Below are 55,581 nucleotides of genomic sequence, written 5' to 3'. Positions count from 1 at the left end.
AGAAGGGCGCGGAAATCGTGGGGATGTTGCGCACGCTGGTGGGTGAAACCGGCTACCGTCAGGCGCTCGACCTTTATTTCGAGCGCCATGACGGGCAGGCCTGCACGATCGAGGATTGGCTGAAGGTGTTCGAGGACAGCTCGGGCCGCGACCTGAGCCAGTTCAAACGCTGGTACACCGATGCGGGGACGCCGGTGCTTCGCGTTAGCGAGCATTACAAGGACGGGGTCTTCACGCTGCGCTTCGAGCAGGAGACCAAGCCCACTCCCGGTCAGCCGCAGAAAAGACCGCGCCATATTCCGATCACCGTGGGGCTGCTCTGCCCCGATGGCGACGAACGCGCGCCGTCGCGGGTGCTGGAGATGACCGAGGCCAAGCAGGAGTTCACCTTCGAGGATCTGCCGCAAAGGCCCGTCGCCTCTATCCTGCGCGGATTTTCGGCCCCGGTCAGTCTCGAGCGCAATATCGCGCCCGGCGAGCTGGCCTTCCTCCTCGCCGAAGACACCGATCCCTTCAACCGGTGGGAGGCGGGACGGCAATTGGCGCAAGAGGCGTTGGTGGCGATGGCGCAAGGCAAGGCCGCGCAGCCCGATTACGCGGTCGCGCTTGGCAAGTTGATCACGGATGAAAGCGCCGAACCCGCGTTTCGTGCACTCTGCCTGCGGCTTCCTTCCGAGGATGGCATAGCGCAGTCGCTGCACGACCGCGGCCTCACCCCTGATCCCGATGCGATCCATGCCGCGCGCGAGGCACTCGCGACAGACCTTGCGCGAAACCACGAGGCTGCGCTTGCCGAGATTTACGACGCGATGGCGGTGCCCGGCCCCTACAGCCCCGATCCCGGACCTGCAGGGCAGCGCGCACTGCGCCTCGCCGCTGCCGGACTGCTGAACCGCATTGACGGCGGCCAGCGGGCGCAGGCGCTATTCGAAAGCGCGACCAACATGACCGAGAGCCTCGGTGCGCTCAGCCTGCTGGTACAGGCTGGTGCCGATGAGGACGCGCTTGCAGCCTTCCGCGAACGTTGGAAAGGCGACCGGCTGGTGATGGACAAATGGTTCATGACCCAGCTCGCTGCCTGCCCGCCCGAGATCGCCGTCGAGCGAGCCGAGGAGCTGACCGAGGATCCGCTGTTCACCTGGAAGACGCCGAACCGGTTCCGTGCGCTCATGGCGGGGCTTTCGGGCAACCACGCCGGTTTTCATGGCAAGGACGGGGCGGGCTACCGCTTCTACGCTGACTGGCTGATCCGGCTCGATCCGGTCAACCCGCAGGTTGCCGCGCGCATGTCCACCGCCTTCGAGACCTGGAAGCGCTACGACGCCGAGCGCCAGGCGATAGTGCGCAATGCGCTCGAACGCATCAGCGCGACGCAAGGGCTAAGCCGCGATCTCTCGGAGATGACGGCGCGGCTTCTCGCCTGAACATGATTCTTCCGGCAGGGGCGTGCGCGCAGGGTGCGCGCCCTTTCCGACCTCAAGCCCCGACAATCGCGCCGATTTCGGCCTGTTGTTACGCGAGCGTAAACAGCGCCCGTTTTCGCCCCGATTTTGACCCAGCCGCGTTAAAGCCTCGCCGAGTTCTGGGGGCAAAACCAAGTCCATAGCAAACGACAAAGACCGATCATGGACGACATCCCTTTTGAATATCGCAAACAGGCTCGCCGGGCAGGAGGTTATCTCGCGCTCGGTCTTGGCATGGGCCTGCTGTATTTCGCGGCGCAGATTGGCGCCCAAAACTGGATTCATGCGCTTATCTGGACATTTCTGCTGCTCACGCTCTGGCGGCTTGCACGCAATCGCTCCGGGGCTCTGCGGATCACGCAGGCCCGGATGGAGGTGTTTCGCAACGGTCGCCAGCTCGGGAGTTTCCCGCTCGCTCAGATCGCTGCGGCCCAGATCCGCAAACGCCGCTTTGGCGGAATGGAATGCCTGCTTTTCCTCTCGGACGGACGGCACGCCTACCTGCCCCCCGAGGCGATCCCGTCGGCCGAGCGCCTGAGCGCCGAATTGAGCGCGCGCGGCGTCGAGGTGAGCTAAGCCCCGGTCGCGGGTGGGAGCGCCCTCTTGCCCCCGCCCCGCCCCTGTCCTAGAAGGCGGATCAAGCCTATCAGACAGGATGCGGACATGCTCGACCATCTCGAATTCAAAGCCCCCGAACCCAAGGTGATCGCCGGCGCCAAGTCGGATTGGGAACTGGTGATCGGGCTCGAGGTGCACGCGCAGGTCGCCTCCAAGGCCAAGCTCTTCTCGGGCGCCTCGACCACGTTCGGCGCCGAGCCGAACTCGAACGTGGCCTTCGTCGATGCGGCGATGCCCGGCATGCTGCCGGTGATCAACGAATTCTGCGTGGCGCAAGCCGTGCGCACCGGGCTGGGCCTGAAGGCCGAGATCAACCTGACCTCCGCTTTCGACCGGAAGAACTATTTCTACCCGGACCTGCCGCAGGGCTACCAGATTTCGCAGCTCTACCACCCGATCGTGGGCGAAGGTGAGATCATCGTGGATATGGGCCCGGGCGTTGCGCGCAAGGTCCGGATCGAACGCATCCACCTCGAACAGGATGCGGGCAAGTCGATCCACGACATGGATCCGCACATGTCCTTCGTGGACCTCAACCGCACCGGCGTCGCGCTGATGGAGATCGTCTCGCGCCCCGACATCCGTGGCCCCGAAGAGGCGGCCGCCTATGTCGGCAAGCTGCGCCAGATCCTGCGCTATCTCGGCACCTGCGACGGCAACATGCAAAACGGCAACCTGCGCGCGGATGTGAACGTGTCGATCTGCAAGCCCGGCGCTTACGAGAAATATCAGGAGACGCAGGATTTCTCGCATCTCGGAACGCGCTGCGAGATCAAGAACATGAACTCGATGCGCTTCATCCAACAGGCCATCGAATACGAGGCCCGTCGCCAGATCGCCATCGTCGAAGACGGCGGCGAAGTCGTGCAGGAAACCCGCCTCTACGATCCGGACAAGGGCGAGACGCGTTCGATGCGCTCGAAGGAAGAGGCGCATGATTACCGCTACTTCCCCTGCCCCGACCTGCTGCCGCTGGAAATCGAGCAGGCCTGGGTGGACGACATCGCCACCACCATGCCCGAGCTGCCCGACGAGAAGAAGGCGCGCTTCGTGACGGCACTTGGACTGTCGGAATACGACGCCTCGGTGCTGACCGCAGAGGTCGAGAACGCGGATTACTTCGAGGCCGTGGTGGCCGAGGCCGGTGACGGCAAGCTCGCCGCGAACTGGGTCATCAATGAGCTCTTCGGCCGCCTGAAAAAAGACGACCGCGCGATCACCGACAGCCCCGTGAACCCCGCCCAGCTCGGCGCGATCATCAAGCTGATCAAATCCGACAAGATCTCGGGCAAGATCGCGAAGGACCTGTTCGAGATCGTCTATACCGAGGGCGGCGACCCGGAAAAGATCGTGGAAGAGCGCGGCATGATCCAGGTCACCGATACCGGCGCGATCGAGGCGGCGGTGGACGAGGTGATCGCCGCGAACCCCGATCAGGTCGAGAAGGCCAAGGCCAACCCGAAACTCGCGGGCTGGTTCGTCGGTCAGGTGATCAAGGCTTCGGGCGGCAAGGCCAACCCCAAGGCGGTCAACGAGATCGTGGCGAAGAAACTGGGCCTCTGAGCCTTCCCACCTTCCGGATCGGGGCGCCTTCGGGCGCCCTTTTTCATGCGACGACGTCGTCAGGGCGGAACCTTGCTTCAGGCTTGCCGCTTATCCTCCCGCGCCCTAGGGTCGCGAAAAGGTGACGAGGAAAGGGTTTGCGATGAGTGGTTTGCTGGCATTGCTCGATGACGTGGCGGGGATCGCCAAGATCGCGGCAACCTCGATCGACGATGCAGCAGGTCAGGCGGCCAAGGCAGGTTCGAAGGCCGCAGGCGCGTTGATCGACGACGCCGCCGTCACCCCGAAATACGTCCACGGCTTCAAGCCCGCCCGCGAATTGCCGATCGTGGGCAAGATCGCGCTCGGCTCGATCAAGAACAAGCTGGTCTTCCTGTTGCCCGCGGCGCTTTTGCTCTCGGCCTTCGCCCCCTGGCTGATCACGCCCTTGCTGATGCTCGGCGGCTCGTATCTGTGTTTTGAGGGCGCCGAAAAGGTCTACCACCTGTTCAAGCCGCATGAACCCGATGCCGAAGGCCATGTCGCGGCAGAGACTGCCGATCACCTCGAAGAAAAACGCGTGAAATCAGCGGTGAAGACCGATTTCATCCTCTCGGCCGAGATCATGACGATCGGCCTTGCGGCGCTGCCCGAGGGCCAGCCGATCTGGATGGAGGCGATCGCGCTGGCAATCATCGGGATCGGTGTGACGGTGCTGGTCTATGGATCGGTCGCGGTGATCGTGAAAGCCGACGATGCAGGGCTATGGCTGGCCGCGAACGCCAGATTCGGTGCGACCCGGGCCTTTGGCCGCGGCATGGTGAAATTCATGCCCTGGCTGATGAAGGCGCTGATGATCGTGGGCACGGCGGCGATGATCTGGGTCGGCGGCAATATCGTGCTGCACGGGATCGCAGAACTCGGCTGGCACGCCCCCTATGACTGGATCCACCATCAGGCCGAAGCTGCCGCCCATGCGGTGGAGACAGCGCAGAGCTTCGTCGCCTGGGCGGTAACCGCGTTTTTCGACGGGATCTTCGGCCTCGCCTACGGCTTGGTGCTTATCCCCATCGTCACCCGCGTGATCCAGCCGATTTATCGCGCGTTGACCGGAAAGCAGAAACCCGCACATTGACAAGGGGCGCTGCCCCTCTTCGGCTTCGCCGAATTCACCCCGAGATATTTTCATCAAGAAGAAGGTCCATTTCCGCTTCTTCTTGAAAAAAATATCTCGGGGGGGCTCGCGGCACGCGAGCGGGGGCAGCGCCCCCTCGACGGAGCCGGACCGAAGATCACTTGAAGTTGCGGCTTTCCTTGAGCTGATCCCAGGCCCAGACGACCTCTTGCAGCATCTCTTCCTGCGAGCGATCGCCGCCATTCATGTCCGGGTGCAACACCTTGATCAGCGCCTTGTAGCATTTGCGGATCTCGGCCTTCGACATCGTGTCCTTGGCATCGAGAATGTCGAGGGCGCGGCGTTCGGTCGGCGGCAGCTTGCGCCCGAGCGAACGCCCGGGGTTCTTCGTGGCATTGTCGCCGAGGATCTCATGCGGATCGGAGATACCGTGACGCGCCCAGCCCTTCTCCTCCTTGGCCTTGCCGAAGGGTTTGGTCGGACGTTCCCAGACGGTCGCGTTGTCGAGGAAGGCCTGGAATTCTTCCTCGGACTGGCCTTGGAAGTAGTTCCAGTTGAGATTGTATTCGCGCACGTGGTCCTTGCAGAACCAGTAGTAATCATCGAGCACCTTCGGGCTCTTGGGCGCGCGATACTTGCCCGGCTCGGTGCAGCCCTCCTTGTCGCAGATGCGCGTCGAGGTCTCGAAAGCGCCCGACATGCCGCGCTTGCCGCGCGAGCGGCGCTTCTTGTCGGCGGCGGCCGAGATGTTGAAACCGAAGGGATCGCTCTTGCTCATGCTTGCCTCATTCGTCCTGCCCGCGTGCCCGTCCGGTGCGGTGGTTTTCCGTCTGCCTCCGAGTCGGGTCACGCAGTCTAATCGAAATGACGGATCATGAAAGGGCCCGAACCCGATCTGCGACGGAAAAACGCTGATCCTGGAGGAGATCCGCAGGTGCCGAATGTCGCTTGATCCCGAGCAAATCGCGCCAGCCCGCAAGCGCGCCCGCTGCGACGTGTCATGCAGCCACGGCACAGAAGAACGCAAGCCGACTCAGGCTTGTCTATCCCGAGGACCGTTAGCCGGCACCGCTTGCGCGCAGTCACAGGCTGGCAAACGCCATCACGCTTTGGGCGGGGCTCAAGCGTCCTCGTCTTCGTCCGAGCGGCTGGCGCGCAGGCTGGGTGTGCGGCCTTCGGGCGCCTCGGCCGAGAGGGCGCGGCGTGCGGGCTCGTTGGGGGCGGCGGCGCTTGCTGGCGCTGCCTCGGCATTCGCGGCGGGCTCATGGACGGCATGGGCACCAAGCCCTTGCGCAGGATCAAGGCTCACAGCGCGGCGGAATACGAGCAGGTTGTGATAGACCGTCGTCTTGCCGGTCAGCCCTGCGCGCTCCTCGGCCGGAAGCGTCTCGGCACGCAGATAGTCCCAGCCCTTCGCGGCCATCTCGTTCATCACGGCCGAGAGCGTATGGGCGAACCGATCTGCCCCGGTCTTGAGCCCGCGTTCCTTCTCGCCGCGTGCGGGGGCGGGAACGACCTTGTATTCGTATTGCTGCATCGAATGCACCTCATCTGGCTTGGCGCCTTTCTAGCTGATGGCGGTTTCGGGTCAACCGAAACGGGGGTGCGCGAGCGGGAACGGGCCGAGATCGCTGTGCCCGTGACAATCGCGGCCCTTGCACGCCCCCGCGCGATGGTTCACAAATCGCAGCCAACAAGGAAAGGACGCCCGCGATGCTCGATCAGAATGCCAAGCCCACCGAAGATATCGATGTCCGTGAAGTCTTCGGAATCGAGTCCGATATGAAGGTGAAGGGGTTTGCCGATCGCACCGACCGCGTGCCCGAGCTCGACCCGACCTACAAATTCGACCCCGATACCACGATGGCGATCCTCGCGGGCTTTGCCTATAACCGCCGCGTCATGATCCAGGGCTATCACGGCACCGGGAAATCGACCCATATCGAGCAGGTCGCTGCCCGGCTGAACTGGCCCTGCGTGCGCGTCAATCTCGACAGCCATGTGAGCCGGATCGACCTGATCGGCAAGGACGCGATCAAGCTGGTGGACGGCAAGCAGGTCACCGTTTTCCACGAAGGCATCCTGCCTTGGGCGCTGCGCAACCCGACCGCGATCGTGTTCGACGAATACGATGCCGGCCGCGCCGACGTGATGTTCGTGATCCAGCGCGTGTTGGAAGCCGACGGCAAGCTGACGCTGCTCGATCAGAACGAAGTGATCACGCCGAACCCCTATTTCCGCCTCTTCGCCACCTCGAACACGGTGGGTCTGGGCGACACGACGGGCCTCTATCACGGCACTCAGCAGATCAACCAGGGCCAGATGGACCGCTGGTCGCTGGTGGCGACGCTGAACTATCTCAGCCACGACGCCGAAGCCGCGATCGTCCTGTCGAAGAACCCCGCCTACAACACCGAAGCCGGACGCAAGACGATCAGCCAGATGGTGCATGTGGCCGATCTCACCCGGACCGCTTTCATGAACGGCGATCTGTCGACGGTGATGTCGCCGCGCACGGTGATCGCCTGGGCGCAGAACGCACGGATCTTCAACAATGTCGGCTACGCCTTCCGGCTGACCTTCCTGAACAAATGCGATGAGCTCGAGCGCCAGACGGTGGCCGAGTTCTATCAGCGCCTGTTCGACGAGGAACTGCCCGAAAGCGCGGCGAACGTCGCGAAGTGATCCGGCTCGCTATCCTGATCGCCTTATTGCCTCTTGCGGCAGTCGCGCAGGAGGCGCCAAAGGATGGCGAGATCTTCGCCGCGATCACGGGCGACTGGAATGGCGACGACGTGCCGGACGCCGCGATGCTGGAGCAAAGCGGCGCCGATGCGGCCGATCTGGTGATCTATCTCGGCGATCCGGTCTTTGGGCTGAAGGAAACGCTACGCGTCGAGCGGGTTGTCTTTTCTGGGCAGATGGGCGGGCAGACCCCTTCCTTGCACCCGGCCTCCGATACGTCGTTCAAGCTCCATTCCGAGCAGATCGGCATTGGCCGGACGCCCTGGGAAAGCGATTACGCGATCGCCTGGCGCCACGGTGGCTTCGTCGTCTCGGGCTACACCTACCACTATTATGACCGGATTGATCCGCAGGACACGGGCAGTTGCGACGTGAACCTGCTCAGTGGCGGCTACGTGATGGAGAAGGGCACCCAGCGTGCCGAGGGTATGCAGGACCGCCGTGCGTTCCCGCTCAGCACGCTTCACGCGGACTGGATGCCGATGATCTGCACGGGGCTGTTCCAGTAGACGCGGATTCCGACTCGCCAAAGGGCAGAGCGGATCGGGGGCGGACCGGAGCGTATCGTCCCGCGTCCCAAAGGAAATGCCCGGGCGCTTGACCGGGCATTCCGAATTCCCAAACGCAGAAAAGCCTCACGCGGCCTTTCGCGCCTCGGCCTCATCCTTCGCGTTTTTCGCAGCCCAACCCCAGAAGGCCATATCGTCGAGCAGTGCCTTGGCAGGCCCCTCGAGGTGATCGCCCAGCTCCGAGATCGGCGTGCCTTGCGAGGCTTTCACGAAATCCGCCCCGCCAATGCTTACCGCGCCCGCGACCGGCACCATGCCGAAATTGATCGCCACGAGGCGCAGATGCTCGACCGCGCGCGCCGCGCCGACACCGCCATAGCCAACGGTGCCCAACGGTTTGCGCTGCCAGCCCTCGAACGCATAATCGAACGCGTTCTTGATCGAAGCCGGGATTGAGTGGTTGTATTCGGCCGTCAGCACGATGAACCCATCGAAATGCTTGAGCCGCTCGCCCCAGGCCTGCGCCTTGGGATCGGTCACGGGCTTGGCCGCCGGGGGCGCAACCTCGTCGAAGAAGGGCAGCGCGGCCTCGCGCAGGTCGAGCACCTCATAGCTCATATCTTCGCGCGCCGCGATTTTCTTCTCGAACCATTCCAGCGCCTTGTCGGCAAAGCGGCCTTCGCGGGTCGTGCCCACGATCACTCCGATTTTCAGCGTCTCAGCCATATCCGTCTCCTTTCCACTGGCCCGCATCGGGAGGGCGGCGAGCCTTTGAGACTAAAGGTAAAGCTCCCTTACCCGGTTCCAATGGCTCAATATGTGCGCCGGTGAACGGCTCTGGCGCGGAACGGGCGGGAACCGCCCGCGGCGCGGATCGGCTCTTGCGGGCGCGCGCGCGCGGTGCTTTACCTTTGCCATGAGCAAGCCCTCCGATAACCCCGCCGATCCGTTCAAGAAGGCACTGGCCGAAGCGACGAAAACGCTCGCGGACGCGCCCGACATGACGGTGAGTTACTCGGTCGACCCTTCGGGCATGACCGCAGACACGATGCGCCTGCCGCAAGTCTCGCGGCGGATGACCCGCGAGGAGGTGCTGCTGGCGCGCGGTACGGGCGATGCGCTGGCAATGCGCCGTCGCCACCACGACGCCGCGATCGACAGCCGCTACGCGCCCTCGGGCGATCTGGCCGCGGCGATCTACGAGGCGATGGAGACCGCGCGCTGCGAGGCGCTTGGCGCGCGAGAGATGCCCGGCACGCTGAGCAATATCGACGCCAAGATTGCCCATGAGGCCGAGCGCAAGGGCTATGCCCAGATCCGCGCCCCCGAAGAGGCCCCGCTCGCGGTGGCCGCGGGCTATTTCGTGCGCGAACTGGCCACGGGCCGCAAACTGCCGCCGGGTGCCGATAACGTGCTCGACCTGTGGCGGCCTTTCATCGAACAATCTGCGGGCGAGGATCTGGAGAACGTCAATCACGTGCTGAGCGATCAGGCCGCGTTCGCACGGCTGGCGCGCAAGGTGATTGCCGATCTCGGCTATGCCGACCAGCTCGGCGACGACCCAGACGAAGAAATGGGCGACGAGAGCGAGGACGAGGATCAGTCCAGCCAGGACGAGGAACAGGGCGAAGAGCAGGCCCGCGACGAGCAAGAGCAGGACGACGCCGAGGCCTCCCCGGAATCCAGCCAGGAAACCCAGCAGGACCAGAGCCAGACCACCGTCAGCTCGGACGATCTCGCCGATCAGGAGATGGGCGAAGAGGTAGACATGCCCCAGGCCGATGCGCCGCTGGAGCCGCCGCCGCCCCCGCCCCATTCCGCTGCCGACCCGAATTACACCGTCTACACGACCGAGTTCGACGAGGAGATCGCCGCCGAGGATCTGGCCGAACCGGCGGAACTCGAACGGCTGCGCCTCTATCTCGACCAGCAGTTGGAGCCACTCAAGGGCGCGGTGTCGCGTCTGGCCAACAAGCTGCAACGCCGCCTGCAGGCGCAGCAGAACCGGTCTTGGGAATTCGACCGCGAGGAAGGGATGCTCGATGCGGGCCGCCTTGCACGCGTTGTCGCGAACCCGACCACGCCGCTGAGCTTCAAGGTCGAGAAGGACACCGAGTTCCGCGACACCGTGGTCACGCTGCTTCTGGACAATTCCGGCTCGATGCGCGGCCGCCCGATCTCGATCGCGGCGATCTGCGCCGACGTTCTGGCCCGCACACTGGAGCGTTGCGACGTGAAGGTCGAAATCCTCGGCTTCACCACGCGGGCCTGGAAAGGCGGGCAATCGCGCGAGAAATGGCTCTCGGATGGCCGCCCGCAAAGCCCGGGTCGCCTGAACGACCTGCGCCACATCATCTACAAGCGCGCCGATGCGCCCATGCGCCGGACGCGGGCCAATCTGGGCCTGATGATGAAGGAAGGCCTGCTGAAGGAAAACATCGACGGCGAGGCGCTGGAATGGGCGCATAAGCGTATGCTGATGCGTCCCGAGGCGCGCAAGATCCTCATGGTGATCTCGGATGGCGCGCCGGTCGACGATTCCACGCTCTCGGTCAACCCCGCGATCTTCCTCGAAAAACACCTGCGCGACGTGATCGCCATGGTCGAGAAACGCCGCGCGGTGGAGCTGATCGCGATCGGCATCGGCCATGACGTGACGCGCTATTACCAGCACGCGGTGACGATCACCGATGTCGAGCAGCTGGCAGGCGCGATGACCGAACAGCTGGCATCGCTGTTCGACAGCGACCCGCGCGCGAAGGCGCGTTTCCTCGGGATCAAGAAGGCGATCTGATGTTTCAGGATTTCTCGGTGCAATCGCGCCCCGAACTGGGCCCGCCCCGTCTGGCGGCCCTGCGCGAAGCCATGTCTGCCGCAGGGCTCGACGGGTTCATCATCCCGCGTGCCGATGCCCATCAGGGCGAATATGTCGCCGAGTGCGACGCGCGTCTGGGCTGGCTGACGGGCTTCACCGGCTCTGCGGGCTTCTGCATCGCCCTGCCCGAGATCGCGGGCGTCTTCGTCGATGGTCGCTATCGGGTGCAGGTGCGCGCCGAGGTCGCGCTCGATCACTTCACTCCGGTCAACTGGCCCGAGGTCAAACCCGCCGACTGGCTGCGTGAACACGCGGTCTCGGGTGCCAAGATCGGCTTCGATCCGTGGCTGCACACGAAATCCGAGATCGCGCGGATCCGCGAGGGTCTGGAGGGCTCGGGCATCGCGCTGGTGGAAAGCGCGAACCTCGTCGACCGGGTCTGGGAGGACCGCCCTGCCCCGCCCGCCGCCCCTGCCCGCATCCACCCGCCGGAATTCGCGGGCGAGACGGCCGAGGCGAAACGCGCGCGTCTGGCCAAGGGCCTGCGCGCCCGGAACGCCGCCGCCGCCGTGCTCACCTTGCCGGATTCAATCTGCTGGCTTTTGAACATTCGCGGCGCCGATATCCCCCGCAACCCGGTGGTGCAGTCCTTCGCGGTGCTCTTCGAGGATGCCACGGTCAAGCTCTTCGCCGATGCGGCCAAATTCGACGAGACCCTGTGCGCCCATCTCGGCCCCGAGGTCTCGATCCTGCCGACCGACAGCCTCACTGCCGCGCTGGAGGCCATCGAAGGCCCGGTGCTGGTCGATCCCGACAGCGCCCCGCTCGCCGTCTCGCTGCTGCTGGCCGATCACGGCACGAAGATCGTTGAGGCGCGCGATCCCTGCATCCTGCCGAAAGCGCGCAAGAACCCGTCCGAGGTTGGGGGCATGGAGGCCGCCCATCTGCGCGATGCCTCCGCGATGGTCGAGTTCCTGTGCTGGCTCGACGCCGAGGCCCCCAAGGGCCAGCTGACCGAGATTGACGTGGTCACGGCGCTCGAAGGTTTCCGGCGCGACACCAATTCGCTGCTCGACATCTCCTTCGATACGATCTGCGGCGCGGGCGGCAATGGCGCGATCGTCCATTACAGGGTGAACGAGGCCACCAACCGGCCCGTGAAACCGGGCGAGCTGCTGCTGGTGGATTCCGGCGGGCAATATGTCGACGGCACCACCGACATCACCCGTACCGTCGCCGTGGGCGCGGTGCCTGACGATGCGAAACGCCCCTTCACCCGCGTGCTGCAGGGCATGATCGCGCTTTCGCGCTCGCGCTTCCCGCGCGGGGTCGCGGGCGCCCATCTCGACGCGCTTGCCCGCGCGCCGCTCTGGGCCGAGGGCTTGGACTACGATCACGGCACGGGCCATGGCGTGGGCGCGGCCCTTTGCGTCCATGAAGGCCCCGCCCGGATCTCGCGCGTCTCCGATCTGCCGCTCGAGCCCGGCATGATCCTGTCGAACGAGCCGGGCTATTACCGCGAAGGTCAATTCGGCATCCGGATCGAGAACCTGATCCTCACCGAAGAGGCCGCGCCCAAGGGCGACAATCGCGACCAGCTCTCCTTCGCGACGCTCACCTGGGTGCCGATCGACCGCCGCCTGATCGACGAGACGCTTCTGGGCCCTGACGAGCGAGATTGGCTCAACGCCTATCACGCCGAGGTTCAGACCCGCATCGCGCCTCTGGTGAGTGATGCGGCGAAGGCTTGGTTGGAAAGAGCCTGCGCGCCGATCTGATGCGGCCCGCATCCGGCAGTCGAAGGATGCCTCCGGCGGGGATATTTGGAGCAGTTGGAATGGGAAGGGTCTTCCTTTCCAACTGCTCCAAATATCCCCCGCGGAGCGTCCCAAAGCTGCCGCCAGCGCCTGCGCTCAGAGATCGAGAACCCCCTTCGCCGCCCGCGCGATCACGATTTCCTCGTTGGTTGGGATCACCAGAACGCGGACTTCGCCCGCGCCGATTTCGCGGGCGTTTTCGGCATTGGCGGCCGCGTCGACCCCGACCCCGAGAAAGCCCAGCCCATCGCAGGCCTGAGCGCGCACCCGGGCCGAGTTTTCACCGATCCCGCCGGTGAAGACGATTCCGTCGAGCCCCCCCATCGCCGCCGCCATCGCGCCGATCTGGCGCTTGATGCGGAAACAGAAATAGTCGATCGCCTCTTTTGCACGCGGGTCGTCGGAACCCTCCAGCGTGCGCATGTCATTGGAGATGCCCGACATGCCCAGAAGGCCGGATTCCTTGTAGAGGAGCGAGGAGATTTCCGACGCGCTCATCCCCTCCTGATCCATCATGTAAAGGAGGATACCGGGGTCCAGCTCGCCCGGGCGGGTGCCCATCGGCAGGCCTTCCAGCGCGGAAAACCCCATCGTCGAGGTCACGGATTGGCCATTCTCGATCGCGCACATCGACGCGCCCGAGCCCAGATGCGCCACGATCACCCGGCCCTTGTGCAGCTCGGGCTCGGTGCGGGTCAGTTCGCCATTGATGAAATCATAACTCAACCCGTGAAAGCCGTAGCGGCGCACGCCTTTCTCGTAATAGCGGCGCGGCAGGGCGAAAGTGTCGCTCACGAAGGGGTGGCCGCGATGGAAGGCCGTGTCGTAGCAGGCGACCTGCGGGGTGCCGGGGAAAGTATCGACGGCCGCGCGCACGCCGGCAAGGTTATGCGGCTGATGCAGCGGTGCGAAGGGGGCGAGCTTCGCGAGCTCCTTCATCAGCGGCTCGGACAGGCGCTCGGGCGCGGCATGGTCGATCCCGCCATGCACGATCCGGTGGCCGACCGCGATCACCTCGAGGCCCGGAAAGGCGGATTGGAAAGCCGCGAGCGCGGTGTGCAGCGCCGCCGCGTTGGTCGCGAAATCGTCCGGCGCCGAGGCGGGCAAAGGCAGGGGTGAACCATCGGCCCCTGAGAGCTTCATCGCCGCTTCGCGCCGCCCGATCCGGTCGACATGGCCAAGCGCGAGCGTCTCCAGCCCTTCCGAGAACAGCCCCAGCTTGAGCGAGGACGAGCCGGAATTCAGCGTCAGGATCGCGCGCATCACAGGCGGCTCCCCACGGTGCGGTGGTAATGGATCGAGGCCACGGCGCAGGAGGCCAGCCGCGCCATGCCGCTATCGGAGCGCGAATTCAGGATCACCGGCACTTTCGCCCCCAGAACCAGCCCCGCCCCTTCGGCATGGGAGATATAGGCGAGCTGCTTGGCCAGCATATTGGCCGAGTCGATGCCGGGTGCCACCAGCACCTCGGCGCGGCCCGCCACGGCCGAGCGGATGCCCTTGGTGCGCGCGGCCCCCAGATCGACCGCGTTATCCATCGCGAGTGGCCCATCGACATCGCCACCGGTGATCTGACCGCGCTCGGCCATCTTCGACAGGAGGGCTGCATCGAGCGAGGACGGGATCGCGGGCGTCACGGTCTCGACGGCGGACAGAACGCCCACTTTCGGCACCTCGATCCCGATCGAGATCGCGACGTCGATCGCGTTTTGCACGATATGCACCTTGGTCTCGAGATCGGGCGCGATGTTGATCGCGGCATCGGTGACGATCAGCGGATGCACCACGCCCGGCACATCCATCACGAAGACATGGGTGAAGCGCTTGCCCACCCGCAGCCCGGTATTCTTGTCGAGCATCGGTTTGAGCAGTGCATCGGTGTGCAGGTGCCCCTTCATCACCGCACCCGCGCGACCCTCGTTGACCAGCTGCACCGCCATGCGCGCGGCGTCGCGGGCGGTCTCGGCGGGCAGGATTTCGAACTTGGTCACATCGCGGCCCAGCTCTTTCGCGACAGCCATGATCTTCTCGGGATGGCCGATCAGCAGCGGCTCGATGATCTTGTGCTCGGCGGCGAGGATCGCCCCGTCGAGCGACACCGGCTCTTCGGGGCAGACGACGGCGGTGACCAGATCGGGCAGCGGCTCGGCCTTTTCCAGAAGCTTCTCGAAATGGCGGTGGCGCTGCGAGATCAGGCCGGGCACTTCAAGCGCATCGAATTTCAGGTGTTTCTTCGGTGCGACCACTTCGGCCTCACCCTCGACGATCACCGCGCCGTCGCCGACGCGCGTCACCTCGGTCACCAGCCGCAGAATGCCACCTTCCAGTTTCTCGACCACCTTAACGCGGGCGCAAAGCTCTTCCCCGGCCAGCGCCCTGTCATGAAAACGCAAGCTCTGCGAACGATAGAGCGTGCCCGGACCGGGCAGGAGGTTGCCCAGAACGGCGGTGATCAGCGAGGCCACGAACATGCCAGGCGCATAGGCTTCCTTGACCCCGTCGCCATCGCCATCCTCCGCCTCGAGATGGACCGGGTTGTGATTGCCCGAAGCGGCGGCAAAAACGTAGAAATCGTCGGCGGTGCAGAGCCGCTTGAACTCGGCTGTCTGGCCGACCTCGATTTCCTCCCATTTCCGGCTTTCGAAAATCATCCCTGTCTCCTTCGCGATCCGTTCCTTGCGCAACTCTGCCGAAATCGCGCGCCCCTAGCTAGGCAGGACAACGTTACAAATCCTTGATCCGAGACAAAAACCGCCGACATTTTTTGGCGCCCCTTTCCCTTCGCAAGCGATGCGCCTAATGCTTGGGCGACTTGAAAAAGGGAGAGGCGATATGGCACTGGCGCAGGCATTGGCGGAGCTGGAAACCCTTCTGGGCAAACGACTTGCCACAAGCCAGGCCGAGCGCGACCAGCATGGCCAGTCCGAGACCTGGTTTCCCGCGAGCCCGCCCGATGCGGTCGCCTATCCCGAGAGCACGCAGGAGGTCAGCGAGATCGTGAAGATCTGCGCCACCCATGACGTGCCGATAACCGCCTGGGGCACGGGCACCTCGCTGGAGGGCCACGCGCTGCCGATCCGGGGCGGGATCAGCCTCGACATGATGCGGATGGACAAGGTCGTGGAAGTGCTCGCCGAGGATATGCAGGTACGCGTGCAGCCAGGCGTGACGCGCGAGGCGCTCAATACCGATCTGCGCGCGACGGGGCTGTTCTTCCCGGTCGATCCGGGCGCGAATGCGAGCTTGGGCGGGATGGCGGCGACCCGGGCGAGCGGCACGACGACGGTGCGCTATGGTTCGATGCGCGACAACGTGGCGGGGCTCGAGGTCGTGATGGCCGACGGGCGGATCATCCGCACCGGAAGCCGCGCGAAGAAATCCTCCGCCGGTTACGATCTGACCGCGCTGATGCTGGGCTCGGAAGGGACGCTCGGGATCATCACCGAGCTGACGCTGAAGCTGCATGGCCAGCCCGAGGCGATCTCGTCGGCCGTCTGCGCTTTCGACACACTGGAAGCGGCGGTCGAGACGGTGCAGCTGACGATCCAGATGGGCATCCCGATGGCGCGGATCGAGTTCGTCGACGACTTGACCGCGCAGATCTTCAACGAGGCCAATGGCACGAATTTCCCCGCGAAACCCCATCTGATGATCGAGTTTCACGGCTCGGATAGCGGCGTCGCCGAGGCTTCGGAACGCTTCGGCGAGGTCGTGGCCGAGATGGGCGGGGCCGATTTCCAATGGGCCACGACCACCGAGGACCGCAACCGCCTGTGGAAGATGCGCCACGGCGCCTACCCCGCCTCGATCGCGCATCGGCCCGGCTGCATGGGGCTCGTGACCGATATCTGCGTGCCAATCTCGCGGCTGGCCGAGGCCGTGGCCGAGACCAAGCACGACATCGAAGCCGCAGGCCTGATCGGCCCGGTCGTGGGCCATGTCGGCGACGGGAATTTCCATTCGGTGCTGCTGCTCGACCCCGAAGACCGCGATGAGTTCAAACGCGCCAAAGCGGTCGCGGCAAAGATGGCCGAGCGGGCGCTCGCGATGGGCGGCACGGTGACTGGCGAGCATGGCATCGGCATGGGCAAGATGGGCTATATGCGCGACGAGCATGGCGCGGGCTGGGACGTGATGGGCCAGATCAAGCGCGCGCTCGATCCGCAAAACATTCTCAACCCCGGCAAACTGGTGGAGCAGAACGGATGAGCTTTGACACCCCCGAAGAACTGCCGCGCGCCTTCGCCAAGGCCTGGGGCGCGCGCGACGCGCAGATGCTGGCGGGTTTCTTCGCGCCCGACGCCGATTTCCTCTCTCTCACCGGCGGGATGGCAAGCGGGCGCGAGGACATCGCGGAGCTTCTGGCGGGTGAGCTGGCCGGAGCCTTCTCGCGGGCACGGCTCGTGACCGGCAAGACGAAGCTTCGCCCGGTGGGGCCGGAAGCGGCGGTGATCCTGCAACGTTTCGTGCTGACCGGGATCGTGAATGCCGATGGTTCGGATGCGGGCCGGATCGGCTGCACGCTGGCGGCGACACTGGGGCTCTCGGATGCCGGCTGGGAGATCGTCGCGGCGCAATTCGTGGTGGAAGCCGTCTAAGGAGGGATCGACCGCCCGTCACTGATTGGCGACAATCATGCGTGAGAGAGGGGGCTCTGCCCCCGTCGCCTGACGGCGACTCCCCCGAGATACTTTCATCAAGAAGAAGGGGCGCGTTTTCCCTTGGCGTGATCATGCCGATCGGGGGGCGCAGGCAGGAAAGGATGCGCCTTAGCCCTTGAGCAGATCCTGCGCGGCAGCACGGGCGGCTTCGGTCACTTCCGCGCCCGAGATCATGCGGGCGATCTCGTCAGTGCGCTCGGCCTCGGCAAGCGCGCGGACTTCCGAGGTCGTCATCCCGTCACTGACCGATTTCGCGACGCGGAAATGGGTGGCACCGCGGGCGGCGACCTGCGGGGAATGGGTGACGACAAGCACTTGAGCGCCCTCGGCCAGACGTGCGAGGCGGCGTCCGACCGCATCGGCGGTGGCTCCGCCCACGCCGCGGTCGATCTCGTCGAAGATCAGCGTGAGCGTGTCGGCGCCGCGTGCAAGCACGACCTTGAGCGCCAGAAGGAAGCGCGACAACTCGCCCCCCGAGGCGATCTTGTTCAAGGGGCCCGCCGGGGCGCCGGGGTTGGTCGCGACCGTGAAGCGCACGGTATCGGAACCCTCCGCGCCCGGTTCGCCGTCGCTGATCCGCGTTTCAAACACGGCGCGTTCCATCTTCAGCGGCGCGAGTTCTCCCGCCATCGCGGCGTCGAGTTTGCCAGCGGCTTCCGAACGCGCTTTGGACAGCGCGGCAGCGGCCTTGTCATACTCGGCCCCGGCCTGGCTCAGCGCCGCTTCCAGCGCGCCGATTCCCTCTTCGCCCGCATCCAGCGCTGCGAGTTTCTCGCGCAGCCCGTCGGCGAATGTCCCAAGCTCATCGGCCAGAACGCCATGTTTGCGCGCCAGCGCCCGGATCGCGAAGAGGCGTTCCTCGCAGGCCTCGAGCGCATGTGGATCGAAATCGAGCGCCTCGAGCGCCTCTTCCACCCCCTGCGCCGCCTCGCCCAGTTCCAGAAGCGCGCGTTCGAGCGCCTCGAGCGGCGCATCCAGACGCCCCTCGGCCCGGTCCGCAGCCCCTTGCAGCCAGCGGTCGGCATCGCGCATCGCACCCTCGGCGCCCTCCGGCCCCAAAGCCGAGAACGCCCGCGCCACGTCTTCGCGGATCTTTGCCGCGCCCTGCATCAGGCGGCGCTGGCTGTCGAGTTCGGCTTCCTCGCCGGGTTTCGGATCGAGCTTGTCGAGTTCACCGACGGCATGGCGCAGGAAATCCTCTTCGTCCTTCACCGCCGCCAGCGCGACGCGCGCCGCCTCGAGCTTGCGCGCCGCCGCAGCGCGGGCTTTCCAGGCCGAACGGCTGGCCGCGAGCAGATCGTCATGGCCTGCGAAAAGATCAAGCAGCGCCCGGTGGCCCCGTTCGTTCAGAAGACCCCCGTCATCTTGTTGTCCATGCAGCTCGACCAGCGAGGCGGAGACCTGCCTCAGCACGTCGCCGCTTGCCCGGCGGTCGTTGATCCAGGCGGTCTTGCGTCCGTCGCGCGCATTCACCCGGCGCAAGATCAGCTCGTCGGAGACAGGAATGCCGGCCTCGTCGAGGACAGCGCGTGCGGGATGGCTCCCGGGCAGTTCGAACACCGCCGTGACCTCGCCCTGATCGGCGCCCAGGCGCACCAGCTCGGCCCGCCCGCGCCAGCCCAGCACGAAGCCCAGACAGTCGAGCAGGATCGACTTGCCCGCGCCAGTCTCGCCGGTGAGCACATTGAGGCCGGGGCCGAAATCCAGCTCCAGCCTCTCGATGATCAGAATGTCGCGGATATCCAGCGATCGCAGCATGTCAGGCCGCCGCCCCGGTCAGAGCCACTCGCCGCGGATCACCTGCCGATAGACCTTCGCAAGCCAGCCATTGCCCTTCGCTTCGGGCTTGAGACCGCGCTTTTCGAGCAGGTTGTAGGCATCCTGGTAGAAGGGCGAGGACTGGAAGTTGTGGCCAAGGATCGCACCAGCCGTCTGCGCCTCGTCGGTGATGCCAAGCGCAAGATAGGCCTCGACGAGACGCTCGAGCGCCTCGGGAGTGTGCGACGTGGTCTGGAACTGTTCGACCACGACACGGAAACGGTTGATCGCTGCGGTGTAGTTGCCGCGCTTGAGATAGTAGCGCCCGATCTCCATCTCCTTGCCCGCGAGATGGTCGAAGGCGAGATCGAATTTCAGGATCGCCGACTGGGCATATTCCGAATCCGGGTATTTCTCGATCACGTCGCGCAGCGACTGGAGCGCCTGGAAGGTCAGGCCCTGGTCGCGGCCGACCTCGTCGATCTGATCGTAATAGCTGAGCGCCAGCAGATATTGCGCATAAGCCGCATCCTCATCGCCCGGGTAGGTGTCGAGGAAGCGCTGCGCAGAGGCGCGGGCCTCTTCATATTTCTTGGCGCGGTGCTGGGCATAGGCCTCCATGATCAGCGCGCGCTTGGCCCATTGCGAATAGGGATAGAGACGCTCGACCTCGGAAAAATACTTCAGCGCATCATTGGGGCGACGCGGATTGCCGACTTCGAGCTCGTATTCGCCACGCTCATAGATCTGCTGAGCGGTGAAATTCTCGAGATTCGGAGCGGCATTCGGATCGGGACCGCACGCGGTCAGCGCCGTCACAAGACCAAGAGCCCCGAGTTTCGCTGCCGCCGATTTGCCGCGCGCCATGCCCTGCCCCATCCCTTTTTCGCTGCCGGGAACGCCCCGGGCCCGTCTAATCTCACCCCGTGTTCCGGGGCTGTTCGGGATTTCCTAGCACAGAAAAATCCGGGGCGCAAAATGCGTTTGACGGTTTTCCGGGCGGATTTGGCGTCTACGGGACGCTACCGAACAAGAGCTTGTGTACCCGCCTCAGCGGGGGATGCAAGCTCAGGCGCTTGCCAAGGCTTCGGCGCGGCAAACGCCCGCACCTGGAAGGCTGTAGGCCTGCGCCGGAGAGCAGGTCTCCCAGCACCAGGCATCGGGGCGCTCAAACAGCGCGCGCAGCAGGTTGTTGGTCATCGCGTGCCCCGCCCGATTACCGCGATAACGGCCCAGGATCGGCGCGCCCGCCAGCGCGAGATCCCCAAGCGCATCGAGCATCTTGTGGCGCACCGGTTCGTCGGCATGGCGCAGACCACCGGGGCTCAGAACCTTGTCGCCATCGACGACGACCGCGTTCTCGAAGGTACCGCCAAGGGCCAGACCGTTTTCCTGCATCGCATCGACATCGGCGAGGCGGCAGAAGGTACGGCTGTCCATCAGCTCGCGCACGAAGGCGCCGTTCGCCATTTTCAGGCGCTTGCTCTGCTGGCCAATCGCGGCATCGGTGAAGTCGATCTGGAAATCGATCTCGAGGCTTGCCGCAGGCTCAAGGCGGGCGACAGCCTCGCCGTTGCGCACTTCGACCGGCTTGAGGATGCGGATGGCGCGCAGCTCACCCGCGAGCTGACGCAGACCCGCCTTGCAGAACGCATCCACGAAAGGCGCCGAAGATCCGTCAAGGATCGGCACTTCGCCGGCGTTCAACGCGATCAGCGCATTGTGAATGCCTGCGCCCACGAGCGCGGCCATCAGGTGTTCAATCGTCGAGACCTGGACCCCATCTTCATTCTCGATGAGCGTGCAGAGCGTGGCGTTCGGTACCCGGTCCCAGAGCGCGGGGACACGCGGGTTCACGCCGGTCACGTCAGTACGGCGGAACACGATGCCATGACCAGCGGGGGCGGGATGCACATGCATCTCGACCGGGGCGCCCGAATGGAGCCCAACGCCCGAAAAGGCCACGGATTTGGCAAGCGTCGTCTGCACGATTGACCTCACAACTTTTATCTCTGGCGGTAACGGAATCTCAATTCCCGTTGCCGCAGCCTCAGTTAGTCAGACGCGCCCCGCATCACAATTCACTCTTTGTAACGGAGTGAAACAATGCAGCCCTGTCCGGGCAAAACCTTGCGCAGGGTGCAGCAAGATCATGATTTCAAAAGAAAAAGGGCCGGAAAAATCCGACCCTTCCTCGCGATTTGTGAAGCGATTTTTTCGCTCAGTTCGCCTGACGACGCAGGAAAGCGGGGATCTCGATGCGATCCTGATCGTCGCTCTGCTCGTCGTCATAGGCCTCGGCACGCGGCTGAGCGGCCTGCTGACGCGGGGCCGGCTGCGGCGCGGGTTGGGCTTCAGGATGGCCGTGACCGGTCATCCGGTTGATCAGCGAGTTGATCCCGAAACGCGGCTTCTCGGCCTGCGGCTGAGGCGCCGGTGCGGCCGGACGGCTCGCGGCCATCGGGCGCTGCTGCGGCGCCGCCGGAGCCTTGTTCACCGCGGCTTCAAGGCGACGCAGGGCTTCGGGCGAAGGCGTGCCGGGCTGGCGCGGACGGGGGGCGACATAGGCCGCTTCGTCCTCCACATGCAGCTCGGGCGCCGGTTCGCTTTGCGCACGATAGGCCGGGGGCGGCAGGTCGTCGGCCACTTCCGGAGCGCGCGCTTGCGGCGCCTCGGCGGCGGCACGGGCTGCCGGCGCGTCGAACAGGGTGCGTTCGGTCGTGGGCTGCGGAGCCGGCTGAGCGACAGGTTGGGTCGCATTGATGCTCAGCGCCGGGCCGGGGGCCGGTTGCGGCGCGGGCTGGGGCGCCGGGGCGACCGCAACGGGTTCTTCGCGCACGGGCTGCGGCGCGGGCTCGGGAGCGCGCTCCTGCACCGGCTCGGCGGGCTTCAGCGGCTCGGCAAGCGAGCGGCGCGGCACCGGGATCTCGGTGGTCACGGCCAGCGCGTCGATACCGGTCGCGACGACCGACACGCGCATCGCCCCGTCCATGTCGGGGTCCAGCGTCGAGCCGACGATGATGTTGGCGTCCGGGTCCACTTCCTCGCGGATGCGGTTTGCGGCCTCGTCGAGCTCGAACAGCGTGAGGTCGTAGCCGCCGGTGATGTTGATGAGAACGCCTTTCGCGCCTTTGAGCGAGATCTCGTCGAGCAGCGGGTTCGCGATCGCCTTCTCGGCCGCCTGAACCGCACGGTCCTCGCCGTTGGACTCGCCCGTGCCCATCATCGCCTTGCCCATCTCGTCCATCACGGCGCGGACATCGGCGAAGTCGAGGTTGATGAGGCCCGGACGGACCATCAGGTCGGTCACGCCCTTCACGCCCTGATAGAGCACGTCGTCGGCCATCGCGAAGGCTTCGGTGAAGGTGGTCTTCTCATTCGCCAGACGGAACAGGTTCTGGTTCGGAATGATGATCAGCGTGTCGACAACTTTTTGCAGCGCCTCCAGCCCCTCTTCGGCCTGACGCATCCGCTTGGCGCCTTCGAACTGGAAGGGCTTGGTGACGACGCCGACGGTCAGAACGCCGAGTTCACGCGCGGCCTGCGCGATGATCGGAGCCGCACCCGTTCCGGTGCCGCCGCCCATGCCAGCGGTGATGAAGCACATATGCGCGCCGGCGAGGTGATCCACGATGGTCTCGATGCTCTCTTCGGCAGCGGCCGCACCAACAGAGGGGCGCGCACCAGCGCCGAGGCCTTCGGTAACCTGCGTACCCATCTGAACGCGGGCTTGCGATTTGGACTGCTGGAGCGCCTGGGCATCGGTATTCGCGACGACGAACTCGACCCCTTCAAGCTGCTTCTCGATCATGTTGTTGACCGCGTTGCCGCCCGCGCCGCCAACGCCGAACACGGTGATCCGGGGCTTGAGGTCCTGCTGCTCTGACATCATCAAATTCAACGCCATGTGGTTTGTCCGCCTGTTGTTGCTGCCCGGCCCTGTCCCAGACCGAATTGAATGGAAATTAGACCGATTTTAGCGATGAATCGCCACATCGTCACGCAAAAAACCGCCCCAAACCACAAAATCTGGAGTTCGCTTTTGCGTGACAAGCGGTATTTCGCGCAAGTCTCAGAATATGGTGTTGACCGAGCGGCACCCCTGCCGCCCCTGCGATCGCATTAAGGTCGCATGACAGATGCCTGAGATCGCCTGAATTTCACTTTTTCAACATTTCACCAGTTGTCCCGGAACCAGCGGATGGCCCGGCGCAGCGAGCGCCCGCCCATGGTCTCGGGCGGCATTTCGAAATCCCACCATTCGTCTTGCGGATGGGCCGCGAAGAGCGCCAGCCCGACCACCGAGGAAAACCCCGAACCGGTCGCGGCCTGCGGCGGACCCTGCACGCGCATCGGCCGTCCGAGGCGCACGTTCTGCCCGAGGATTCGGGCCGCGAGACCATCCAGACCGGGGATCTGGCTTGCGCCGCCGGTCAGCACGATCTGCTTGGAGGGCAGGTGTTCGAACCCGGCCCCGTCGAGGATCGCGCGTACATCCTCGAGGATTTCCTCGACGCGCGGGCGCATGATCCCGATCAGCTCGGCACGGCTGATCTGGCGACGGTCCTTTTCCCAATCGCCGGAATTGCCACCCAGCTCGATCATCTCGCGATCATCCATGCCCGTGGCGACAACGCCGCCATGGAAGGTCTTGATCCGCTCGGCCACCGACATCGGCACCTGAAGCCCGGCCGCGATGTCGCGGGTGACATGATCACCACCCAGCCGCACCGCATCGGCATAGATCATGTGTTTCTTCATGAAGATCGACACGCCCGTTGCGCCGCCGCCCATATCCACGCAGGCCGACCCCAGCTCCTGCTCGTCCTCGACGAGGCTGGAGATGCCCGAGACATAGGCCGAGCTTGCGATGCCCGCGAGTTCGAGATCGCAGCGCCGGATGCAATAGATCAGGTTCTGGATTGCCGTTTCCTCGACCGTCAACAGATGCATGTCGACCGCGAGGCGCTGCCCGGCATGGCCACGCGGATCGCCCAGCCCCGAGCGGTGATCCAACGCGAAGTTGACAGGCTGGGCATGAAGCACCTCTCGCCCGGCTCCGATCGGCGGCATGTCACACGCCGCCAGCACGCGGCTCACATCGCATTCGGTGACCTGATCGCCTTGGACCTCGATTTCGCCCGCCAGCCCGTAAGAGCGCGGTTCAGCCCCAGCGAAACAGGCGATCACGTGATCGACGCGGGTATTGGCCATCTTCTGCGCGGCCTGAACGGCCGTGCGGATCGCGCGCTCGGTCTCGGCCATCGCGTCGATCTCGCCAAAACGCACCCCGCGCGAGCGGGTCGTGGCTGCCCCGATCACCCGGACCGCGGCGTGACCGGCCAGCGAACCTTCCTCCTCCGGCCCGTTCGGGCTGTCGAACCGCAGCACGAGGCAGGCGATCTTCGAGGTGCCGATATCGAGAAGCGCGATCACCCCGCGTTGCATCGCGGCCTTGCGCATGTTGCGCATCGCGCGCTGGAACTCGTAGAGATCGGTCATTGCGTGGCCCTCGCTTTGAGAATGTCGGATTGGACGCGGCGGAACTCGGCGAGCGCGGTATCGCTCAGCCGGATCGTCGGGCGGTCCTTGTTGCGGAAATCGATCACAGTGAAATCGCGGGCGAGCAGATCCTCGGCGGTGTTGAGCGCGAGGATCCGGTCAAGCGCCGCAACCGGATCTTTCTCCGGCAACATGATACGCTGGTCATTGTCGAGCACCATGTCCCAGCGCCGCGCGCCCATCCGCTCGAGGCCGCGCAGACGCGGCAGAAGCGGACCGGCATCGGCCATGATCTGGAGCGCTTCGGGCACGGCCTTGTCCGCCCCCTCTCCAGCGATCACGGGCAGATCAGGGCGGGCCTCGCGCGTGAGCAGCGTTGCGACCCGGTGACCGGAATTGTCGAGCATCTCGAGCCCGGTGGGCTTGCGCCACAGGATCGCCGGGACGCGCTCGGTGACATCGGCTTCGAGAATACCGCCCGCGCGGATCACGAGGCTCACATCAGCCACCGCGTCAAGACGGCGGATCGTGTCGCGATAGGCGTCGAGGTCAATATCGAAGCTCGAGGCGGGCAGGCCTGCGGGCATCATCGCGCGCACCGCATGGGCGACTTCGGGGCTCGCGCCTTCGATCTTGAGGATCTTCACCATGAATTCGGGGCGATGCTCGATCGCCTCCTTCACGTCCTGCACCTTGGCGACGAGATCGGCACGGCGGCCCTGATCACCGAGCCAGAGGCCGAGGCCGAGCACCACGACAAAGACCGGAACGCCGATCCGGGTGAAGGCGCGCACAGCGGGTGTCAGCCAGAGCCGCTGAAGCTTGAAGGACAGCCGTGACGGCGCGGGGTCGCGGCGCGGCGTGCGTGCACGCTGATAGACGCGCGGCGCCATGCCAGCGGCGGATCCGCCGCGATGTCCCGAGGCCTCGCTCGGAGGATGCGGGGTCAGCGGTCGCATGAGGCGTCCTCCACCAGCCAGGCGCAAAGCGCGGGGAAGTCGATGCCGCAATGCGCGGCCTGTTCCGGGGCGAGCGAGGTGGGCGTCATCCCCGGCTGGGTGTTGGTCTCAAGGAGTACGAGGCCCGCGAGCCCCCTGCCCTCGTCCCAGCGGAAATCGGTGCGCGACAGGCCCCGGCAGCCCAACACCTGATGGGCGCGCAAGGCGTAATCGAGGCAGGCCTCGGTGATCTCGATCGGAATTTCGGCGGGCAGGACGTGGCGCGAGCCGCCGGGGCGGTATTTCGCGTCATAGTCATACCAGCCCTCGGTGATGATTTCGGTCACACACAGCGCGCGGTCGCCCATCACCGACACGGTCAGCTCGCGGCCCGGCGCGTAGGTCTCGACCATCACTTCGGCGGGCATCGCATCGGAAAGCTTCGGCGGGGCATTCGCCCCGTCCATCACCAGATAGACGCCGACCGAGGAGCCCTCGTTGTTCGGCTTCACGACGTAAGGCGCGGGCAGCACATGGCGCGCCATCACCTCGTCCTTGCCCGCGATCACCGACTGCACGATCGGCAGATCGACGGCGGCATAGGCCTGCTTGGCGCGGGCCTTGTCCATCGCAAGCGCAGACGCGAGCACGCCGGAATGGGTATAGGGGATGCGCAGCCATTCGAGCAGGCCCTGCACGCAGCCATCCTCGCCCCAGCGGCCATGAAGCGCGTTGAAGACGCAATCGGGGCTGGCATCGGCCAGCCTTTGCGGAAGATCCTCTCCCGCGTCGATCTCGATCACTTCGAAACCCGCCGTGCGCAGCGCCTTGACGCATTCGGCCCCCGAGGACAAAGACACCTCCCGCTCCGCGGAAGGGCCGCCCAAAAGAACCGCCACACGATGGGATGCCCTGCTCGACATACCCGCCACTTTCGCCTCATGCGGGGGTTGGCCCCCGTCTTGGAAATCGCGCTTTAGGGCAGAGGTCTTATGCCTCGAATTCTCCTACGCGCATGATTTCCCACTCTAGCGAAATTCCACTCGATTGCACAACCTTTTTGCGCACCTCCTCACCGAGATTTTCGAGGTCCGCGGCGGTAGCATCGCCAGTGTTGATCAGGAAATTGCTGTGTTTTTCGGACATTTGCGCGCCACCGATCCGAGCGCCGCGCATGCCGGCATCGTCGATCACCTTCCACGCCTTCAGCTCATGCGTATCATCGGCGCGACCCGTCGAGGAAAAGCCTGCAGGGTTGCGGAAGGTCGAACCGGCGGTGCGGTCCTTAGTGGGCTGGGTGGCATCGCGCTTGGCGAGTTGCTCGGCCATATGCGCCTCGAGCGCCTCCGGCTCGCCCGCCTCGGCGCGGAAGGTGGCGCTGGTCAGCACCCAGCCCTCAGGCAGATCGGACTGGCGATAGGCGAAGTTCAGATCCTCGGGCGTGAGCGTGACGCGCGCGCCCTCGCGGGTGATCGCACGCGCCTCGATCAGGTGATCGGCGACATAAGAGCCGTAACAGCCCGCATTCATCCGCACTGCGCCGCCGATCGCGCCGGGAATGGTGCGCAGGAAGGTCAGGTCGCGCCCCGCTTGCGCCGCGCGCCTCGCGACATGGGCATCGAGCGCCGCAGCGCCCGCAATCACTGTCTCGCCCTGCACCTCGATCCCGTTGAAGCCGCGCCCGAGCCGGATCACCACCGCCCGGATCCCGCCATCGCGCACGATCAGGTTGGAGCCGACGCCCATCGGGAAGACCGGGACGTTCTCGGGCAAGCCCTTCAGGAAGGCCGCGAGGTCGTCCTCATCGGCAGGCTGGAACAGCCAGTCGGCCGGGCCGCCGACACGCAGCCAGGTCAGATCGGCCAGCGGCCGGTTCGGCGTCAGCGCGCCGCGCGGGGTATAGCTCGAAGGGCAATCACTCATGGCGTTTCTCGTATCCCCGTGGGCGGCTCAGGGCAAGCGGAGGCTCACTCGCCAGCGTGATCGCGCGGGCCGCGCAGGGCGCGAAAGAGGTAGATCACCGGCCAGCGCAGGACCGACATGCCACCCGCCAGCGCAATCAGCCCCAGCAGCGGGCCGTTCTCATAGGTCACCCAGCCCACAAGCGGCACGCCAAGCGCGATCAGCACCCAGGCTGCGGGCCAGTGGAACCGTTGCGGGCCAAGCGCGATGCCCGTGGCAAGCAGCGCCCAAACACAGGCGAGGAGCAGCGAAATCGTCATGCGAAACCTCCCAGGGCGGCGATCAAAGCGGCGCCCGCGAAACTCGCGCCCAGCACCGGCACCGCCATCGGCACGCGGAACGGCGCGAAGGCGGAGCGGCGCTTAAGCACGATGAGCGCAAGATTGACAAGCAGAAAGACGCCAAGCAGCACCATCGCGCTTGCACCTGCCAATTGCTCGACCGGTGCCGAGAGCGCAAGCGCGATCATCCCCGCGCCGGACAGAACCGTTGCCAGAACCGGCGTGCCAAGACGGGGATGGGCGGCATGAAAGACGCTCAGCGCCGGCGCGCGCCGTCCCAACCCGTAGAGCACCCGCGCCGCCATCACCACCTGCGCCAGCACCCCGTTCAGCGCCGCCGCCACCGCGATAGCGGCCAGCAGCTGCGGCCCATGCCCCGCCGATTGCCAGACAAGGGCCAGCGGTTGTTCGGAGGCGCTCAGCTCGGCCAGGGGCACGGCACGTACTGCCGCCCACGAGACGCCGAGATAAAGCACCGTGGTGATCGCCAGTGCGCCGAGGATCGCGCGCGGCATGTCATGTGTCGGATTGCGCATTTCCTCGGACATGTTCACCATGTCCTCGAAGCCGATGAAGGCGAAGAAAGCCAGCGATGCGGCAGCCGCGATGCCCGGCCAATGAGGTGTGGGCAATGGGCTCAGATCCGGGCTCGGTTCGACCGAAAATCCGGCCCAGATCACCAGAGCCAGCCCCGTCACCTCGATCAAGGTCAGCACCGCGGCAAAACTCACGGATTCCAGCACGCCAAGACACGCCACCCCGATCAGTGCGAGGCCGAGCCCCACCATCACGACCTCGTTCGGAAGGGGCAGAAGCAAAGTCAGATAGCCCGCGCCCCCGCGCAGCACCGCCGCCGCCGAGATCGTTCCCGCCGCCACGATGCCAAGCCCCACGAGAACGCCAAGCGCATGGCTGCCCAGACCTTCCTCGACATAGGCGGCCTCGCCGGCGGCTTCGGGAATACGCGAAGACAGCTCGGCATAGGAAAGCGCAGAGGGGGTCGCGATCAGCCCCGCCAGCGCGAAAGCCAGCGGCGCCCAGATCCCGGCCTGCGCAGCCACCGCGCCGACGAGGACATAGATCCCCGCACCCACCATGACGCCGACCCCGTATCCGATCATCAGAACAGGCCCGAGGCGACGTTTCAGATGGGTCTCGCTGCGCATGACGCGGCATCCCTTGCCCAATCGCTCGACGTGGCAGCGCCGCAGTTGTGTTTTCCGCCGGGACGCGCCCGGCGCCCGCTCAGCCCCCCAGCTTCGCGGGCAGATTGTTCGCCCAGGTCGAGATCGTCCCCGCCCCGAGGCAGACCACGATATCGCCGGGCCGCGCCTGTTCGCGCACCAACCGGGCCAGATCTTCTTCCGAGATGATGGCACGCGCATGACGATGGCCATGCGCGATCAGCCCGGCCACGAGATCATCGCGGCTCGCGCCCTCGATCGGTTCCTCGCCCGCCGAAAAGACCTCGGCGATGGCGACCACATCGGCCTCGTTGAAGCAGGTGCAGAAATCGTCGAACAGCGAATGCAGGCGCGAATAGCGGTGCGGCTGATGCACCGCGATCACCCGCGCGCCGGGTTGCACCGCCTGACGCGCGGCTTTCAGAACGGCCGCGATCTCGACCGGATGGTGGCCGTAATCGTCGATGATCGTGACGCCGCCCAGAACCTCGCCCACCTTGGTGAAGCGCCGGTTCACGCCGCCGAAATTCGCCAGCGCCTCGCGGATCTCGTCTTTCTTCATGCCCAGATGGCGCGCGACGGCGACGGCGGCCAGCGCGTTCGAGACGTTGTGATCGCCCGGCATCGGCAGCGTGCAGCCCTCGATCACCGGCTTGTCCTCTTCGCCCTGCAGCGCGATGTCGAAATGCGCGACACCCGCCTCGTAGCGCAGGTTCAGCGCGCGCACATCGGCCTGCGCGTTGAAGCCGAAGGTCACGACGCGGCGATCGTTGAGCTTGCCCACCAGCGTCTGCACCTCGGGGTGATCGGTGCAGCAGACCGCGAGCCCGTAGAACGGGATGTTCGAGACGAAATCGTAGAACCCTTTGCGCAGCGCGTCGAAGGAGTGCCAGTGCTCCATATGCTCGGGGTCGATATTGGTGACGATGGCGATCGTCGCGGGCAGTCGGTTGAACGAGCCGTCGCTCTCGTCGGCCTCGACCACCATCCATTCGCCCGCGCCCGCGCGTGCGTTCGAGCCATAGGCGTGGATGATCCCGCCATTGATGACGGTCGGGTCGAAATTGCCCTTGTCCAGAAGCGTCGCCACCATCGTCGTCGTGGTGGTTTTCCCATGCGTGCCCGCGATCGCAATGTTCGACTTGAGCCGCATCAGCTCGGCCAGCATCTCGGCGCGGCGCACGACCGGGAGGCCGCGACGGCGCGCTTCTTCCAGTTCCGGATTGCCCGGCTTGATCGCGGTGGAGATCACCACCACTGCCGCCTCGCCGATATTCTCGGCGCGCTGGCCTTCGAAGATGGTCGCGCCCAGTTTCGCCAGACGGTCGGTGATCTTCGAGGCTTTCGCATCCGAGCCCTGCACCGTGAAGCCTTGGGTCATCAGGACTTCCGCGATGCCCGACATGCCGATCCCGCCGATGCCGACGAAATGGATGGGGCCGAGTTCTCCGGGCAGTTTGGTCGCGTTCATTTATTCTTTCCTGCTAGGTCTTCGACGAGGGCAACAAGCCGATCGGTGGCGTCGGGCACCCCGTAGGACAGGGCGGCGCGCGACATCTGCAACGCGCCATGGGGGTTGTCCAGCACCAGTGAGATCTGTTCCGCGAGGCTCTCGGGCGAGAGCTGGCTTTCGGGGATCACGATCGCGCCCCCTGCCTGAGCCAGTCCGCGCGCGTTGGCGCTCTGGTGATCGCCTGCGGCAGCCGCGTAAGGGATCAGGATCGCGGGACGGCCGATGATCGAGATATCGGCAACCGACGAGGCGCCTGCGCGCGAGATTACCAGCTGGCATTCGCTTAGACGGCGCGGCACGTCGTTGAAGAAGGGTTCGACCTCGGCCGTGATGCCCGCTTCTTCATAGGCGGCCACGACCCGGTCGAGGTCTTCGGGGCGCGCCTGATGGGCGACGCGCAGATTGGCGCGGGCACGCTCGGGCAGGCTCGCAAGCGCCGCCGGGACCGTGTCCGACAAGATCCGCGCGCCCTGAGAGCCGCCGATCACGAGGACCGACATCGGATAATCGCCGGGAGGGATATAGGCGGCGCCGGCGCGCTCCAGCACGGCGGCGCGCACCGGATTGCCGGTATGCTCGCCCTGCACGCCCTCGGGCAGATCGGTCGGCCAGGTGCCGCAGGCAAACCGGTTCACCTTCTTCGCGAAGACCCGGTTCACCTTGCCCATGATGCCGTTCTGTTCATGGATCGCGCGCGGGATGCCGAGGAACACGGCCGAGGAGAGCGCCGGGATCGTCGGGTAGCCGCCGAAGCCCACCACGACGCTCGGCTTGTCCGAGAGATTGCGCCCGATGGCCGAGGCCATGCCGCCCAGGATCTTGAACGGCACGCCCAGCTTGCCGAGCGCACCGCCGCGCGCAAACGTCGCCGAAGCCACCTGCTCGACCGTCACCACATGTGGAAAGCCGCCCGCGTAGCGCGCCCCGCGCGCGTCGGTGGACAGCTTCACCCGCCAACCGCGGCGCACCATCGCCTCGGCCAGCGCCTGCGCGGGGAACATATGCCCGCCCGTGCCGCCCGCGGCGATCAGAAGTAGCGGGGTCGTGTCCTTGGCCATATCCCCCTCCTGAGGATTAGCGGCCGCGCCGGGCGAGAATATCCGAAATCTGCCCTTGCGGCCGGGTGCGAGTCAGCGCGAGCAACATACCCACCGCGATCCCCGAGGCAATGACCGAAGAGCCACCGTAACTGACGAACGGCAAAGTCATGCCTTTCGCGGGCAAAAGACGCACCGCAACGCCCATGTTGATGATCGCCTGCACGCCGAAAGCGCAGGCCAGCCCCGCACCGGCGAGCCGGGTGAAGGGGTCGCGCTCCCGCATCAGGCGCAGGAGCGAGCGGATCACAACGGTCGCGTAAAGCGCGATGATGCAGAGAACGAGAATGAGCCCGTATTCCTCGGCCGCGACCGCGATGATGAAATCGGTATGCGCATCGGGCAGAGACCATTTCACCGAGCCCTGCCCCACGCCGACCCCGAAGAACCCGCCTTCTTGAATGGCGTTCGTGGCGTAGCCGATCTGCGTGCGCGGATCGACTTCGGTCGACAGGAAGCCGTTGATCCGGCGCGCGAAATGTTCGGAGAAGTTATAGGCGAAGAAGCCGCCCGCGACGGTCATCGCGCCGATCCCGGTCAGCAGCGCGATCGGCGCGCCCGAGATGAAATACATCACCGACCAGGCAAAGAGCACCAGCGAGGCCTGCCCGAAATCGGGTTGCAGCGCCAACGCGACCACGATGATCGCCATCAGCAGGAAGGAATAAAGCCGCCCCTTGGGTCCGCCCACCTCATGGGCCGCGGCCATGAACCAGGCCGAGATGATCACGAAACCGGGCTTGAGAAACTCCGATGGCTGGATCGAGGCAAAGCCGAAGGAATACCAGCGCACGGCCCCTTTGCCGAAATCAGTACCCAGAACCGGCAGCAGCATCACGGCGATGAAGGCGCCCGCGAAACCGATTACGCCGATGCGGCGGATCTGCTTGGGATCGAGCATCGACATCGCGAACATCACCACCAGCGCGAGCGTGCCGAATACCGCCTGACGTTTGACATAGTAGAAGGGTTCGAGCCCGTTGCGCTCCGCCAGCGGCACCGAGGCCGCCAACCCCAGCAACATGCCAAGGCCGAAGAGCATCATCACCGCGCCGAGCGCCCATTTGTCGATGGTGCGCCACCATTTCGGAAGGATGGGTTCACCGGCCCGCACGGGGACGGTGCCGAATGCCATTTCTGTCATGGGCTATACTGCCGTTTCTGCCTCGAATGCGCCCGTTTGCCGGGTCTGAGGAAGAATCTAGACCAAAAGCTTTGGCCTGACTAGGAAAAAGCCCGCGAGTGGGGTTTCCCGCAGGCAGTTCACCCGAAGATGATCAGGTTCGACGAAGCGATCGCGTAGAGCGTCGCGAGCCCGAATCCTGCAAACCCCGCCATCGACCAGATCACCTGCCGCCGGATCATCGCGGGCAGCTTGTCCGCAAGGCTCTCACGATTGCGAAAGAGCGACAGCATCCCCGCGCCCACGCCCAGCCCTGTCCCGAGAAACAGGGGGATATAAAGCGCATAGCCGTAGTAATTGTATTCCGGCTTGAGGATGCAGAACGGGCAATGGTGGTTGGGATATTCGTAAATATAGGGCGCGATCACCGAAACCACCGCCGTGAGCGCCAGCGCGAACATCAGCGCCGAAAGGAACGCATAGGCGAGCGCTCCGCGCCCGCTCCAGAGCACCACCGCCCCCGACACGGCCACGGCGAGACCTGCAAACCCCAGCAGCCAGAGCGACATCCCCGGCCCGATCGAGGCCATCTCGTTGGCGAGCCCCGCATTGGCAGGCGTGAACAGCTTGGAACAGCACGACGTGATGACATCCGTGTGCATGTTGAGAAAATAGGCCAGCTCCGTACCCGCATCCGCCAGAACCAGCGGCACGATGGCGAGCATGACGCCGTATTTCACCTTGGTCAGCGGGTAGTCGCGGCCCATCCGGTCGGCCCTATCGAGCATCAGCCAGAGCGTCGCCGCAAAGAACACCCCGATTTTCAGATAGAGCGCCGGGAAGCCGTAACCGTTCACGTTGAGCGTACCCACCGCGCACATCGCCCCCACGAAGAGCGACGCCATCCGGTCGGCATTGAAGACGAACAGCAGAAGCGCCGCGAGTTCCGCCAGCATGACAGCGGCGAAGAGGGTCGAGACCAGTTCGGTCGCGCGCTCGCGCTGCAACTGGGCGCGGCTCATATCGGCGAGGTTCCAGCGCCGCAGCACCTGCACCGCGAAACCGCCGGACCAGAGCGCGGTGAGGCTCGCAAGCCCGGCGACCAGCAAAAGCGCCATGATCGGGGTCTGGAAGATCATGCGAATTCTCCGAAGATCGCGCCGTCGCGCATCTCGACCACCGCATCCACACCTTCGGCATCCCAGATGCGCGGGTCATGCGAGGTCATGATGACGGTCTTGCCCTCGGCCCGCAGCGCCCGGACGATTTCGAGGAAACGCATGGTCAGATCGGTGTCGAGGTTCGCGGTCGGCTCGTCGGCAATCACGATCGGCGCGTCGTTGATCAGCGCGCGGGCAATGGCGGCGCGCTGGGTCTCGCCACCCGAGAGGAACTCGACCGGCATCTGAGCCTTGTCGGCCAGATCGAGCGCCGCGAGCCGCTCCAGCGCACGTTCGCGCACCTTCGCATGATCGCCGCCCAAGGGAGCTGCAGGCAGCATCACGTTCTCGATCACGGAGAGGCCCCGGATCAGGTTGAAACGCTGGAAGACGAAGCCGAAAGTGGTCCGGCGCAGCTCGGTCAGGAAGCGTTCGGGCAGGCCCGAGACCACTTCGCCGTCGAGCGTCACGCGGCCGGTGGTGGGCCGCGCCATGCAGGCAACGATGGACAGAAGTGTCGTCTTGCCCGAGCCCGACGGGCCCTTCAGAACGGTGATTGCGTCGCGCGCGATCGTCAGGTCGATGCCCTTGAGCGCCTGCACCTCGTTCGGGCGGCCCTCGTTGTAAAGCTTGGTGACGGATGTAAGTGTGATCATCTTCCCCTCCTCACCGCATGACCGCATCGGGATCGCCCGAGGCGACGCGCCAGATCGGCACGAGGGTCGCGGCGATATAGGGCACGATGGTCAGAAGCGCCAAGGTCAACAGTTCGAGCCCGTCCACATGAGGCGCGAGCGCGAAATCGGGGTAGATCACCGCCCAGCCTTTCAGGATCGGTGCAAAGAGTGGCGCGCCGAAGAAGAACACATGGGCGAAGGCGGTGACGGTGCCGAGCAGAAACGCCCCGAGCGAGACGAGCCCGCCCTCCCAGAGCTTCATCGCGATCACGTCGCGCGTATCCCAGCCGACCGCCTTGAGAATACCGATCTCGCGCATTTCCTCGGCCGAGAGACCCGAGGCTTTTTCGGCCGCGAAAATCACGAAGGCGAGGATGCCCGCGGCGGCGAGCGCGGCCAACAGCCCCTCGCGCCAGTCGAAGAGCTTCTGATAGGTCCGCTCGATATCGCTGCGGGTAACAAAGCGCATCTGCGGCAGCGCGTTCGAGCCTTTCTCGACGATGGTGGCGACCTCGTTGGGGTTGCGGACCGTCGCCACGACATCGGTATAAAGGCCGGCCGGGATCTCGAAGAAATCGCGAAAATCGGCCTCGTTCATCAGCATCAGATCCGAGGTCATCAGCGCGGAGTCGCTCTCGAAGGCGCGCGCGACATCGAAGCGTTTCAGATCCCCCTCGTAGCGCGAGAGGAACAAGGGCGCGCCGGACCATTTGAAGCCGCGCGCGCGCGGAATGCCCTCGCCCACGATGACCGAGCCGGGTTCGGGGATCATCTCGGGGTCATCGGGCACCATCACCGTGTAATTGGCCCCCACGATCCGGTCGTAATAATAGCCCCAAAGACGCGGCTTGGCCGAGGTCACGCCCCGGATCTTGCCGATCTCCTCGGCGACCGAACCCTCGATCAGATCCTGCCGCCCCATCGTGATCTTCTGCACCGTCACCTCGGGCGCGTCGCGCAGCACCGCAGAGGTCTCGAAGCGCAGCGAAGCCGCGAAGAACATTGCCGAGGCCAGCACGAAGACGACGATCGCATAGACCGCGACCAGCGCGATATTCTTGCCTTTGCGCCGCGCGAGCGAGGCCAGAGTGTAATCGGCCAGCGCACGCTGGCGGCGAAGCCACGGGGTCATTTCTTGGCCTCCGGTTCGAAAATCAGCCAGCCGTTTCCGGGTAGGTCCGGCACCGGCACGATCGTGCCCGAGGGGAAATGGTCGAAGCCCATCGGGTGATCCTGAAAGGGGGTATTGAGATCGGCGAGCGCGGGATGGCGCGTGTAGCGCGCCTCCGTGAACAGCGCCGTGTCGGTCAGGCCGAGCGCCCGCACGAGGCCCGCCTCCTTCGCCAGCCGCGTGTTGCGCGCGGCGCTGGCGAAGGCGGTGTAATAAAGCTCGATCGCCAGCAACGCGGCTAGAGCGCCGAGGACGATGAACACCGGGGTCGTGGGACGGCGGGCCTGCATCAGTCGGTCTGGCCGTTATCGAGACGGGTCAGCAGATCGTCCTTGACCTCGTCAAAGGCGAGCGTGCGCTTGCCCTTGTGATCTTTCAGGAAGTCGCTTGCATCGGCCTCGTTCATCAGCGGGATCAGCTCGTGGCCCATCGGACCGAGCACATCCGAGCCGATCGCATAGATCGCGCCATGCGCCTCGATCATCTTGAGCGAGTAATATTCGGTCACACCCATGCCCTTGATCTGATCGGCGGTCCGACCTTGGGCGTATTTCTCCATGTCGTGCAGGTATTTGAAGAAATCCTTGGCCCCGTCGAAGTGATCGGCATGGCCGTCTTCGTAAAGCACGGTCGCGACCCATTCGGGGTATTTCGCCACGAACATGCCGCAGACCGGACAGGTATCCTTGGGGCCAGGCTTGGGCAGGTCGATCGGGGTGGCCGCGGCCTGTGCGAGTTGCGGGGTGACGCCAAGCCCCATCGCGGCAGAGGAGGCCGCCATCAAGGCCAGCATCCGGCGGCGCGAGGGGCGCGGGTTCTGGTGATTGCACATCTGGGAACTATCCTTTCGGCCGCGAGACGGTCATCGCTCGAGCGACGAGCTTCGCGGATCGTGTCGGCAGGAAAACGGGACCGGATCGCTCCGGCCCCGCTTGTCGATGGATGGCCTTACTCGGCCTTCTTCATCTCGCCTGCTTTCATACGACGCTCGGCGCGGCGCTTGCGGATATTGATCGTGTCCTTGGCCATGTCGACATAGGCCACGGTCAGCGCGCCATCGAAATCGGTCAGCTGCGCGCTCGGGGTCGCCGCCGCCTCGGCCTTGGCCTTGTCGGCATAGGCCCATTTCGACGAGCCGGTCATCGTGCCCGGCTTGCTGCTGTCGATCACGAAGGTCATCGTGGCGGTATCGGCCAGCGGCTTGATCTTCTCTTCCGAGCCGGCATCGCCCGCGTAGATCGTCCTCGGACCGCGGTCCATGTTGATCGAGAGCGAAATTGCCGAGCAGTGGATCGAGCAGGTGCCATCCACGCTGTCATCTTCATAGACGATGAGCTGGCGGGTGTGGCTGAACATCTGACGCATCATGCCGCAATAGGGGCAGCGCGGATATTTCTCGAACTCGTTCTCGAGCGGGTTGGTGTCCTTCTTGAGGAAACGGGCAAGCCCGTTCTCGTCGGTCCATTCCCAGGGCATCTGCTGCATCATCTGGCCCTCGGCATTGGCGCCTTGCGCGGCAACGAGAGCAACCCCGGTCGAGGTGGTGAGCAGGAAGGTACGGCGGTTCATGGTTTTCCTCCTAGGCCTTGAACGGGGGCATCTTCGCGCCCGGCAAAGCCGATGTCATTGAGCTGATTGTCACGATTTGATGTGCATGCGGTCCATGCGCGCCCACGGATAACGGGTCGCGAAGGGCCGCGATCAGCCGACGGGAGGAGCCCGGATCGGGGTCTGGGTGTCGCGGTGCAGCTTGAGCCCACCCTGCGCCCGAAGGGACAAGAAGGGCGCGGGGGCCAGCTGGGCCGCGAAGATCGGCAGGGGAGTGGCCTTCGGCGCGTCGAAACCGCACACGCTCGCACTCGAGCAGACGGCACAATCGCTGTTGGAGCCGTGGCCATGTCCCGTCGACCCGGCAGGCGCGGTCGGGTTCGAAACGACCCGCCCGTCCGGCGTCATCAGGACGATCCCCTCGCCCGTACAGATCTGGAGGAGACCGAGACGCGCTCCGGGCGCGGCGCGCCCGAACTCTGCCGCTGCCGCGGCGCCGATGTGATCGGCATAGAACAGGGCCTGAAGCAGCATCGCGACGAGCGCAAGCACCCGTCCCGATACCAATCGCCGGGCCATTCGTTCTGTCGAGTGCCTCACGCGTCCCTCACGAAACCTCGCATTCGGGTGAGAGATTAAGACTGCGGCGGGTGAACGCAAGAGTTCATTGTGCCGCAGCCAGGCGAAACGGCGCGACGGGCGGCGCGCTCTGCGGAGCGCGCGACAACCCGACGGAACCGCAATAGTCGTGCAAGAAATTTTCGGGCAAACCCCGGGGACAGGGGTTGGGGGCTTGCCCGACCATGCACGGCTAGGGGTGGGGTAAGAGCCTGAAGGCCCGGGGAACTAGGCCCGTGCATGGTATCGATCTGGCGTCTGACACGCCTGCAAGACGCCCCCTCGGGGAAGCCCAGCGGGTGGGTCAGGCTTAGGGCAGGCTTGCGGAGCGCGCCAAGCGTCGCTCCGCAGCCCCCCGCAGGAGCCGCATCGCGGCGATCGGGACCAAGGCAGCCGCCGCGAGGAAATAGAGCCAAGCAGGCTCTCCTCCCGTCAGGCAGATGATGACGAGCACCACCATCGGCTCCCAAGTCCCGGCCCGCCGCAGCGGCGTCCGGACGGCAACGCGCGCCCCTAGCTGCCCTTGCCCGGATCTTCGCCGAGCGGGCGGCTCCCTCACCGGATCACGGTCAGAGGCAGAAGGGGCGCGCATCACCGGCGATCACTCCTCGACGGGCTCGATCGTGTCGGTCACCCAGGCATTGCGGATGCGGACCGCGTCGCGCAGCTGATCGCGATAGCGGCTCACAGTGCCCTGCCCCAGCTCGCCGTCGCGAATCTGGTAGCGGTTCTGCGTCTGGGTCTGCGTGCGGGTGCGGGTCTGGGTCTTGAGCTGCAACACGTCGCCCGATTGCGCCGAGACACCAGCACCGCCGCCAGCGCCCTTGCCACCGCCCGACCCGTTCGGACCCTGCGCCAGAGCAGGCGAGAGCGAGGCCAGACCGAGGCCCGCGGTGAGTGCGGCAGTGAAGAGAATGGTGCGTTTCATGTTGAACTCCTACGAATCGCTGTGAGGCCCGTTTGCCTCGATGACCCCGTTCTGCCATGCTCGCCCTGACACCATCCTGACGCTCTCTGTCAGCGTCCTGTCAGGTCGGATCGGCTATGGAGTCCGGATGAAAACTCTCGTCACCTTCCTTCTTGTTGTGCTGCTGGCCAGCCCGGCGCTCGCCCAACGTTCGGGCGGCGGCGGAGGCAATGGCGGTGGCAACGGCGGAAGCAATGGGGGCGGCGGGTCGAGCGCTTCGGATCATGATCGCGCCCGCTCGGCGGTGGAACGCAACGAGATCCTGCCGCTCAACCGCATCCTTGCGACCCTGCGCGAACGCCAGCGCGGGCGCGTCATCAAAGTCGATCTCGAACAACAAGCGGGCCACTACATCTACGCGCTCAAGCTGATCACCCCCGAAGGACGCCTCCTTGAACTCGAGGTTGACGCCGCCACCGGTTTGCCGATTGCTAAGGCTGGGAAAAGCGGGTTCGACGAGGGGAACTGATGCGCGTCTTGGCGGTCGAGGATGACCAGCGGATTGCGGCAGATCTGAAAACGGCGCTGGAGGCGGCGGGATTTCTCGTGGAGACCTGCGAGGATGGCGAGGACGCGTGGTTCCTCGGCGACACCGAATCCTATGACCTCGTGATCCTCGATCTCGGCCTGCCCGGAATGGACGGTCTGAGCGTTCTCAAGAAATGGCGTGCGAATGGCCGCGACATGCCGGTGCTGGTGCTGACCGCACGCGGCGCCTGGACCGAGCGCGTCGAGGGGATCGACGCGGGCGCGGATGATTACCTGCCCAAACCCTTCCGCATGGAAGAAGTGATCGCACGGGCGCGCGCGCTGATCCGGCGGTCGGCAGGTCGCGCCACCGCGTTGCAGAGCGCGGGCGAGCTGACGCTCGATGCGAACCGCATGAGCGTGGCGATCCGCGGCGTTCCTGTGCCGGCAACCGCGCTGGAATATCGCCTGCTCTCCTATCTGATGCTGCATCGCGAACGGGTCGTGCCACCGACCGAACTGCTCGAACATCTCTATGGCGACGACGATGCGCGCGAAGCGAATGCGCTTGAGGCCGTGATCGCGCGGCTCAGGCGCAAACTCGGCCCCGGCGTGATCGGCACCCGGCGCGGCTTCGGCTATTTTCTCGAAGGGAGCGGCGCGTGACGCGGCCCTCGCTGCGGCTGCGGCTTGCCCTCGCGGGGGCGGTGGCGGTGGTCGTGGCGCTGGCCTTCACCTCGGCGGCACTGACCACGCTCTTTGCGGCCCATGTCCAGCGCCGCGCAGAGGCGGAACTCTCGGTTCAGCTCGATCAGGTCGTGGCCGGTCTCGGGCGCGATGCGCAGGGCCTGCTCGGGCTTGAGACACCACCCACAGATCCGCGCTTCGAACAACCGCTGAGCGGGCTTTACTGGCAAGTCGATACCGGGACGGCGGTGCTGCGCTCGCGCTCGCTGTGGGACTACGTACTGCCGCTCCCCCCTGACGCGCTGCCTGACGGACAGATCCACACCCATATCCTGCCCGACCCTTCGGGCGGCGCGTTGCTGACCCTCGAACGGATCGTGACGCTTCCCGACAGCCTCGGCGGCGGGGTGAGCCGCGTGGCGGTCGCGCTGACCACTGCCGATCTCGACGAGGCCCGCCGCGCCTTCCTGCGCGACCTGCTGCCCTATAACGCGATTCTCGCGGTGGCGCTGATCGCCGCGGGCTGGGCGCAGCTTTTCATCGGCCTGCGCCCGCTTGCGACGATCGGCGAGCGTGTCGCGGCCGTGCGCTCGGGCAAGCAGAACCGGATGGGCGAGGATTTCCCGAAGGAGGTCGCCCCGCTGGTGGCCGAGGTCGATGCGCTGATCGCCGCACGCGAAGCGGAACTTGAGCGCGCCCGCCGCCGTGCCGCCGATCTCGCGCATGGCTTCAAGACGCCGCTTCAGGCGCTTCTGGGCGAGGCCGACCGGCTGCGCCAGACAGGGCAACACAACGCGGCCCGATCGATCGAGGAAATCGCCGCCGCGATGAGCCGCCATGTCGATCACGAACTGACCCGAACGCGCCTGGCCGGACGCAGCCGCGCGGCGAAGACGCAGGTCAGCCCGGTGATCGAACGCGTCGTGTCGGTCGTCAGCCGCACGCCGCAGGGCGCGGAGCTGAGTTGGCAGATCGACGCGAGCGGCGCCCCCTTGGCCGCGATCGACGCCGACGATCTGACCGAAGCGCTTGGTGCGATCGTCGAGAATGCGAGCCGCCACGCCACGAGCCGCGTCACGATCCGCGCCCGCGATCTGGGCGCGCAGGTCGAAATTACGGTCGAGGATGACGGGCCGGGGATCGAGCCTTCGAGGATCGACGAAATGCGCAAACGCGGCGCGCGTGCCGATCAGAGCGGGCATGGGCTGGGTCTCTCGATTTCGGCCGAGATCGCCGAGGCCGTGGGCGGCGCGCTGGAGCTGGAAAACATCGCGCCGGGGCTGCGCGTTCGGCTTCTTCTGCCTGCGGTGCTGGGCTGAGACCGGATGCCGTTCGAGTGTCTCCATGACAGCCCCCCCTACCGCGTCGATTTTCTCGATGGCGCGGGCGAGGATCTGGTGATCGCCTTCTCCTCGATCGGCCATGACGCGACCCGCCCGTCCACGCCTGAATTTGTCGCCACCGCCACCGGGCGCGGCACACCGGACCACCCTCGCAGGGCTCTGTTCGTGATGGATGCAGACCGCAGCTGGACGAACGATCCCGGTTTTGCCCCGGCCCTGCGGACGGCGCTGGAGCAGGTCACCGCGCGCCGCCCGGTCCGACTGATCGCAGCGGTAGGGCTCTCCATGGGGGCCTTCTCGGCGCTCGCGGCAACGCAGGTTCTCAAGATCGACACGGTGCTGGCCCTTGGGCCGCAATACGCAGTGGCGCCGGGTGTCGTGCCGGGAGAGACGCGCTGGTCAGACTGGACAGACCGGATCACGGAGTATCGCTGGCCAACCGCCCCGATCCCGCCCGCGACTTGCTGGACGATCCTGTGCCACGGCGCGCGGGATGATCTCGCGCAGGCCATGCCCTTCCCGCGCGCGGCCCATATCGATCACCTGATCTTCCCCGAACTCGGCCATTCCGAACTCGCCCCGCATCTGAAAGCGCGCGGTGGACTGTCGGGAATGATGGAGGCCGCCCTTGCGGGCGACCGCCGCCGCCTGCTGCGCATCGCCAGCGCCGCCGGGGCCGTGCGGCGCGAGAAATTCAGCCCATGAGTTTCGCGGCAAGACGGTTTTGCGTCTCGATCACCCGCGGCAGGTCGATCGTCACGACCTGCCCGTCGCGCACCACCTGACGCCCCTCGACGAAGAGATGTTTCACCTTGGGCGGCCCGCACAGCACCAGCGCCGCGACCGGGTCCCAGGCCCCCGCCGCCTCCAGCCCCGAGACATCCCAGATCGCGACATCCGCGCGCTTGCCGGGCGCGAGCATCCCACAATCGGGCCGCCCCAGAACCTGCGCCCCACCCAGCGTCGCGATCTCCAGCGCCTCGCGCGCGGCCATCGCATCGGCCCCGTTCCGGACCCGCTGCAACAGCATCGCCATGCGCGCCTCGCCAATCAGGCTCCCCGCGTCATTGGAGGCCGAACCATCGACGCCCAGCGCGACTTTCACCCCCGCATCGCGCATCTGACGCACGGGCGCGATGCCCGAGCCAAGGCGACAATTCGAACAGGGACAATGCGCGACGCCCGTGCGCGAGCGCGAAAACAGGTCGATCTCGCCCGCGTCGAGTTTGACGCAATGGGCGTGCCAGACATCGTCGCCGGTCCAACCCAAATCCTCGGCATATTGCCCCGGACGGCAGCCGAACTGTTCCAGCGAATAGGAAATATCCTCGTCATTCTCGGCCAGATGGGTGTGCAGCATCACGCCCTTGTCGCGCGCCAGCAACGCCGCATCGCGCATCAGCTCGCGCGAGACCGAGAAGGGCGAGCACGGCGCGACCCCGACGCGGCACATCGCGCCCTCATTCGGATCGTGGAAGGCGTCGATCACCCGGATGCAGTCGTTCAGGATCGCCTCTTCGCGCTCCACAAGGCTATCGGGCGGCAGACCGCCATCGCTCTCGCCAATGCTCATCGCACCGCGCGTGGGATGGAACCGCAGGCCCAGTTCGGCGGCAGCGTGGATCGTGTCCTCAAGCCGCGCGCCACCGGGATACATGTAGAGGTGATCCGAGCTCGTGGTGCAGCCGGTCAGCGCCAGTTCCGCGAGCCCCACCTGCGCCGAGACGCTGATCTCCTCGGGGCCCATCTTCGCCCAGATCGGGTAGAGCGTCTGCAGCCAGCCAAAGAGCAGCGCATCCTGCCCCCCCGGCACCGCGCGCGTCAGCGTCTGGTAGAGGTGATGATGGGTGTTCACGAGCCCCGGCGTGACGACACAACCCTTGGCCTCGACCACCTCGCCCGCGCTTTGCAGCCCCGGCCCGACAGCGGCGATCTGTCCGTCGCGGATCAAAACGTCCGCGCCTTTCAGCTCGCGCCGGGTGCCGTCCATCGTGACGACCACCTCGGCGCCCCGGATCAAGATCTCGCCCATCGCGTGTTCCCTCTGGCTGGTTTCACCAGAGCCTAGACCGCGTCGATGGGCGAAGACCAGAGAGGCTCAGCGCCCCATTGCGTAAAATTCGGGGTTCGGCGGGATCGCGGCCATGTTCACCAAGCGGTTAGACAGGCCGAAAAACGCGGTGATCGCGCCAATATCCCAGATGTCGTCATCGGTGAAACCATGCGCGCGCAGTGCCTCGTAATCGGCTTCCTCAACCTCCTGCGCGTTGAGGCAAACCTTCATCGCGAAATCGAGCATCGCGCGCTGCCGGGGCGTGATCTCGGATTTGCGATAATTCACCGCGACCTGATCCGCGATCAGCGGGTTCTTGGCGCGGATGCGCAGGATCGCCCCGTGGGCAATCACGCAATACTGGCACTCATTGGCCGCGGAGGTCGCCACCACGATCATCTCGCGCTCGGCAATGGTCAGGTTGCCGGGCTTTTCCATCAGCGCGTCATGATAGGCGAAAAAGGCGCGACATTCGTCGGGCCGGTGCGCCAGCGCGAGGAAGATATTCGGGATGAACCCGGCTTTCTCCTGAACCGCCTCGATCCGCGTGCGGATATCCTCGGGCATGTCGGCGAGTTGCGGCACCGGGTGCCGGCTGATCTTGTGATGCATTCAGGGTCTCCTCTCTCCCGCCGCCACTATGCACAGTCGCGGCGCGGTCGAGGAAGTGACGTTGCGGCACTCCGGATCAGGCGTCGAGAGCGATCCAGACCGGCACGTGATCGGAGGGCTTGTCGCGGCCGCGGATTTCCTTGTCGATGCCCACATCGCGCATCAGATCGGCAGCCTGCGGCGAGAGCAGCAGGTGGTCGATCCGGATGCCGTTATTCTTCTGCCAGGCCCCTGCCTGATAATCCCAGAAGGAATAATGGCCGGGCCCCTGCACGCGGGCGCGGAATGCCTCGGTGAAGCCAAGGTTCAGGATCTCCCGGAAAGCCGCCCGGCTTTGCGGCAGCGCCAACGCATCGCCGCGCCACGCTTCGGGCTTTGCCGCGTCCTCATCCTGCGGGATGATGTTGTAATCGCCCGCCATCACGACAGGCTCTTCACTGGCGAGCAATTCTTCGGCCCGTGCCTTCATCCGTGCCATCCAGGCGAGCTTGTAGGCATATTTCCCGCCCGCGAGCGGCGCACCCGTGTCGTCGAACTCGACCGGGTTGCCATTGGGCAGGTAGAGCCCACAGAGCCGCACCGCCACCTTGCCCACCACCGTCGCCTCGATCCAGCGGGCCTGTTCGTCACTGTCATCGCCCGGCAACCCGCGCGTCACATCCTCGAGCGGCAGTTTCGACAGGATCGCCACCCCGTTGAAACTCTTCTGCCCATGGGTTTCGACCTGATACCCCAGCTCCTCGAACAGCTCGCGCGGGAAGGCCTCGTCGACCGATTTGATCTCCTGCAGCAGGGCCACATCGGGCTCGGCCTCCTTGAGCCAATCGAGCAGCGCCTGATGACGCGCCTTGATGCCGTTGATGTTGAAGGTGGCGATTTTCATGGGCGGCAGCTCCGGCTTGGGTCTGGCACGGGTGTAGCGTCAAGCCGGGCCGGGAGACAAGAGCGGGGTTCGCGCGGGATGCGGGCAGCCAGCCCCGAGTCGCGCCCGACCCTCATTGCCTGGAAAATGAAAAAGCGCCCGTTAGGGCGCCCTTCCTGCTCATCGAAACCGACCTCAGCCGATCGTCAGATCCAGCGTGATCTCGCAATTCAGCAGCTTCGAGATCGGGCAGCCGGCCTTCGCCCTTTCCGCCGCCTTACGGATCGCCGCCTCGTCGCCCGAGCCTTTCACGGTCGCGGTCAAAGCCGATTTCGTCACCGCGAACCCGTCCTCCTGTTTCTCGAGCGAGATTTCCGCCTTGGTGTCGATCACCACGTCGCTCACCCCGGCCTCTTCCAGCCCGAGCGACAGCGCCATCGAGAAACAAGCCGCATGGGCCGCCCCGATCAGCTCTTCGGGGTTCGAGCCCGGCTTGTCCTCGAAGCGCGTGTTGAACCCATAGGGCTGGGCGCTAAGCGCACCGCTCTCGGTCGAGACGGTGCCGCCGCCCCCCTTGATCGTGCCTTCCCAATGGGCGGATGCGTGTTTGCGGATCATGGCGTTCCCTCCTGTTGCTGTTCGCCATCAGCATAACAGACTCGCAGGAAAAGTTGTTCCGCTCAGATATTGCGCCCGATCAGCCGGTCATATTCCTGGATCGCGAACCGGTCGGTCATCCCGGCCACGTAATCGAGCACCACCCGCGCCAGCGCCTCTTTCGCCTCCGGCCGCGTGCGATCGCCGCCCGCGATGCGCGCAAGCGCCACCTCGTCCTGCCAGTCCTCGGGCAGCAGCTCGGGGCGCTCCATGAACAGCGGAAACAGCGCGTTGACCATCTCGGTCACGCGCTTGCGCTCCACCACCACCGAGGGCGCGCGATACATACGCTGGAACAGGAACTGCTTGAGCACCTTGAGGCTCTGGTAGAGTGGCTTGGAAAATCGGATGATCGGCCCGTCCATATGCCGGATATCGTCAACCGATTTCGGCCCGAGCGAGGTCAGGCGGTTCTCGGCGACATGGATCACATCCTCGACCATCACGCCAAAGACCCGGCGCAGCGCCTCATGCTGGCGACGCGACCGGTCGAGCCCGGGATGCAGACGATCCACTTCCGCGAAACACTCCCCGATCATCGGCAGCTCGCAAAGGTCCTCTTCGGTGAAGAGCCCCGCACGCAACCCATCATGCAGGTCGTGGTGGTTATAGGCCACGTCGTCGGCCACGGCAGCCACCTGCGCCTCGGCGGATGCATTGGTCTCCAGCTCCAGATCCCATTGCGCATCGACCTCGGCCAAAGCGTAGGGAAGCTGGTCGCGGCTGGGGAAGCTGTGCGAGCCGCCCTTGTCCGAGATCGCAGGCCCGTTGTGCTTGGCGATGCCTTCCAGCGTCTCCCAGGTCAGGTTCAGCCCGTCGAAACCGGCATAGTGCTTTTCGAGCTTGGTCACGATGCGCAACGCCTGCGCATTGTGATCGAACCCGCCATAGGGCGCCATCAGCTCGGCCAGCGCATCTTCCCCGGTATGTCCGAAGGGCGGATGTCCCAGATCATGCGCCAGCGCCACCGCCTCGGCCAGATCGGTATTGAGCCCCAAGGCCCCCGCGATGGTGCGCGCCACCTGCGCCACCTCGATCGTATGGGTCAGACGGGTGCGGTAATAATCGCCCTCATGCTCGACGAAGACCTGCGTCTTGTGCTTGAGCCGCCGGAACGCCGAGGAATGGATGATCCGGTCGCGATCGCGCTGGAAGGGCGAGCGAAAGGTGGACATGCTTTCTGAGTGAAGCCGCCCGCGGCTCTCGCCGGGCTGGCAGGCATAGGGCTTAAGCACTGGAAAAAACCTCGTCTTGTCGGCACGCCTCGCCCCTCCTATATCTCGGATGTGACGGAAATACAGGCCCCGCGGGGCCAGGAAGGCCAATCCGATGCAACTGCCCCCGAAAGTGACCGATCGCGCCTTCGCGCGGCTGGCGGAAATCAACGAAGGTCGTGACGCGCCGCAGGCGCTGCGCGTGGCCGTCGAGGGGGGCGGCTGTTCGGGCTTTCAATATGACATCAAGCTCGAAGAGACGGCCGCCAGCGACGATATCGTACTCGAGGGCGCGGGCCAGAAGGTTCTGATCGACCCGGTCTCCCTGCCCTTCCTCGAAAACGCCGTGATCGACTTCACCGACGAGCTGATCGGCGCGCGTTTCGTGATCGAGAACCCGAACGCATCAAGCTCCTGCGGCTGCGGCATCTCCTTCTCGATGTAACGCCGCGCCCCTGGCGCAGGCAGGACGCTCCGCGGGGGATATTTGAAGCAGTTGGAATGTAAGGACCAGTTATTCCAACTGCTTCAAATATCCCCGCCGGAGGCTTCCGCACTCACCGCTGTCACTCCGCCAGGGGCAATTTGCGGAAGTCAAAGCCCTCCTCCAGCGTCGGCTTGATCACGTCGAAATAGGGCGAGAGGTCGAAATCGCGTGGCGTGAACAGCGAGTAATGCCGGATATGCAGGATCTCGCGCTGCGCATCCTCCGAGCTTTGCTCGATATCGGGCAGGATCGGATAGTGGACCGAATGGAAGGCCTCGGCGATCACGGTCGAGCAGATCGCCCGCGTCGGATCGCCCGAGCCCAGCGCCAGCATCCGCCGTCGGAACCGGTGCGGCACGGGCGGGCGCGGCAGCAGGTAGCGCGCGAGATCGACCACGTTCTTCAGATCATAGCTACGCCCGACCGCCCCTTGCATGTAATCAACCACCGCTTCCAGCTGGGCATGTTTCAAGCCGACGGGACGGCAGATGCGCGTATTGAGATGGGCGTAATCGCCCAGCCCGGTTATGCGCACGCCCGCCTCGAGATCGGCCTCGATCAGCTCGCCGCCAGGAGGCCCGCCGGTATAGAAGGCCGCGTGCGACCATGTCGAATGGGTGAGATATTTGATCGCCGCAGAGATCCGCCGATCCCCCTCGACCAACAGCACGTCACCGGGGCGCAGCGTCGCGCGCAAAGCCCGCGTCGGGATCACGCCAAAGGGCTGGTAATAGCGTGTCTGCTTTTGCAAGAACCGCGCGATCCGTTTGCCCGACATCCGAGAGAGTTGCGCCATGACCTCCTCCTGATACAGAGCTAGGTCGCAGGCGCATGGGCGCACAGTGCAGGCGCGCAGACGTGATTTCCGTTAACTGGCGCGCGATCGGGTGCGGCTCACTTGGCGGGCAGCGGGCCGCCCATGTCGATGCCGGTATCCATCGCCAGCGCGCGGGCCTTCTCGATCCGCGCCCAGAGATCGGGATCGCTCTCGCCCTGCGGCCAGACCCCCGTGAGCGTGAAACGGAAGCGCGCGGAATGGCGCGCCTCGCGCTCGATCCGGTCGATGAAATCGGTCCCGTGATCGGCGATCAGATCTTCGAGCGGGCCTGCCGCCAGCATGACCGCCTGCCAGACGGTCGTGGCCCCGGCCAGCGCCTTGCGGATGAAACTCCACAGCGTTTCGGGATGTTCGCGCAGCTCGAAGACGCAGAGCACGGACCAGGGGAAGCTCTCGTCCTCCGGCTCGACCGCGTTATCGGCGAGCCACAAGGCCACCAGCGTCTCGACCGTGCGCACATCCTCGGGCGCATTGGCCTCGTTGCACAGGATCGAGACAAGCTCGGGGGGCAGCGGGGTGGTCATAAAGCCTACCTTCTATCGATTTAGATATTCTACAAAAGAACCGTCTTCGGTCGAGAATTCTGCCACGGGCCAAAGGGCTACATATGAAAATTCGCCACATGCCCTCATCACAGCTTCCGCGATTGCATCTGGTGCGTGAGCTTCGTCCCAAAGATCTCGCGGGCGTCCAGAGTTCTCATACAGCAGTAAGACAAGCATGTCAGCCGAAGCATAGCTTTGCGATTTTCTTCGTTTTTTCTCGATTGTTTTGATCGTCAGTTGAACGATTTCATTCTCTGGTTCGGTTCCTGAATATGGTCTTGTTTTATCAGGCGATAGGAGATGGTCGCGCAGTTTCTCGGCTCGAGCGTTGTCTGGAAAATCACCAGGCTTAGGAAGCGAAAAGAAAACTTCTTCATTTTCAGAGACGACTTTACGGTAGTTAGCGACGACTTGGGATGTGATCTCCGCGACCTCAATGCCGAGGGTCCCTCCCGCGTGTGCCAACGTGAAGTCGGGCCGCTCAGACTGAAGAAGATCGAAGGGACCAACTAATTGTTGAGCGAAACCAACTGAACTGAGCCACTTCCGAAGTACCCAACGCTCTTTCAGGTCTTTGTTTTCCTTGACTTCGCGCGGAGAATGTTGCCCGTCTTCTTTTTCTAGTGCTGCAACCAGATCACTGATCGAACGACTTTCCGTATACACCCGGAAACGTTCAACCGACTCCTCACTCACTGCATCATCTCCTTGGTCGCGCTCAGCGTCACGCCCTCATAGTCGCGCACCACACGGTCGATGTCCCATTGCAGGCGGGTCAGGAAGACCACGTCGCCGTCATGATCATAAGAGATGTGCTGTTTGTTGGCATTGACCAACTTCTCGACCGCCGCCTTGTCACCCTGCACCCAGCGCGCGGAGGTGAATTGCGAGGGCTCAAAGCGCACGGGGATGCCGTATTCCAGCTCGATCCGGCTTGCCAGCACGTCGAATTGCAGCGCGCCGACGACGCCCACGATGAAGCCCGAGCCGATCGCGGGCTTGAATACCTTCGCAGCCCCCTCTTCGGCGAATTGCATCAGCGCCTTTTCGAGATGCTTGCCCTTCATCGGGTCAGTCGCGCGCACCGATTGCAGCAGTTCGGGCGCGAAGCTCGGGATGCCGGTGAAGCGCAGCGTCTCGCCCTCGGTCAGCGCGTCGCCGATGCGCAGCTGGCCGTGGTTCGGGATACCGATGATGTCGCCGCCCCAGGCCTCCTCGGCCAGTTCGCGGTCGGCAGCAAGGAACAGAACCGGGTTCGACACCGCCATCGGCTTCTTGGAGCGGACGTGGAAGAGTTTCTGCCCGCGCTCGAAATGCCCCGAAACGAGGCGCACGAAGGCCACACGGTCGCGGTGCTTGGGGTCCATGTTGGCCTGCACCTTGAAGACAAAACCGGCGACCTTCTTCTCCTCGGGGGCCACGTCGCGCTCGGCGGTGTGGAAAACCTCCGGCTCGGGCCCGTATTCGCCGATCCCGTCCATCAGTTCCTTCACGCCGAAGCTATTGATCGCAGAGCCGAACCAGATCGGGGTCATGTGCCCTTCGAGGAAACTCTGGCGGTCAAAGGTCGGCAGCAGCTCGCGCGCCATCTCGACCTCTTCGCGCAGCTTTTCCAGCAGATCGGCGGGCACATGTTCGGCCAGTTTCGGGTCATCCAGACCACTGATCTTGATCGACTCGGCGACCTTGTTGCGATCGGCCCGGTCCATCAGTTCCAGCCGGTCATGCAGCATGTCGTAGCAGCCGAGAAATTCGCGGCCCACGCCGATCGGCCAGGAAGCCGGGGCCACGTCGATCGCGAGATTTTCCTGGATTTCGTCGATGATCTCGAACGTCTCGCGACTCTCGCGGTCCATCTTGTTACAGAAGGTGAGGATCGGCAGGTCGCGCAGGCGGCAGACCTCGAAGAGCTTGCGGGTCTGGCTTTCCACGCCCTTTGCCCCATCGATCACCATGATTGCGGCGTCCACGGCGGTCAGCGTCCGGTAGGTATCTTCCGAGAAATCCGAGTGGCCGGGCGTGTCGACGAGGTTGTAGCGAAAGTCGCCATATTCGAAGGACATGGCCGAGGCCGAGACAGAGATCCCGCGATCCTGTTCGAGCTTCATGAAGTCCGAGCGCGTCCGCCGTGCCTCGCCCTTGGCGCGCACCTGGCCCGCCATCTGGATGGCGCCACCGAAAAGGAGGAACTTTTCGGTCAGGGTGGTCTTGCCCGCATCCGGGTGCGAGATGATCGCGAAGGTGCGGCGACGGGCGATTTCGGGCGGGAGGGCGGGACGGTTGCTCATGCGCGCCCGTTTATCCTGACCGCGCGCCCCTTGCAATCGCGCAGGTGCGCGGTTGCGACAGGGGCGCTCACTGAGGTCCGAAACCCGGAATGATCCCCGCGGGGCCGCAGTGAGACGCGCTTCAGGCGTATCGGCGATAGGTCAGTTCGGCGCGCGCGCCCTCGGCGTTGAACGCCTCTGCCATCGCCCGCATCTTCCCATGGGCGGGCGACTTTACACAGACCGGATCGGCCGCCGCCGGATCGCCCGCGATGGCCAGAGCCTGACAGCGGCAGCCCCCAAGGTCGATCGCCTTGCGCTCGCAGCTCCGGCAGGGCTCTTTCATCCAGTCGTCGCCGCGATAGGCGTTGAAGGCGGGGTTGTCGTACCAGATCTCGCGCAGTGAACGATCCCGCACCGACCAGAAGTCCAGATGCGGAATGGTGCGCGCCGCATGGCAGGGCAGGACCGAGCCGTCGGGCGCGACATTGAGCCCGACCGACCCCCAGCCATTCATGCAGCGCTTGGGATAATCGCCATGGTAATCGGCAGGCACGAAATCGATCACCAGCTTGCCCTTGAGCGCCTCGCGCGCCTCGGCCACCAGGGCTTCGGCCTCGCGCGCCTGTTCGCGCGTCGGCATCAGGGCGGCGCGATTCTTCATCGCCCAGCCGTAGAATTGCACGATCGCCACCTCGATCCGGCGCGCGCCCATCTCCTGCGCCATCTCCAGCGCGCGTGGCAGCTGATGCAGGTTCTGGCGATGCAGCACCGCGTTGAGCGTCAGCGGAAACCCGATTTCGCCAATCCAGCCCGCTACCTGCATCTTGCGCGCAAAACCGCCCTTATAGCCCCCGATCCGGTCGGCCAGTTCCGCATCCATCCCTTGCAAGGACAACTGGACATGATCAAGCCCTGCCGCGTCGAGTTCCTCGAGCCTGCGTCGCGTCAGCCCGATCCCCGAGGTGATCAGGTTGGTATAGAGCCCCGCCGCGCGCGCAGCGCGCACCAGATCGGTCAGATCGCGCCGGGTCGCGGGCTCACCGCCCGAAAGATGAAGCTGCAGCACGCCCAGCTCGGCGGCTTCGGCAAAGACCCGCGCCCAATCCTCGGTCGACAATTCACGTTCCTGCGCCTCGAGCTCGAGCGGGTTCGAGCAATAGGGACAGGCCAGCGGGCAGCGATGGGTCAACTCGGCCAGCATGGCCATCGGGGGCGGAATGCGGCTCATGCGACCTCCAGAATGCGGCGTTCGGCAAGCGCCGCGATGAAGCCCGAGACATCCGGCGCGATCTGTTCGCGCGGCGCGGCATAGTCCTCGGCGAGCCGATCGATCAGCGTGGTGAAATCCGTCCGCCCGTCGATACGCGAGAGGATGGCGTGGCCGATCTCGTCAAGGGCGATCGTCTTTTCCGGCGCGAGCAGCACCCAGCGGTCGCGCACCGCATCGCGATGCAGCCGGACCCCGCGCGGGATCACCGGGATCGCGCCCTGAGCAATCATGCCGCGACCCGGATCAGATGCGTGCCCGGCTGCCAGCCCCCCGGCGGGATGCGCGCAGGGGCAACGTAAGCCGAATGGAGCGCGTCGAGCTGGGCCCAGAGCACATCGGTCTTGAACTCGAGCGCCGCCGCCGCCGCGTCCTGTTTTTCCTGCGTATCGGCATGATCGAGCACCCATTTCAGCCCGAAGGCCACATCCTTGGGCGCCTCTGACAGGCGGCGCTTGAAATAGGACAGCGACCGGTCATCGGCGAAATCGTAATGCGCGAGCAGCCCCTCGATCCGGTTGGCATGGATCGCGGGTGCGAAAAGTTCGGTCAGCGAGGAGGCCACGGCCTCAAGCAGCGTCTTGTCGCGCACGAACCGGACATAGGCATCGCAGGCAAAACGCGTCGCCGGCAACACGCCCTGCCGCGAAGCCACGTAATCGCGATCAAGCCCCACCGCATCGGCCAGCCGCAACCAGCGTTCGATCCCGCCCTCGTTCTCGGCGGTTCCATCGTGATCCTCGATGCGCGAGCGCCATGCCCTTCGCAGCGCCGGCTCTTCGACACGCGACATGAAGGCGGCATCCTTCATCGGGATCGTATGCTGATAGTAATAGCGGTTGATCACCCAGGCGCGCACCTGATCAGGGGTGCAACGACCCGAGTGGAGCATATCGTGGAACGGGTGCTTGTCGTGATAGCGCTCCGCGCCGATCCGGCGCAGGCGGGCCTCGAAGGCCTCGCGTGTCTGGGTCATAGCCTTACCTCCATCCCGTCCTGCCCGATGATCCATCCCGCCGCCTCGATGCGGGCGCGTTCCTCCGAATCCGGGCGCAACGCGGGGTTGCTGTTGTTCATGTGCACGAAGATCCGTTTCGGGACGCCGAGCCTCTCGAAAGCGGCGAGACTGCCCTCGGGCCCCGAGATCGAGATATGCCCCATGCGTTGACCTGTCTTGGCACTCAGCCCCGCGGCGATCATCTCGTCATCCGACCAGAGCGTGCCGTCGAACATCACCAGATCGGCGCCTTTCAGCCGGGCTGCCAGAGCCGGTGTCAGCTTCGCACAACCCGGAATGTAGAACGCGCGGCTGCCGCCTGCGCGCAGCTCCACCCCCACGGTCTGCTCTCCCTCCAGATCGGTCACGACCTCTTCGCCCTCGAGATAAAGCGGCACCTTGCCCGGCACCGCGAAGAGCTGCGCGCTCAGCTCGGGCGCCAGTTCGAACGGCGTATCGAGCGCGACCGGCGCACGGGTCACGCAATCGGGCCGCAGCGCATCGAAGATCGGGTTCGCGCCGAGTACCGCATGGATCTCAGGCGTGGCGAAAAGCGTGAAGCTCTGGCTCTCACGCAGCACCAGCAGCCCCGCCACATGGTCGATATCGCCATTGGTCACCAGCACCGAGCGAAGCGGCAGATCGCGCAGCCCCGTCGGGTGCAGCTCGGGCGTGCGCGCCATTTGTTCGCGAATATCGGGCGAGGCGTTGAGGATCGCCCAGTCCCGCCCGTTGCCGCTGACCGCGACCGAGCTTTGCGTCTGGGCCGGGATCGCCCCGGCCCGCGCGAGATTGCAATTGGTGCAACCGCAATTCCATTGGGGAAGGCCACCACCGGCCGCCGCCCCCAGGATTCGCGCGTGAAGTGTCATTCGGCCCTCCCCGCGCCGAAAGCGCGCCTCAGAAGAGGACGCCGCCCTCGTCGCCCGAATCCGGACCGTACATGTTGATTTCCATACCGCAGTCGATCGCGCGCAGAACGGGTTTCGCCCAGGCCATGATATCCTCCCTAGTGGCTCAAGAATGTCTGGCCATTAGCACCCGCGCCGGCCCGTCGCGGCAATTAGACCTTGGTCGTAGCGATCGGGTCGCGGCCAATTCGGGTGGGTCGCCGGGCGCGGCTTGAGGCCACCCGCGCCCGGCGCTAGGCTGGGCGCGACTTTGCCACGGAGGAGCGCATGACCGATTATCTCGACACGCCCGAGGGCCGCCGCATCGCCTATAACCACACCCCCGGCAAAGGCCCGGGCGTGGTTTTTCTCGGCGGTTTCAAATCGGACATGGAAGGCACGAAGGCGATCGCGCTCGAGGAATGGGCCAAGCGCGAGGGCCGCGCCTTCCTGCGGTTCGACTACTCGGGCCATGGTATCTCGGAGGGGGCCTTCGAGGACGGCGCGATCGGCGACTGGTTCGAGGATGCGCGCGATGCGATCTTGGCGCTGACCGAGGGACCGCAGATCCTCGTGGGCTCGTCGATGGGCGGCTGGATTTCGCTTCTGATGGCGCGCGAACATCCCGAGCGGGTGGCCGGTCTCGTGACCATCGCCGCCGCGCCCGATTTCACCGAGGATGGCTATTGGGCGAGCTTCGACAAGGAAACGCGCCACAAGCTCGAATCCGAAGGTTCGGTCGCGGTGCCCTCGGATTACGGTGAGCCCTATGTGATCACGCGCCGCCTGATCAACGAAGGACGCACCCGGCTGGTGCTGCGCACGCCGCTTCCCCTGCCCTTCCCCACCCGTTTCCTGCAAGGCACGGCGGACGAGGCGGTGAGCACCGAGACCGCGATCCGCCTGCTGGAGCACGCCGAGGGCGAGGATATGCGGCTGACGCTGGTGAAGGGCGCCGATCACCGGTTCTCGACGCCCGAGTGCCTCGCCTTGATCGAGACGGCGCTTGCCGAGGTGATCGAGCGGCTTTGATCCGCCGCTCTCCGGTTTTCGATTTGCCAGCCCCGCGGGCTTGCGGCACACTCCGCCTCAACAGAGCGCAAAAGCGCCGCGAAAGAGGTTTCGAGCCATGCCCAACGACCCGCTGGTCTTCCTGCCAGGATTCATGTGCGATGCACGACTGTTCTGGCACCAGTTACAGGATCTGTCGATCGAACGCAGCGTGATGGTCGCGCAGATGCGCGGCGCCACGATCGAGGAAATGGCGCAGTCGGTGCTTGCCGATGCGCCCGCACGCTTTGCGCTCGCCGGGCACTGGCTGGGCGGCGTCGTCGCGATCGAGATTTTGCGCCGCGCGCCCGACCGCGTCAGCCAGATCGCGCTGATCGATGTCTCGCCCCTGCCCGAAACTCCGCAGGTCGCCGCCAGCCGCGAGACCCGGATCGTGGGGGCGCGCACGGGTCGGCTCGACGAGATGATGCTTGACGAGATCCCCTCTGACGCACTTGCACCGGGCGCGGGCCGCGCCACCGTGCAGGCGCTGATGCTGGAAATGGCCGCAGCACTTGGCCCCGACACGTTCGAGCG

57 protein-coding genes (2 of these 57 cut by a window edge) are annotated in these 55,581 nt (G+C 65.2%); 17 read left to right on the top strand and 40 right to left on the bottom strand.

The genetic code is table 11. The features are described from left to right. The 4 genes from pepN to TP2_RS15740 form a co-directional block, all read left to right on the top strand. Positions 1-1,424, top strand: the 3' portion of a protein-coding gene (gene pepN, locus TP2_RS15755) for an aminopeptidase N (RefSeq protein WP_051692729.1). It extends 1,147 nt beyond the left edge of the window; only the last 1,424 of its 2,571 coding nucleotides appear in the window; the start codon falls outside the window, past its left edge; the stop codon is at positions 1,422-1,424. Between the two features lie 201 nt (positions 1,425-1,625). Next, entirely contained in the window at positions 1,626-2,039 is a 414-nt protein-coding gene (locus TP2_RS15750) for a hypothetical protein (RefSeq protein WP_038079450.1), read from the top strand. Between the two features lie 87 nt (positions 2,040-2,126). Beyond that, positions 2,127-3,644: an Asp-tRNA(Asn)/Glu-tRNA(Gln) amidotransferase subunit GatB gene (gene gatB / locus TP2_RS15745; protein ID WP_038079449.1), complete on the top strand. Its 1,518-nt coding sequence runs from the start codon at positions 2,127-2,129 to the stop codon at positions 3,642-3,644. A gap of 142 nt (positions 3,645-3,786) precedes the next feature. Continuing rightward, positions 3,787-4,758, top strand: a complete 972-nt coding sequence (locus tag TP2_RS15740) for a DUF808 domain-containing protein (RefSeq protein WP_038079448.1) — start codon at positions 3,787-3,789, stop codon at positions 4,756-4,758. 157 nt (positions 4,759-4,915) lie between these two features. Here the strand turns inward: TP2_RS15740 and TP2_RS15735 are convergent, their stop codons facing one another. After that, positions 4,916-5,536, bottom strand: coding sequence for a J domain-containing protein (locus tag TP2_RS15735; RefSeq protein WP_038079447.1), 621 nt, complete (start codon positions 5,534-5,536; stop codon positions 4,916-4,918). Positions 5,537-5,878: 342 nt separating this feature from the next. After that, a complete protein-coding gene (locus TP2_RS15730) occupies positions 5,879-6,295 on the bottom strand; it encodes a DUF4177 domain-containing protein (RefSeq protein ID WP_038079445.1) in 417 nt (138 codons plus the stop codon). Positions 6,296-6,471: 176 nt separating this feature from the next. Here TP2_RS15730 and cobS point away from each other — a divergent pair, with 176 nt between their 5' ends. Both cobS and TP2_RS18115 read left to right on the top strand, forming a co-directional pair. Next, positions 6,472-7,443 carry a cobaltochelatase subunit CobS gene (cobS, locus tag TP2_RS15725; protein WP_038079443.1) on the top strand — a complete coding sequence of 324 codons (972 nt, stop codon included), beginning with the start codon at positions 6,472-6,474 and terminating at the stop codon, positions 7,441-7,443. Beyond that, complete coding sequence (locus TP2_RS18115; protein WP_051692728.1) at positions 7,440-8,012, top strand: hypothetical protein; 573 nt, start codon at positions 7,440-7,442, stop codon at positions 8,010-8,012. The genes cobS and TP2_RS18115 overlap by 4 nt, the downstream gene beginning before the upstream one ends. Positions 8,013-8,138: 126 nt before the next feature. On the opposite strand, the gene TP2_RS15715 is transcribed toward TP2_RS18115, so the two are convergent. Further along, positions 8,139-8,738: an NADPH-dependent FMN reductase gene (locus TP2_RS15715; protein ID WP_038079440.1), complete on the bottom strand. Its 600-nt coding sequence runs from the start codon at positions 8,736-8,738 to the stop codon at positions 8,139-8,141. A gap of 190 nt (positions 8,739-8,928) precedes the next feature. Here TP2_RS15715 and cobT point away from each other — a divergent pair, with 190 nt between their 5' ends. Together cobT and TP2_RS15705 are read left to right on the top strand one after the other, a co-directional pair. Further along, entirely contained in the window at positions 8,929-10,806 is a 1,878-nt protein-coding gene (gene cobT / locus TP2_RS15710; RefSeq protein WP_038079525.1) for a cobaltochelatase subunit CobT, read from the top strand. Beyond that, complete coding sequence (locus tag TP2_RS15705) at positions 10,806-12,605, top strand: aminopeptidase P family protein (RefSeq protein ID WP_038079439.1); 1,800 nt, start codon at positions 10,806-10,808, stop codon at positions 12,603-12,605. Before cobT ends, TP2_RS15705 begins: the two co-directional genes overlap by 1 nt. 135 nt (positions 12,606-12,740) lie before the next feature. On the opposite strand, the gene TP2_RS15700 is transcribed toward TP2_RS15705, so the two are convergent. Then, positions 12,741-13,907, bottom strand: a complete 1,167-nt coding sequence (locus tag TP2_RS15700) for an acetate/propionate family kinase (RefSeq protein WP_038079438.1) — start codon at positions 13,905-13,907, stop codon at positions 12,741-12,743. Further along, positions 13,907-15,295, bottom strand: coding sequence for a bifunctional enoyl-CoA hydratase/phosphate acetyltransferase (locus TP2_RS15695; RefSeq protein WP_038079436.1), 1,389 nt, complete (start codon positions 15,293-15,295; stop codon positions 13,907-13,909). The genes TP2_RS15700 and TP2_RS15695 overlap by 1 nt, the downstream gene beginning before the upstream one ends. A 181-nt stretch (positions 15,296-15,476) precedes the next feature. Here TP2_RS15695 and TP2_RS15690 point away from each other — a divergent pair, with 181 nt between their 5' ends. Together TP2_RS15690 and TP2_RS15685 are read left to right on the top strand one after the other, a co-directional pair. After that, positions 15,477-16,853: an FAD-binding oxidoreductase gene (locus tag TP2_RS15690; protein WP_038079434.1), complete on the top strand. Its 1,377-nt coding sequence runs from the start codon at positions 15,477-15,479 to the stop codon at positions 16,851-16,853. Beyond that, a complete protein-coding gene (locus TP2_RS15685) occupies positions 16,850-17,242 on the top strand; it encodes an SgcJ/EcaC family oxidoreductase (protein WP_038079430.1) in 393 nt (130 codons plus the stop codon). The genes TP2_RS15690 and TP2_RS15685 overlap by 4 nt, the downstream gene beginning before the upstream one ends. A 171-nt stretch (positions 17,243-17,413) precedes the next feature. On the opposite strand, the gene recN is transcribed toward TP2_RS15685, so the two are convergent. The 21 genes from recN to TP2_RS15580 all read right to left on the bottom strand — a co-directional run bounded on the left by recN (position 17,414) and on the right by TP2_RS15580 (position 38,765). Beyond that, positions 17,414-19,063, bottom strand: a complete 1,650-nt coding sequence (recN, locus tag TP2_RS15680) for a DNA repair protein RecN (RefSeq protein ID WP_038079429.1) — start codon at positions 19,061-19,063, stop codon at positions 17,414-17,416. 18 nt (positions 19,064-19,081) lie between these two features. Then, positions 19,082-19,930 (bottom strand): outer membrane protein assembly factor BamD, encoded by an 849-nt coding sequence (locus tag TP2_RS15675; protein WP_038079427.1) that lies wholly within the window; start codon positions 19,928-19,930, stop codon positions 19,082-19,084. 201 nt (positions 19,931-20,131) lie between these two features. Further along, positions 20,132-21,052: a UDP-3-O-acyl-N-acetylglucosamine deacetylase gene (gene lpxC / locus TP2_RS15670; RefSeq protein ID WP_038079424.1), complete on the bottom strand. Its 921-nt coding sequence runs from the start codon at positions 21,050-21,052 to the stop codon at positions 20,132-20,134. Between the two features lie 232 nt (positions 21,053-21,284). Further along, a complete protein-coding gene (gene ftsZ / locus TP2_RS15665) occupies positions 21,285-22,970 on the bottom strand; it encodes a cell division protein FtsZ (RefSeq protein ID WP_038079420.1) in 1,686 nt (561 codons plus the stop codon). Positions 22,971-23,239: 269 nt separating this feature from the next. Next, on the bottom strand, positions 23,240-24,565 hold the full coding sequence (gene ftsA / locus TP2_RS15660; RefSeq protein WP_038079419.1) for a cell division protein FtsA: 1,326 nt from the start codon (positions 24,563-24,565) through the stop codon (positions 23,240-23,242). Then, positions 24,562-25,524 carry a cell division protein FtsQ/DivIB gene (locus TP2_RS15655; protein ID WP_051692726.1) on the bottom strand — a complete coding sequence of 321 codons (963 nt, stop codon included), beginning with the start codon at positions 25,522-25,524 and terminating at the stop codon, positions 24,562-24,564. Before TP2_RS15655 ends, ftsA begins: the two co-directional genes overlap by 4 nt. Continuing rightward, positions 25,512-26,435, bottom strand: coding sequence for a D-alanine--D-alanine ligase (locus TP2_RS15650; protein ID WP_084714372.1), 924 nt, complete (start codon positions 26,433-26,435; stop codon positions 25,512-25,514). The genes TP2_RS15655 and TP2_RS15650 overlap by 13 nt, the downstream gene beginning before the upstream one ends. Positions 26,436-26,493: 58 nt before the next feature. Then, a complete protein-coding gene (murB, locus tag TP2_RS15645; protein WP_038079416.1) occupies positions 26,494-27,426 on the bottom strand; it encodes a UDP-N-acetylmuramate dehydrogenase in 933 nt (310 codons plus the stop codon). A gap of 44 nt (positions 27,427-27,470) precedes the next feature. Beyond that, the gene (locus tag TP2_RS15640) at positions 27,471-27,725 is read right to left on the bottom strand and encodes a DUF2484 family protein (protein WP_038079415.1); all 255 of its coding nucleotides are present in this window, start codon (positions 27,723-27,725) and stop codon (positions 27,471-27,473) included. Continuing rightward, positions 27,722-28,912, bottom strand: a complete 1,191-nt coding sequence (locus tag TP2_RS15635) for an APC family permease (protein WP_038079413.1) — start codon at positions 28,910-28,912, stop codon at positions 27,722-27,724. The genes TP2_RS15640 and TP2_RS15635 overlap by 4 nt, the downstream gene beginning before the upstream one ends. A gap of 79 nt (positions 28,913-28,991) precedes the next feature. Beyond that, positions 28,992-30,401: a UDP-N-acetylmuramate--L-alanine ligase gene (gene murC / locus TP2_RS15630; protein ID WP_038079410.1), complete on the bottom strand. Its 1,410-nt coding sequence runs from the start codon at positions 30,399-30,401 to the stop codon at positions 28,992-28,994. Then, positions 30,398-31,501, bottom strand: a complete 1,104-nt coding sequence (locus TP2_RS15625; RefSeq protein WP_038079408.1) for a UDP-N-acetylglucosamine--N-acetylmuramyl-(pentapeptide) pyrophosphoryl-undecaprenol N-acetylglucosamine transferase — start codon at positions 31,499-31,501, stop codon at positions 30,398-30,400. The genes murC and TP2_RS15625 overlap by 4 nt, the downstream gene beginning before the upstream one ends. A 16-nt stretch (positions 31,502-31,517) precedes the next feature. Next, positions 31,518-32,684, bottom strand: a complete 1,167-nt coding sequence (locus tag TP2_RS15620; protein ID WP_038079406.1) for a peptidoglycan glycosyltransferase FtsW — start codon at positions 32,682-32,684, stop codon at positions 31,518-31,520. A 119-nt stretch (positions 32,685-32,803) separates the two neighbouring features. Next, positions 32,804-33,802 carry a hypothetical protein gene (locus tag TP2_RS15615; RefSeq protein ID WP_038079405.1) on the bottom strand — a complete coding sequence of 333 codons (999 nt, stop codon included), beginning with the start codon at positions 33,800-33,802 and terminating at the stop codon, positions 32,804-32,806. Next, positions 33,799-34,479 (bottom strand): ABC transporter ATP-binding protein, encoded by a 681-nt coding sequence (locus TP2_RS15610; RefSeq protein WP_038079404.1) that lies wholly within the window; start codon positions 34,477-34,479, stop codon positions 33,799-33,801. Before TP2_RS15610 ends, TP2_RS15615 begins: the two co-directional genes overlap by 4 nt. 10 nt (positions 34,480-34,489) lie before the next feature. Further along, positions 34,490-35,632, bottom strand: coding sequence for an ABC transporter permease (locus TP2_RS15605; protein WP_038079403.1), 1,143 nt, complete (start codon positions 35,630-35,632; stop codon positions 34,490-34,492). Further along, positions 35,629-35,961, bottom strand: coding sequence for a hypothetical protein (locus TP2_RS15600; RefSeq protein ID WP_051692724.1), 333 nt, complete (start codon positions 35,959-35,961; stop codon positions 35,629-35,631). Before TP2_RS15600 ends, TP2_RS15605 begins: the two co-directional genes overlap by 4 nt. Then, positions 35,961-36,503 carry a nitrous oxide reductase accessory protein NosL gene (locus TP2_RS15595; RefSeq protein ID WP_038079402.1) on the bottom strand — a complete coding sequence of 181 codons (543 nt, stop codon included), beginning with the start codon at positions 36,501-36,503 and terminating at the stop codon, positions 35,961-35,963. The genes TP2_RS15600 and TP2_RS15595 overlap by 1 nt, the downstream gene beginning before the upstream one ends. Before the next feature lie 116 nt (positions 36,504-36,619). Beyond that, the gene (locus TP2_RS15590) at positions 36,620-37,240 is read right to left on the bottom strand and encodes a nitrous oxide reductase accessory protein NosL (RefSeq protein ID WP_038079401.1); all 621 of its coding nucleotides are present in this window, start codon (positions 37,238-37,240) and stop codon (positions 36,620-36,622) included. Between the two features lie 132 nt (positions 37,241-37,372). Continuing rightward, a complete protein-coding gene (locus TP2_RS15585; protein WP_157617150.1) occupies positions 37,373-37,798 on the bottom strand; it encodes a DUF2946 family protein in 426 nt (141 codons plus the stop codon). A gap of 640 nt (positions 37,799-38,438) precedes the next feature. Next, positions 38,439-38,765, bottom strand: a complete 327-nt coding sequence (locus tag TP2_RS15580; protein WP_038079397.1) for a hypothetical protein — start codon at positions 38,763-38,765, stop codon at positions 38,439-38,441. 40 nt (positions 38,766-38,805) lie between these two features. Between TP2_RS15580 and TP2_RS15575 the strand changes: the two genes are divergently transcribed. Genes TP2_RS15575 through TP2_RS15560 form a run of 4 tightly spaced genes read left to right on the top strand, consistent with a single transcriptional unit; the run spans position 38,806 to position 42,007 of the window. Beyond that, positions 38,806-39,273 (top strand): PepSY domain-containing protein, encoded by a 468-nt coding sequence (locus tag TP2_RS15575; RefSeq protein ID WP_084714369.1) that lies wholly within the window; start codon positions 38,806-38,808, stop codon positions 39,271-39,273. Continuing rightward, on the top strand, positions 39,273-39,938 hold the full coding sequence (locus TP2_RS15570; RefSeq protein WP_038079394.1) for a response regulator transcription factor: 666 nt from the start codon (positions 39,273-39,275) through the stop codon (positions 39,936-39,938). The genes TP2_RS15575 and TP2_RS15570 overlap by 1 nt, the downstream gene beginning before the upstream one ends. Beyond that, entirely contained in the window at positions 39,935-41,278 is a 1,344-nt protein-coding gene (locus TP2_RS15565) for a sensor histidine kinase (RefSeq protein ID WP_038079392.1), read from the top strand. The genes TP2_RS15570 and TP2_RS15565 overlap by 4 nt, the downstream gene beginning before the upstream one ends. A 6-nt stretch (positions 41,279-41,284) precedes the next feature. Then, positions 41,285-42,007, top strand: coding sequence for a hypothetical protein (locus TP2_RS15560; RefSeq protein WP_038079390.1), 723 nt, complete (start codon positions 41,285-41,287; stop codon positions 42,005-42,007). Here the strand turns inward: TP2_RS15560 and TP2_RS15555 are convergent. The 5 genes from TP2_RS15555 to TP2_RS15535 all read right to left on the bottom strand — a co-directional run bounded on the left by TP2_RS15555 (position 41,997) and on the right by TP2_RS15535 (position 46,721). Then, complete coding sequence (locus TP2_RS15555; RefSeq protein WP_038079389.1) at positions 41,997-43,334, bottom strand: 8-oxoguanine deaminase; 1,338 nt, start codon at positions 43,332-43,334, stop codon at positions 41,997-41,999. The genes TP2_RS15560 and TP2_RS15555 overlap by 11 nt on opposite strands. A gap of 66 nt (positions 43,335-43,400) precedes the next feature. Next, entirely contained in the window at positions 43,401-43,967 is a 567-nt protein-coding gene (locus tag TP2_RS15550; RefSeq protein WP_038079388.1) for a peroxidase-related enzyme, read from the bottom strand. 76 nt (positions 43,968-44,043) lie between these two features. After that, a complete protein-coding gene (xth, locus tag TP2_RS15545) occupies positions 44,044-44,850 on the bottom strand; it encodes an exodeoxyribonuclease III (RefSeq protein ID WP_038079386.1) in 807 nt (268 codons plus the stop codon). Between the two features lie 174 nt (positions 44,851-45,024). Next, a complete protein-coding gene (locus TP2_RS15540; protein WP_038079384.1) occupies positions 45,025-45,447 on the bottom strand; it encodes an OsmC family protein in 423 nt (140 codons plus the stop codon). Positions 45,448-45,509: 62 nt separating this feature from the next. Beyond that, entirely contained in the window at positions 45,510-46,721 is a 1,212-nt protein-coding gene (locus TP2_RS15535) for a deoxyguanosinetriphosphate triphosphohydrolase (RefSeq protein WP_038079383.1), read from the bottom strand. Positions 46,722-46,815: 94 nt separating this feature from the next. Between TP2_RS15535 and TP2_RS15530 the strand changes: the two genes are divergently transcribed. Then, positions 46,816-47,145, top strand: a complete 330-nt coding sequence (locus TP2_RS15530; RefSeq protein WP_038079382.1) for a HesB/IscA family protein — start codon at positions 46,816-46,818, stop codon at positions 47,143-47,145. A gap of 121 nt (positions 47,146-47,266) precedes the next feature. On the opposite strand, the gene TP2_RS15525 is transcribed toward TP2_RS15530, so the two are convergent. The 9 genes from TP2_RS15525 to pqqA all read right to left on the bottom strand — a co-directional run bounded on the left by TP2_RS15525 (position 47,267) and on the right by pqqA (position 54,103). Then, a complete protein-coding gene (locus TP2_RS15525) occupies positions 47,267-47,983 on the bottom strand; it encodes a C40 family peptidase (RefSeq protein ID WP_038079380.1) in 717 nt (238 codons plus the stop codon). 98 nt (positions 47,984-48,081) lie between these two features. After that, positions 48,082-48,549 carry a DUF6869 domain-containing protein gene (locus TP2_RS15520; RefSeq protein WP_038079379.1) on the bottom strand — a complete coding sequence of 156 codons (468 nt, stop codon included), beginning with the start codon at positions 48,547-48,549 and terminating at the stop codon, positions 48,082-48,084. Between the two features lie 12 nt (positions 48,550-48,561). Next, positions 48,562-49,266: a hypothetical protein gene (locus TP2_RS18570; RefSeq protein WP_157617149.1), complete on the bottom strand. Its 705-nt coding sequence runs from the start codon at positions 49,264-49,266 to the stop codon at positions 48,562-48,564. Then, positions 49,263-50,858: a peptide chain release factor 3 gene (locus TP2_RS15510; RefSeq protein ID WP_038079375.1), complete on the bottom strand. Its 1,596-nt coding sequence runs from the start codon at positions 50,856-50,858 to the stop codon at positions 49,263-49,265. Before TP2_RS15510 ends, TP2_RS18570 begins: the two co-directional genes overlap by 4 nt. A 121-nt stretch (positions 50,859-50,979) precedes the next feature. Beyond that, positions 50,980-52,068 carry a pyrroloquinoline quinone biosynthesis protein PqqE gene (gene pqqE / locus TP2_RS15505; RefSeq protein ID WP_038079374.1) on the bottom strand — a complete coding sequence of 363 codons (1,089 nt, stop codon included), beginning with the start codon at positions 52,066-52,068 and terminating at the stop codon, positions 50,980-50,982. Beyond that, the gene (gene pqqD, locus TP2_RS15500) at positions 52,065-52,340 is read right to left on the bottom strand and encodes a pyrroloquinoline quinone biosynthesis peptide chaperone PqqD (protein WP_038079373.1); all 276 of its coding nucleotides are present in this window, start codon (positions 52,338-52,340) and stop codon (positions 52,065-52,067) included. The genes pqqE and pqqD overlap by 4 nt, the downstream gene beginning before the upstream one ends. Beyond that, a complete protein-coding gene (pqqC, locus tag TP2_RS15495) occupies positions 52,337-53,083 on the bottom strand; it encodes a pyrroloquinoline-quinone synthase PqqC (RefSeq protein WP_038079371.1) in 747 nt (248 codons plus the stop codon). Before pqqC ends, pqqD begins: the two co-directional genes overlap by 4 nt. Beyond that, a complete protein-coding gene (pqqB, locus tag TP2_RS15490; RefSeq protein WP_038079369.1) occupies positions 53,080-53,976 on the bottom strand; it encodes a pyrroloquinoline quinone biosynthesis protein PqqB in 897 nt (298 codons plus the stop codon). The genes pqqC and pqqB overlap by 4 nt, the downstream gene beginning before the upstream one ends. Before the next feature lie 28 nt (positions 53,977-54,004). Continuing rightward, a complete protein-coding gene (pqqA, locus tag TP2_RS15485; RefSeq protein ID WP_038079365.1) occupies positions 54,005-54,103 on the bottom strand; it encodes a pyrroloquinoline quinone precursor peptide PqqA in 99 nt (32 codons plus the stop codon). Positions 54,104-54,282: 179 nt separating this feature from the next. Between pqqA and TP2_RS15480 the strand changes: the two genes are divergently transcribed. Together TP2_RS15480 and TP2_RS15475 are read left to right on the top strand one after the other, a co-directional pair. Then, on the top strand, positions 54,283-55,026 hold the full coding sequence (locus tag TP2_RS15480) for an alpha/beta hydrolase (protein ID WP_038079363.1): 744 nt from the start codon (positions 54,283-54,285) through the stop codon (positions 55,024-55,026). Between the two features lie 97 nt (positions 55,027-55,123). Continuing rightward, positions 55,124-55,581 carry the 5' portion of an alpha/beta fold hydrolase gene (locus TP2_RS15475; RefSeq protein ID WP_038079362.1) on the top strand. The gene runs 253 nt beyond the window's last position, so 458 of the gene's 711 nt are visible here — the first part of the coding sequence; it begins with the start codon at positions 55,124-55,126; its stop codon lies beyond the right edge, outside the window.

The sequence above is a fragment of the Thioclava pacifica DSM 10166 genome, from assembly GCF_000714535.1.
Taxonomy (GTDB): domain Bacteria; phylum Pseudomonadota; class Alphaproteobacteria; order Rhodobacterales; family Rhodobacteraceae; genus Thioclava; species Thioclava pacifica.
The sequence above is the reverse complement of the archived record's forward strand: the minus strand, read 5'-3'. Positions and strand labels throughout refer to the sequence as shown.

Bases quoted from the DNA above. Each gene is read 5' to 3' on its own strand.
- TP2_RS15580 (WP_038079397.1), bottom strand. From the start codon at position 38,765: ATGAAACGCACCATTCTCTTCACTGCCGCACTCACCGCGGGCCTCGGT.
- TP2_RS15520 (WP_038079379.1), bottom strand. From the start codon at position 48,549: ATGACCACCCCGCTGCCCCCCGAGCTTGTCTCGATCCTGTGCAACGAG.
- murC (WP_038079410.1), bottom strand. From the start codon at position 30,401: ATGAACGCGACCAAACTGCCCGGAGAACTCGGCCCCATCCATTTCGTC.
- TP2_RS15575 (WP_084714369.1), top strand. From the start codon at position 38,806: ATGACCCCGTTCTGCCATGCTCGCCCTGACACCATCCTGACGCTCTCT.
- gatB (WP_038079449.1), top strand. From the start codon at position 2,127: ATGCTCGACCATCTCGAATTCAAAGCCCCCGAACCCAAGGTGATCGCC.
- TP2_RS15675 (WP_038079427.1), bottom strand. From the start codon at position 19,930: ATGGCGCGCGGCAAATCGGCGGCAGCGAAACTCGGGGCTCTTGGTCTT.
- TP2_RS15600 (WP_051692724.1), bottom strand. From the start codon at position 35,961: ATGCAGGCCCGCCGTCCCACGACCCCGGTGTTCATCGTCCTCGGCGCT.
- TP2_RS15700 (WP_038079438.1), bottom strand. From the start codon at position 13,907: ATGCGCGCGATCCTGACGCTGAATTCCGGCTCGTCCTCGCTCAAGCTG.
- TP2_RS15685 (WP_038079430.1), top strand. From the start codon at position 16,850: ATGAGCTTTGACACCCCCGAAGAACTGCCGCGCGCCTTCGCCAAGGCC.
- ftsZ (WP_038079420.1), bottom strand. From the start codon at position 22,970: ATGGCGTTGAATTTGATGATGTCAGAGCAGCAGGACCTCAAGCCCCGG.
- pqqE (WP_038079374.1), bottom strand. From the start codon at position 52,068: ATGAGCCGCATTCCGCCCCCGATGGCCATGCTGGCCGAGTTGACCCAT.
- TP2_RS15595 (WP_038079402.1), bottom strand. From the start codon at position 36,503: ATGTGCAATCACCAGAACCCGCGCCCCTCGCGCCGCCGGATGCTGGCC.
- TP2_RS15610 (WP_038079404.1), bottom strand. From the start codon at position 34,479: ATGATCACACTTACATCCGTCACCAAGCTTTACAACGAGGGCCGCCCG.
- TP2_RS15590 (WP_038079401.1), bottom strand. From the start codon at position 37,240: ATGAACCGCCGTACCTTCCTGCTCACCACCTCGACCGGGGTTGCTCTC.
- TP2_RS15740 (WP_038079448.1), top strand. From the start codon at position 3,787: ATGAGTGGTTTGCTGGCATTGCTCGATGACGTGGCGGGGATCGCCAAG.
- TP2_RS15625 (WP_038079408.1), bottom strand. From the start codon at position 31,501: ATGGCCAAGGACACGACCCCGCTACTTCTGATCGCCGCGGGCGGCACG.
- TP2_RS15560 (WP_038079390.1), top strand. From the start codon at position 41,285: ATGCCGTTCGAGTGTCTCCATGACAGCCCCCCCTACCGCGTCGATTTT.
- TP2_RS15735 (WP_038079447.1), bottom strand. From the start codon at position 5,536: ATGAGCAAGAGCGATCCCTTCGGTTTCAACATCTCGGCCGCCGCCGAC.
- TP2_RS15550 (WP_038079388.1), bottom strand. From the start codon at position 43,967: ATGCATCACAAGATCAGCCGGCACCCGGTGCCGCAACTCGCCGACATG.
- TP2_RS15525 (WP_038079380.1), bottom strand. From the start codon at position 47,983: ATGGCGCAACTCTCTCGGATGTCGGGCAAACGGATCGCGCGGTTCTTG.
- TP2_RS15615 (WP_038079405.1), bottom strand. From the start codon at position 33,802: ATGATCTTCCAGACCCCGATCATGGCGCTTTTGCTGGTCGCCGGGCTT.
- pqqA (WP_038079365.1), bottom strand. From the start codon at position 54,103: ATGGCCTGGGCGAAACCCGTTCTGCGCGCGATCGACTGCGGTATGGAA.
- TP2_RS15715 (WP_038079440.1), bottom strand. From the start codon at position 8,738: ATGGCTGAGACGCTGAAAATCGGAGTGATCGTGGGCACGACCCGCGAA.
- TP2_RS15690 (WP_038079434.1), top strand. From the start codon at position 15,477: ATGGCACTGGCGCAGGCATTGGCGGAGCTGGAAACCCTTCTGGGCAAA.
- murB (WP_038079416.1), bottom strand. From the start codon at position 27,426: ATGAGTGATTGCCCTTCGAGCTATACCCCGCGCGGCGCGCTGACGCCG.
- TP2_RS15570 (WP_038079394.1), top strand. From the start codon at position 39,273: ATGCGCGTCTTGGCGGTCGAGGATGACCAGCGGATTGCGGCAGATCTG.
- ftsA (WP_038079419.1), bottom strand. From the start codon at position 24,565: ATGACCGATCTCTACGAGTTCCAGCGCGCGATGCGCAACATGCGCAAG.
- TP2_RS15730 (WP_038079445.1), bottom strand. From the start codon at position 6,295: ATGCAGCAATACGAATACAAGGTCGTTCCCGCCCCCGCACGCGGCGAG.
- TP2_RS15585 (WP_157617150.1), bottom strand. From the start codon at position 37,798: ATGGCCCGGCGATTGGTATCGGGACGGGTGCTTGCGCTCGTCGCGATG.
- pqqC (WP_038079371.1), bottom strand. From the start codon at position 53,083: ATGACCCAGACACGCGAGGCCTTCGAGGCCCGCCTGCGCCGGATCGGC.
- cobS (WP_038079443.1), top strand. From the start codon at position 6,472: ATGCTCGATCAGAATGCCAAGCCCACCGAAGATATCGATGTCCGTGAA.
- pqqD (WP_038079373.1), bottom strand. From the start codon at position 52,340: ATGATTGCTCAGGGCGCGATCCCGGTGATCCCGCGCGGGGTCCGGCTG.
- TP2_RS15635 (WP_038079413.1), bottom strand. From the start codon at position 28,912: ATGCGCAGCGAGACCCATCTGAAACGTCGCCTCGGGCCTGTTCTGATG.
- pqqB (WP_038079369.1), bottom strand. From the start codon at position 53,976: ATGACACTTCACGCGCGAATCCTGGGGGCGGCGGCCGGTGGTGGCCTT.
- TP2_RS15655 (WP_051692726.1), bottom strand. From the start codon at position 25,524: ATGCGACCGCTGACCCCGCATCCTCCGAGCGAGGCCTCGGGACATCGC.
- TP2_RS15695 (WP_038079436.1), bottom strand. From the start codon at position 15,295: ATGATTTTCGAAAGCCGGAAATGGGAGGAAATCGAGGTCGGCCAGACA.
- TP2_RS15530 (WP_038079382.1), top strand. From the start codon at position 46,816: ATGCAACTGCCCCCGAAAGTGACCGATCGCGCCTTCGCGCGGCTGGCG.
- TP2_RS15750 (WP_038079450.1), top strand. From the start codon at position 1,626: ATGGACGACATCCCTTTTGAATATCGCAAACAGGCTCGCCGGGCAGGA.
- TP2_RS15605 (WP_038079403.1), bottom strand. From the start codon at position 35,632: ATGACCCCGTGGCTTCGCCGCCAGCGTGCGCTGGCCGATTACACTCTG.
- TP2_RS15640 (WP_038079415.1), bottom strand. From the start codon at position 27,725: ATGACGATTTCGCTGCTCCTCGCCTGTGTTTGGGCGCTGCTTGCCACG.
- TP2_RS15555 (WP_038079389.1), bottom strand. From the start codon at position 43,334: ATGGGCGAGATCTTGATCCGGGGCGCCGAGGTGGTCGTCACGATGGAC.
- TP2_RS15540 (WP_038079384.1), bottom strand. From the start codon at position 45,447: ATGATCCGCAAACACGCATCCGCCCATTGGGAAGGCACGATCAAGGGG.
- TP2_RS15620 (WP_038079406.1), bottom strand. From the start codon at position 32,684: ATGACAGAAATGGCATTCGGCACCGTCCCCGTGCGGGCCGGTGAACCC.
- TP2_RS15705 (WP_038079439.1), top strand. From the start codon at position 10,806: ATGTTTCAGGATTTCTCGGTGCAATCGCGCCCCGAACTGGGCCCGCCC.
- recN (WP_038079429.1), bottom strand. From the start codon at position 19,063: ATGCTGCGATCGCTGGATATCCGCGACATTCTGATCATCGAGAGGCTG.
- xth (WP_038079386.1), bottom strand. From the start codon at position 44,850: ATGAAAATCGCCACCTTCAACATCAACGGCATCAAGGCGCGTCATCAG.
- cobT (WP_038079525.1), top strand. From the start codon at position 8,929: ATGAGCAAGCCCTCCGATAACCCCGCCGATCCGTTCAAGAAGGCACTG.
- TP2_RS15510 (WP_038079375.1), bottom strand. From the start codon at position 50,858: ATGAGCAACCGTCCCGCCCTCCCGCCCGAAATCGCCCGTCGCCGCACC.
- TP2_RS15480 (WP_038079363.1), top strand. From the start codon at position 54,283: ATGACCGATTATCTCGACACGCCCGAGGGCCGCCGCATCGCCTATAAC.